Source organism: Bacillus sp. FSL K6-0972 (assembly GCF_037976035.1).
Classification (GTDB): Bacteria; Bacillota; Bacilli; order Bacillales; family Bacillaceae; genus Bacillus; species Bacillus haynesii.
Map to the genome: position 1 here is coordinate 706689 of NZ_CP150260.1, position 57671 is coordinate 764359.

Annotated in this window: 54 protein-coding genes, 3 pseudogenes and 2 riboswitches (2 of these 59 cut by a window edge); of the genes and pseudogenes, 47 read left to right on the forward strand and 10 right to left on the reverse strand. The window is 45.8% G+C overall.

What is annotated here, in order from left to right:
* Both MKX80_RS03570 and MKX80_RS03575 read left to right on the forward strand, forming a co-directional pair.
* A protein-coding gene (locus tag MKX80_RS03570) for an RlpA-like double-psi beta-barrel domain-containing protein (RefSeq protein WP_339227961.1) crosses the window boundary here: on the forward strand, positions 1-57 show its final stretch. It extends 324 nt beyond the left edge of the window; the window shows 57 of its 381 coding nt (coding positions 325-381); its start codon lies off the left edge, out of view; it ends in the stop codon at positions 55-57.
* A gap of 56 nt (positions 58-113) precedes the next feature.
* A complete protein-coding gene (locus MKX80_RS03575) occupies positions 114-1133 on the forward strand; it encodes a hypothetical protein (RefSeq protein ID WP_268311022.1) in 1020 nt (339 codons plus the stop codon).
* A gap of 48 nt (positions 1134-1181) precedes the next feature.
* Here the strand turns inward: MKX80_RS03575 and MKX80_RS03580 are convergent, their stop codons facing one another.
* From MKX80_RS03580 to MKX80_RS03590, 3 genes are all read right to left on the reverse strand, one after another.
* Positions 1182-2174 carry a DUF4003 domain-containing protein gene (locus MKX80_RS03580; RefSeq protein WP_182069138.1) on the reverse strand — a complete coding sequence of 331 codons (993 nt, stop codon included), beginning with the start codon at positions 2172-2174 and terminating at the stop codon, positions 1182-1184.
* Positions 2175-2255: 81 nt separating this feature from the next.
* On the reverse strand, positions 2256-2558 hold the full coding sequence (locus MKX80_RS03585; RefSeq protein ID WP_154999091.1) for a small nuclear ribonucleoprotein: 303 nt from the start codon (positions 2556-2558) through the stop codon (positions 2256-2258).
* A gap of 123 nt (positions 2559-2681) precedes the next feature.
* The gene (locus MKX80_RS03590) at positions 2682-2810 is read right to left on the reverse strand and encodes a hypothetical protein (RefSeq protein WP_268314161.1); all 129 of its coding nucleotides are present in this window, start codon (positions 2808-2810) and stop codon (positions 2682-2684) included.
* Positions 2811-3253: 443 nt separating this feature from the next.
* On the opposite strand from MKX80_RS03590, the gene lepB reads away from it, so the two are divergent.
* Both lepB and MKX80_RS03600 read left to right on the forward strand, forming a co-directional pair.
* Positions 3254-3802, forward strand: coding sequence for a signal peptidase I (gene lepB, locus MKX80_RS03595; RefSeq protein WP_043928125.1), 549 nt, complete (start codon positions 3254-3256; stop codon positions 3800-3802).
* A gap of 575 nt (positions 3803-4377) precedes the next feature.
* A complete protein-coding gene (locus MKX80_RS03600; RefSeq protein WP_154999089.1) occupies positions 4378-5022 on the forward strand; it encodes an SDR family oxidoreductase in 645 nt (214 codons plus the stop codon).
* A gap of 43 nt (positions 5023-5065) precedes the next feature.
* On the opposite strand, the gene MKX80_RS03605 is transcribed toward MKX80_RS03600, so the two are convergent.
* Positions 5066-5938 carry an AraC family transcriptional regulator gene (locus MKX80_RS03605; RefSeq protein ID WP_268342591.1) on the reverse strand — a complete coding sequence of 291 codons (873 nt, stop codon included), beginning with the start codon at positions 5936-5938 and terminating at the stop codon, positions 5066-5068.
* Between the two features lie 108 nt (positions 5939-6046).
* Entirely contained in the window at positions 6047-7588 is a 1542-nt protein-coding gene (locus MKX80_RS03610; protein WP_268342592.1) for a multicopper oxidase, read from the reverse strand.
* 274 nt (positions 7589-7862) lie between these two features.
* On the opposite strand from MKX80_RS03610, the gene MKX80_RS03615 reads away from it, so the two are divergent.
* Entirely contained in the window at positions 7863-8870 is a 1008-nt protein-coding gene (locus MKX80_RS03615) for an acyltransferase family protein (RefSeq protein WP_268342593.1), read from the forward strand.
* A 36-nt stretch (positions 8871-8906) separates the two neighbouring features.
* Here MKX80_RS03615 and MKX80_RS03620 read toward each other — a convergent pair whose 3' ends face one another.
* Both MKX80_RS03620 and MKX80_RS03625 read right to left on the reverse strand, forming a co-directional pair.
* Complete coding sequence (locus tag MKX80_RS03620) at positions 8907-9407, reverse strand: DUF4352 domain-containing protein (protein WP_025810309.1); 501 nt, start codon at positions 9405-9407, stop codon at positions 8907-8909.
* 75 nt (positions 9408-9482) lie between these two features.
* Positions 9483-9827: pseudogene (locus MKX80_RS03625) on the reverse strand (DUF4064 domain-containing protein); the annotation flags it as partial.
* Positions 9828-10275: 448 nt separating this feature from the next.
* On the opposite strand from MKX80_RS03625, the gene MKX80_RS03630 reads away from it, so the two are divergent.
* The 22 genes from MKX80_RS03630 to purD all read left to right on the forward strand — a co-directional run bounded on the left by MKX80_RS03630 (position 10276) and on the right by purD (position 34731).
* Entirely contained in the window at positions 10276-11145 is an 870-nt protein-coding gene (locus tag MKX80_RS03630; RefSeq protein ID WP_154999083.1) for a cation diffusion facilitator family transporter, read from the forward strand.
* A gap of 159 nt (positions 11146-11304) precedes the next feature.
* The gene (locus tag MKX80_RS03635) at positions 11305-12267 is read left to right on the forward strand and encodes a MoxR family ATPase (RefSeq protein ID WP_154999081.1); all 963 of its coding nucleotides are present in this window, start codon (positions 11305-11307) and stop codon (positions 12265-12267) included.
* The gene (locus MKX80_RS03640; RefSeq protein ID WP_154999080.1) at positions 12267-13478 is read left to right on the forward strand and encodes a DUF58 domain-containing protein; all 1212 of its coding nucleotides are present in this window, start codon (positions 12267-12269) and stop codon (positions 13476-13478) included. The genes MKX80_RS03635 and MKX80_RS03640 overlap by 1 nt, the downstream gene beginning before the upstream one ends.
* A 4-nt stretch (positions 13479-13482) precedes the next feature.
* On the forward strand, positions 13483-15708 hold the full coding sequence (locus MKX80_RS03645) for a transglutaminase domain-containing protein (RefSeq protein ID WP_268342594.1): 2226 nt from the start codon (positions 13483-13485) through the stop codon (positions 15706-15708).
* 188 nt (positions 15709-15896) lie between these two features.
* Complete coding sequence (gene guaA, locus MKX80_RS03650; protein ID WP_154999076.1) at positions 15897-17438, forward strand: glutamine-hydrolyzing GMP synthase; 1542 nt, start codon at positions 15897-15899, stop codon at positions 17436-17438.
* Positions 17439-17815: 377 nt separating this feature from the next.
* A riboswitch (purine riboswitch) is annotated at positions 17816-17917 on the forward strand.
* Between the two features lie 132 nt (positions 17918-18049).
* Complete coding sequence (locus tag MKX80_RS03655; RefSeq protein WP_076790251.1) at positions 18050-19372, forward strand: NCS2 family permease; 1323 nt, start codon at positions 18050-18052, stop codon at positions 19370-19372.
* 213 nt (positions 19373-19585) lie between these two features.
* Entirely contained in the window at positions 19586-20341 is a 756-nt protein-coding gene (locus tag MKX80_RS03660) for a hypothetical protein (protein WP_154999074.1), read from the forward strand.
* A gap of 120 nt (positions 20342-20461) precedes the next feature.
* A complete protein-coding gene (locus tag MKX80_RS03665; protein ID WP_182069129.1) occupies positions 20462-20650 on the forward strand; it encodes a hypothetical protein in 189 nt (62 codons plus the stop codon).
* 186 nt (positions 20651-20836) lie between these two features.
* Positions 20837-21391: a DUF5698 domain-containing protein gene (locus MKX80_RS03670; RefSeq protein WP_043928932.1), complete on the forward strand. Its 555-nt coding sequence runs from the start codon at positions 20837-20839 to the stop codon at positions 21389-21391.
* Positions 21391-21588: an NETI motif-containing protein gene (locus MKX80_RS03675; RefSeq protein ID WP_003179527.1), complete on the forward strand. Its 198-nt coding sequence runs from the start codon at positions 21391-21393 to the stop codon at positions 21586-21588. The genes MKX80_RS03670 and MKX80_RS03675 overlap by 1 nt, the downstream gene beginning before the upstream one ends.
* A gap of 78 nt (positions 21589-21666) precedes the next feature.
* Positions 21667-21769: riboswitch (purine riboswitch) on the forward strand.
* A 136-nt stretch (positions 21770-21905) separates the two neighbouring features.
* Positions 21906-22394 carry a 5-(carboxyamino)imidazole ribonucleotide mutase gene (gene purE, locus MKX80_RS03680; RefSeq protein ID WP_268311012.1) on the forward strand — a complete coding sequence of 163 codons (489 nt, stop codon included), beginning with the start codon at positions 21906-21908 and terminating at the stop codon, positions 22392-22394.
* Positions 22387-23529, forward strand: coding sequence for a 5-(carboxyamino)imidazole ribonucleotide synthase (gene purK, locus MKX80_RS03685; RefSeq protein ID WP_268311011.1), 1143 nt, complete (start codon positions 22387-22389; stop codon positions 23527-23529). Before purE ends, purK begins: the two co-directional genes overlap by 8 nt.
* The gene (purB, locus tag MKX80_RS03690; protein ID WP_020450435.1) at positions 23526-24821 is read left to right on the forward strand and encodes an adenylosuccinate lyase; all 1296 of its coding nucleotides are present in this window, start codon (positions 23526-23528) and stop codon (positions 24819-24821) included. Before purK ends, purB begins: the two co-directional genes overlap by 4 nt.
* A gap of 74 nt (positions 24822-24895) precedes the next feature.
* Positions 24896-25612, forward strand: coding sequence for a phosphoribosylaminoimidazolesuccinocarboxamide synthase (gene purC, locus MKX80_RS03695; RefSeq protein ID WP_003179531.1), 717 nt, complete (start codon positions 24896-24898; stop codon positions 25610-25612).
* Between the two features lies 1 nt (position 25613).
* Positions 25614-25868 carry a phosphoribosylformylglycinamidine synthase subunit PurS gene (gene purS, locus MKX80_RS03700; RefSeq protein ID WP_003179532.1) on the forward strand — a complete coding sequence of 85 codons (255 nt, stop codon included), beginning with the start codon at positions 25614-25616 and terminating at the stop codon, positions 25866-25868.
* Positions 25865-26548: a phosphoribosylformylglycinamidine synthase subunit PurQ gene (gene purQ, locus MKX80_RS03705; RefSeq protein WP_076790002.1), complete on the forward strand. Its 684-nt coding sequence runs from the start codon at positions 25865-25867 to the stop codon at positions 26546-26548. The genes purS and purQ overlap by 4 nt, the downstream gene beginning before the upstream one ends.
* Positions 26532-28760 carry a phosphoribosylformylglycinamidine synthase subunit PurL gene (purL, locus tag MKX80_RS03710; protein WP_216931072.1) on the forward strand — a complete coding sequence of 743 codons (2229 nt, stop codon included), beginning with the start codon at positions 26532-26534 and terminating at the stop codon, positions 28758-28760. Before purQ ends, purL begins: the two co-directional genes overlap by 17 nt.
* Complete coding sequence (gene purF / locus MKX80_RS03715) at positions 28736-30166, forward strand: amidophosphoribosyltransferase (RefSeq protein WP_268342596.1); 1431 nt, start codon at positions 28736-28738, stop codon at positions 30164-30166. Before purL ends, purF begins: the two co-directional genes overlap by 25 nt.
* Positions 30167-30289: 123 nt before the next feature.
* Positions 30290-31330, forward strand: a complete 1041-nt coding sequence (gene purM, locus MKX80_RS03720) for a phosphoribosylformylglycinamidine cyclo-ligase (protein WP_216931071.1) — start codon at positions 30290-30292, stop codon at positions 31328-31330.
* Positions 31327-31914: a phosphoribosylglycinamide formyltransferase gene (gene purN, locus MKX80_RS03725; protein ID WP_216931070.1), complete on the forward strand. Its 588-nt coding sequence runs from the start codon at positions 31327-31329 to the stop codon at positions 31912-31914. Before purM ends, purN begins: the two co-directional genes overlap by 4 nt.
* Positions 31911-33449: a bifunctional phosphoribosylaminoimidazolecarboxamide formyltransferase/IMP cyclohydrolase gene (purH, locus tag MKX80_RS03730; RefSeq protein ID WP_268342597.1), complete on the forward strand. Its 1539-nt coding sequence runs from the start codon at positions 31911-31913 to the stop codon at positions 33447-33449. Before purN ends, purH begins: the two co-directional genes overlap by 4 nt.
* A gap of 13 nt (positions 33450-33462) precedes the next feature.
* A complete protein-coding gene (purD, locus tag MKX80_RS03735; protein ID WP_154999059.1) occupies positions 33463-34731 on the forward strand; it encodes a phosphoribosylamine--glycine ligase in 1269 nt (422 codons plus the stop codon).
* Positions 34732-34780: 49 nt separating this feature from the next.
* Here the strand turns inward: purD and MKX80_RS03740 are convergent, their stop codons facing one another.
* Positions 34781-35359, reverse strand: coding sequence for a TetR/AcrR family transcriptional regulator (locus MKX80_RS03740; protein WP_268342598.1), 579 nt, complete (start codon positions 35357-35359; stop codon positions 34781-34783).
* Between the two features lie 139 nt (positions 35360-35498).
* Between MKX80_RS03740 and MKX80_RS03745 the strand changes: the two genes are divergently transcribed.
* The 4 genes and pseudogenes from MKX80_RS03745 to MKX80_RS03760 all read left to right on the forward strand — a co-directional run.
* Entirely contained in the window at positions 35499-36722 is a 1224-nt protein-coding gene (locus MKX80_RS03745; RefSeq protein WP_154999055.1) for a cytochrome P450, read from the forward strand.
* Positions 36723-37664: 942 nt separating this feature from the next.
* Entirely contained in the window at positions 37665-38111 is a 447-nt protein-coding gene (locus tag MKX80_RS03750; protein ID WP_268342599.1) for a DUF6376 family protein, read from the forward strand.
* Positions 38112-38214: 103 nt separating this feature from the next.
* Positions 38215-38464 (forward strand): annotated as a pseudogene (locus MKX80_RS03755) (transposase); the annotation flags it as partial.
* Positions 38444-38592, forward strand: a pseudogene (locus tag MKX80_RS03760) (transposase); the annotation flags it as partial. The pseudogenes MKX80_RS03755 and MKX80_RS03760, both read left to right, overlap by 21 nt.
* A gap of 118 nt (positions 38593-38710) precedes the next feature.
* Here MKX80_RS03760 and MKX80_RS03765 read toward each other — a convergent pair.
* Positions 38711-38941: a DUF2892 domain-containing protein gene (locus MKX80_RS03765; protein ID WP_003179554.1), complete on the reverse strand. Its 231-nt coding sequence runs from the start codon at positions 38939-38941 to the stop codon at positions 38711-38713.
* 125 nt (positions 38942-39066) lie between these two features.
* Between MKX80_RS03765 and MKX80_RS03770 the strand changes: the two genes are divergently transcribed.
* The 16 genes from MKX80_RS03770 (at position 39067) to nagB (ending at position 57193) form a co-directional block, all read left to right on the forward strand.
* The gene (locus MKX80_RS03770) at positions 39067-40806 is read left to right on the forward strand and encodes an adenine deaminase C-terminal domain-containing protein (RefSeq protein WP_268342600.1); all 1740 of its coding nucleotides are present in this window, start codon (positions 39067-39069) and stop codon (positions 40804-40806) included.
* A gap of 28 nt (positions 40807-40834) precedes the next feature.
* Positions 40835-41821, forward strand: a complete 987-nt coding sequence (locus tag MKX80_RS03775) for a DUF3048 domain-containing protein (protein WP_234113154.1) — start codon at positions 40835-40837, stop codon at positions 41819-41821.
* A gap of 3 nt (positions 41822-41824) precedes the next feature.
* Positions 41825-42136, forward strand: a complete 312-nt coding sequence (locus MKX80_RS03780) for a YerC/YecD family TrpR-related protein (RefSeq protein WP_043928948.1) — start codon at positions 41825-41827, stop codon at positions 42134-42136.
* Between the two features lie 150 nt (positions 42137-42286).
* Entirely contained in the window at positions 42287-42973 is a 687-nt protein-coding gene (locus MKX80_RS03785; RefSeq protein ID WP_154999048.1) for a heptaprenylglyceryl phosphate synthase, read from the forward strand.
* Between the two features lie 59 nt (positions 42974-43032).
* On the forward strand, positions 43033-45252 hold the full coding sequence (pcrA, locus tag MKX80_RS03790; RefSeq protein WP_154999045.1) for a DNA helicase PcrA: 2220 nt from the start codon (positions 43033-43035) through the stop codon (positions 45250-45252).
* Between the two features lie 33 nt (positions 45253-45285).
* A complete protein-coding gene (gene ligA, locus MKX80_RS03795; protein ID WP_268342601.1) occupies positions 45286-47289 on the forward strand; it encodes an NAD-dependent DNA ligase LigA in 2004 nt (667 codons plus the stop codon).
* A gap of 15 nt (positions 47290-47304) precedes the next feature.
* Complete coding sequence (locus tag MKX80_RS03800) at positions 47305-48495, forward strand: CamS family sex pheromone protein (RefSeq protein WP_154999041.1); 1191 nt, start codon at positions 47305-47307, stop codon at positions 48493-48495.
* Between the two features lie 190 nt (positions 48496-48685).
* Positions 48686-49612, forward strand: a complete 927-nt coding sequence (gene yhfZ / locus MKX80_RS03805) for a GntR family transcriptional regulator YhfZ (RefSeq protein ID WP_154999038.1) — start codon at positions 48686-48688, stop codon at positions 49610-49612.
* 99 nt (positions 49613-49711) lie between these two features.
* Positions 49712-50077, forward strand: coding sequence for a PRD domain-containing protein (locus MKX80_RS03810; RefSeq protein ID WP_154999036.1), 366 nt, complete (start codon positions 49712-49714; stop codon positions 50075-50077).
* A gap of 12 nt (positions 50078-50089) precedes the next feature.
* Positions 50090-50449, forward strand: a complete 360-nt coding sequence (locus tag MKX80_RS03815) for a DUF2620 domain-containing protein (RefSeq protein WP_154999034.1) — start codon at positions 50090-50092, stop codon at positions 50447-50449.
* Between the two features lie 115 nt (positions 50450-50564).
* Positions 50565-51896 (forward strand): YhfT family protein, encoded by a 1332-nt coding sequence (locus MKX80_RS03820; RefSeq protein ID WP_339227971.1) that lies wholly within the window; start codon positions 50565-50567, stop codon positions 51894-51896.
* 26 nt (positions 51897-51922) lie between these two features.
* Complete coding sequence (locus tag MKX80_RS03825) at positions 51923-52807, forward strand: TatD family hydrolase (RefSeq protein ID WP_268293206.1); 885 nt, start codon at positions 51923-51925, stop codon at positions 52805-52807.
* Positions 52804-53952: an aminotransferase class V-fold PLP-dependent enzyme gene (locus tag MKX80_RS03830; protein ID WP_154999031.1), complete on the forward strand. Its 1149-nt coding sequence runs from the start codon at positions 52804-52806 to the stop codon at positions 53950-53952. The genes MKX80_RS03825 and MKX80_RS03830 overlap by 4 nt, the downstream gene beginning before the upstream one ends.
* Positions 53945-55171 (forward strand): phosphopentomutase, encoded by a 1227-nt coding sequence (locus tag MKX80_RS03835; RefSeq protein ID WP_154999029.1) that lies wholly within the window; start codon positions 53945-53947, stop codon positions 55169-55171. Before MKX80_RS03830 ends, MKX80_RS03835 begins: the two co-directional genes overlap by 8 nt.
* Complete coding sequence (locus tag MKX80_RS03840; protein WP_268299707.1) at positions 55171-56322, forward strand: YhfX family PLP-dependent enzyme; 1152 nt, start codon at positions 55171-55173, stop codon at positions 56320-56322. Before MKX80_RS03835 ends, MKX80_RS03840 begins: the two co-directional genes overlap by 1 nt.
* 142 nt (positions 56323-56464) lie before the next feature.
* The gene (gene nagB / locus MKX80_RS03845; protein ID WP_154999098.1) at positions 56465-57193 is read left to right on the forward strand and encodes a glucosamine-6-phosphate deaminase; all 729 of its coding nucleotides are present in this window, start codon (positions 56465-56467) and stop codon (positions 57191-57193) included.
* Positions 57194-57506: 313 nt separating this feature from the next.
* Here nagB and MKX80_RS03850 read toward each other — a convergent pair whose 3' ends face one another.
* On the reverse strand, positions 57507-57671 hold the end of the coding sequence (locus MKX80_RS03850; RefSeq protein ID WP_085959527.1) for an MgtC/SapB family protein. It continues 534 nt past the right edge of the window; 165 of the gene's 699 nt are visible here — the last part of the coding sequence; its start codon lies beyond the right edge, outside the window; the stop codon is at positions 57507-57509.

Consider the following 57671-nt stretch of genomic DNA (forward strand, 5'->3'; position numbering starts at 1 on the left):
TTGGGATTTCCGACAAGCAAAGGAAAGGTCGCCGGACATTATACATATAAAAAATAGGAGAAATGAAGCAAGAAAAATCGTTTTCTTGCTTCTTTCAATTGGCGGGGTCGAATATGAAAAAAGTTTTGGTGTTTTTGTTGGCGGCAGTCGTTTTAGCCGCAGGCGCATTTGCGGCCGTCCGCTATTTCGTCCCGGAAAAAGCGGAGCCGGCAAAAAGCGGCGGTTCAGATCTGCTCGTATCGATAACCGATCAGAAGCTGATGACCGCTTACTACGAAAATCAAAATAAGCTGTATGAAGAAAAGATGACGGATTACCCGGCTATGGCATTAGACCGGAAAAAACGCATTCTTTATTATACGAACACCGATAATAGCAATGTGAAGCATTTGATCAGGCTGGATTTACAGTCGGGCAAAAAAACAACCCTATATTCAGGAGATGAATATGTCGACGGGCTCAGTCTATCGGCGGACGGTTCGAAGCTGTTCATGAGATATAACCTTGCGGAGGAGAGGAATTTTCACCTCGCTTCATTTGATTTAAAACAAAAGGCGTTTCACGTCATCTATCCATCGTTAAAGAACAAGGACGAAAGCGTCAGCTACTATCAGTACAACAAAGCTAACAATCGATTCGTTATACTGCATTATTCATTGAAAGAAGACTATCAAAAAACCGATGAGGCGAACAGCAAAGGAGTACCGCCCGAACCGACAAATATGAACATTTCCCTGGCGGATGTGAAAGGTCAGGAAAAGGTGAGAACGATCGCAAAATTTATCAATGACACGGCCATCTCGCCGGATGGAAAAACGATCGTCTTTACAGAATCGGCTGATGATCAGAAGGCGATTTATGCGATGGATGCCGAAACGAAGAAATATAAAGCGATCATTTCAGATCAGCGGGCATTTTCATTAGTCGACTCAGCACAGCCGCAATTCTCGAAAGACGGGAAAAAACTTTACTTTCTCGCTGAAGCAAAAGATGCGAAGCTGCTTGAAGATGAAACGGGGAGCGAAGCAAGGGTGAGAACGATTTATTCGTATGATATGGATACGAAAAAAGTGAGCAAAGCCTGGGAAAAAACAAACGGGATCATCAACACCTTTACCGTCATTGACGAATAAACGATCATCAGCCGGCACAAACAAACTGTGCCGGCTGATTTCTTTTTATCATGAGCCATTTGCCTGAGACGCTGCAGCCGAGCTCGTCATAATGGCGATTGCTGCCGTCTGCTGTGCTTGGATAACGGCTTCAAGCGTTTGATAAAGTCCTGTTTCCAGAAGCGCCGGATCTTCCGTTTTTTCGCTCATGTATAAGTTGACGGCCGTTTTCAGATTCATGTCTTTCTGCCACCTGAACAGTTTATCGCTGTTCAATGCGCCTGCCATGATTGTGATGGCATCTATGTCTTTTTCACTGTTCTCAAGCAACGCAAGCAGTCCGATTTCCGGGTAATGGACAGGCTTCGGTCTTTTATGCTTTTTTGTCAATTCATCGTATATCCGGAGGGAGCGGGCGACAAGCTGATCGGAATCCCGCTCCGGCATAAGCGAGAGGATGTGGCTGAGAAACTGCAAATCGTTCCCTTTGCGAAAACCCGCTTGGTTAAGCTTTTGGTAAAACGCTTCGATATAGTCAATCAGTTCACCTGTTTCCATGCTTGAACCAGCCAAGAGCACGGCGAGCGGGTAGTCGCCGGCAGATGTTAAAAAGCTGTGCTTGTCCTTCATTCCTTTGTAAATAGACAAAGCCCGATTGATTTTCCCTTCATGATCATGCTCATCAGGATATTTTGTCAAAAGGATAAGAGCGGACAAATAGGTGAAAATACTTTTTTTAAATCCGTTGCCGGTCATTTTTTCATAAAGGATGAAAAAAGGTCTGATATGCGTTTCAGGTTCTTCGAAGCGCACGTCAAACATAGCGGCGAATGTATAGCGATGGGACGACCTTAACGGCGAAAATGTACCGGCGGCCTGTTTGACAGCCTCACTCAGCGTTATAAACCGTTCTTTATCAAAAGGCCGCTTGTTGACGACATACATGGAAGCAATCATCATTAATGTCCGCTGATCTGTGACTTTCCATTTTAATTCGCTTTTTAACTCAGAGTAAATTGCTTTATATTGATCCAACCGCTGCTGCAGTTTAGCAGATGCCATTTATCTGTCTCCTTCCTCGGTTTGCGTCGTTTTTGTATATACGAAGCAAAGGGAAATAAGTTTCATGGTTTTGGCATCAACCTAATAATATGGAAAAGGATACAGCGCAGCAATAATAATAAACGGGAAGATCCTTCTCCTGAACCGCCGGAATCGTCGCCGCGGATATCCGTATCCACCGTAAAACTGCCTTTCATCTGTCACGTCTTCGGGAACGAGGACAGATGCTTCCTGACGGTTCATCCCTTCAAGGATGCCGTGAACGGAACGGCCGTCCTTCATTTTCAGCACGACGTGATAGTGCATGTATTTGCGGCATAAATCGTGCAAAGACCTTTGATGGTCATGGGGCATCGAGCAAACGGCATCTTTCGGAACATTCATATTCCTTTCCATCTCCTTTTAGATTCATGGTATTCACCCGATGGATGAATGTTCCAGTTTAGAGCGGTAAAGCCGTGATATATGTAAAAAAGCCGATTATCATATATGAATCGGCTTTAAAAATCAATGGTTAGCATTTTTTTCTGCGGCACTTGAAACGGTCGTCATCGTCATCAGAAAAACACTTTCTTTTTCTGCATTTGAACCGGTCATCGTCAGAGCTGCGGGTTTTGTCCGTTTTCTCAGTTTCATTCGTTTTCTCCGTTTTGTCTGTTTTCTCCGTTTTATTCGTTTTATCTGTTTTATTAGTATCCGCCGAACGCCGCGCTTTCCTTGACTGTCTTTCTTTTTCCCGCTCAGGGCTGTATGGATCGTAATTGTCATAGTACTCTTCGTAGCTGCTCATTTTGAGGCAATCACCGCCTTTGACTCATGATATGATAATGTATTATAAAGAGAGGCGATTTGCCTGGGCATTTATAATGGTTTGCTGTGCTGTACATCAAGCAGATCAACTGACAAAATTCAACATTGAATAAAGGATTTTTCGTTTCAACCGCTAATATTATATGTATCAAACCATTTTTTTACGGCTGCGCCTGCCGGTGCTTGCGGAAAGCATTCAGACGGACGGCCTGATATGATAGAAGGAGCGGAATGCCGATGAAACGATCCAGAAGTGAAGGAGAGTACTTATGAAAAATAGTAGAAAAAAAGAGATCTTATCGTGGGTGAAAACACTTGTCATAGCCGCAGCGCTTGTGATGATTTGCCGCTATTTTCTGTTTACGCCGTCAACCGTTTTGGGAGATTCAATGTATCCGACTTTAGAGGACGGCAACATGGTCATGGTTAGTAAAATCAGCGATATTCAGCGCTTTGATAAAATTATTTTTCACGCGCCTGATTCGGATGAAAACTATGTGAAAAGGGTGATCGGGCTCCCGGGAGATACGATCAAAATGAAGGATGATGTCCTTTATATAAACGGAAAAGCATACGATGAACCTTATTTAAAGAAAAACAAACAAAAGCTGACGCTTCATGAACATTTGACCGATAATTTCACACTGGAGAAATTAACCGGTGAACAAAAGGTGCCGGAAGATCACTTGTTCGTGATGGGGGATAACCGTCAAAACAGCAAAGACAGCCGTTTTTTCGGATTTATCACAATGGACTCTGTTGTCGGAAAAGTTGAATTTCGTTATTTTCCTTTCAATGAGATCGGCGGAATAGAATAGAAAACAAAAAGGCTTCCCATGATACGAATGGGAAGTCTTTTTGTTTGTCGGCAAAGTCACCAAGCGCCCACTATTATTGTCATATTAATCAACCCTCCTTTTTTCGAAAAAAAAAGGGGTGTTTCGTTTCATTGCCGGCCTTTATTTGCTTTTATTGGCACTGGCAACATACTTTTGGCTTCAACCATAAACAGTCCGGATATAAAAATCCGGACTGTCAGCTTGTTAGACAAAAACACAAAAAGTGGCTTCAGCGCGAGTTTTTTTCGAATAAGGGAGAGGTTGGTTATTTTCGGCCCGCGGAGAAAAGGCGAATTTACGTTTAACGTTTTTGCTGCCAAAATCTCAAAAATCCGGCGAACTTGACTTGAAAAGGTCCTCATCGCCAGAAAACAGAATGAATTGGATAAAAATGGGGCAGATTATAAAAGTCTGTCAACAATCTGAGAGGCTGCCTACAGTGAGAATGGGAAGCCTTTTTAGCATTCGCACATTTTGGTGAGCGGGCGGTTTGAACAATTGTCTGTACAGTGAAATAATGAAAAAAGAAACTGGACAACAAGGAGGATAAGCAGATGAAAGTGTTTGTAGTTGGGGCGAACGGACAAATCGGGCGCCGCTTGACGAAAAGCTTGAATGAGAGCGGCGAACATCAAGTCAGAGCAATGGTGAGAAACGAAGAGCAGGCGCAAGCTTTGAAACAATCGGGAACAGAAACCGCGCTCGCTAATTTAGAAGGCACCGTGGAAAGCATCGCAGAAGCGGCGAAGGGCTGCGACGCGATTGTCTTTACCGCCGGCTCAGGCGGCAAAACGGGGGCCGACAAAACGCTTTTGGTGGACTTGGATGGTGCGGTTAAAACGATCGAAGCCGCCGAAAAAGCGGGCATTCGCCGTTTTATTATGGTCAGCACATTGCAGGCACACCGCCGTGAAAATTGGAATGAAGCGTTAAAGCCGTATTATGTCGCCAAACATTATGCGGACCGGATGCTTGAAGGCAGCGAATTAAATTACACGATTATTCGTCCGGGAGGCCTGTTAAACGAACCGGGCACAGGCCGTGTGAAAGCCGCGGAAAATCTTGAGCGCGGAACGATTCCGCGTGAAGATGTGGCTGATACTATCTTGGCGGCGCTCACCGAGGAGCACACATTCCGGCGTTCGTTCGATTTGGTTTCGGGAGATCAAACGCCCGCCGAGGCGCTTAAATCGATATAAAAGTGATTTGGGGAACCTGTGGTCAGAAGGTTCCCCGGCGTTTTTACAGAAGCGGGATATAGATGGTCATCTTCATCCCGTTCGGCGGTACGGAACGGCACACATCAGTCACTTCAAAGTCCGGTCCTTCAGTTCTCTCGTAATTGGTATTCATCAGCCATGATCCATAGATGTATCTTCTTGTGTTCTGCACTGATTCGGTCGAGCCGTTCACATGAAATACGGCGTATTTGCCGCCGGGAATTTTCGTATACATAAGCGGCTCCGGTACTTCTCCGGCTGCGGTTTCGCGAACGGACTCCCCGATGATAAATGAGAAACCTCCGTCATCCCGGAAGCGGCATGACAGCCCGTAACACATACTCGGAGCCGTTTTTTGAGGAATTTGCATAAAGTATCCATTTCTGCCGAAATCGTTGTAGAATGCCGGGATATCTTCGAAATACTTTTCATCGTTTAAATTTGTCCGGTACTCATATCCGATCATATGTATGTCGTTTAAATGAGTGATGTGCGGCTTTGGGATGTTCAGATCTCCAGGCATCCTTTCTTTATATTCGAGGAAATTAATTTTGGATTGAAAATCAAGCTTGACCTTCGCTTTGCGGTACTTGGCCGGAGTGATGCCGAAGTACTGTGAGAAAGCCCTGCTGAAAGCTTCCTGTGAGCCATAGCCGAAATTGATTGCAATGTCGAGTATGGAGCGGTCTGTTTTCTCAAGCAGAAGCGCAGCTTCAGACAGACGCCGGTTGCGAATGTATTGATAAACGGAAAAACCGGAGATCGCCTGAAAAAGCCTTTGAAAATGAAACGGGGAGAAACACGACTTTGCCGCAATATCTGTTATGTTTAAATCGTTTTGAAGGTGTTCTTCGATAAAATGAACCGCGTTTTGAATTCTTTCGTAATCATTCATATTCATCCACAGCCTTTACGATTTGATGATCCTATTGTACAGGATCAAGCGATGGTTTTTTTGATGATTTGTGCTTTTTTAAAAGCCTCCAAATGCGGAGGCTTTTTCTTATTGATGACGAAAATCTGTCACTTCAAGAGGGCGCATCATATCGTAATCTTCGTGCTCAAGGATGTGGCAGTGCCAAACATATCTGCCGCTGTACGGCGCAAAGGTGGCGATAATGCGCGTCACAGAGCCCGGGGGTACTTTGACGGTGTCTTTCAGCCCTTTTTCATTCGGTGCCGGAGGAACTGCCGGACCCGTAAAGACAAGTTCTCCGTTTTCCTGATATCGCTCGATATCAAACGGCCGGTGGTCGAGAATCAAAAATTGAACAAGATGTAAATGAATCGGATGGATCGCCCTTCCGGCATTGATGATCGACCAAATCTCAGTGCTGCCGAGTGCGGGAGTTTCAGTTACCGGTTCATGCCACTTTGTGTTGTTTAAAAGCAGAACAGGTCTTCCATATTGGTCAACGGCCGCGCCCAATGACAGATTTCTAAGGGCATTGATCTTGTGTCTTCGGTAAAATGGGCGTTTTCTTAATATTCTCGGCAATGAACTTGTATCTTTTTGCTTCAATGGCTTTGAGATGCGGAATTGCATAATGTCGGCATCTGTATCGGGATCTGCGTCTTGTCCGCCGCAGCCGATCCGGTTTTTCAATGTTAAGGTTTTTCCTTCTGCTCGTGAAAAATCGACGATGATATCGCACCTTTCAGCCGGCGCGATCACCAGTTCATTGACTTTGACCGGATGCTGCAGAAGACCGCCGTCCGTGCCGATTTGATGACATGTGATGTCATGATTGAAATACAGTTCAAAGATTCTCGTATTGGAGGCGTTCAGTATCCGAAACCGGTATTTTCGGGGTTCCAGTTCAGCAAAAGGCCATACCTTGCCGTTGACTAAAATGGTATCACCGCAAAAAGCTGGAACAATCGACGGGTCCGGAAGATCCGGCGAAGGGTTGTCAGGCTGCCGCGGATAAAACAATGAACCATCTTCATGAAATGACTTATCCTGAATCAAGAGCGGGATTTCGTATTCTCCCTTCGGTAAGTTCAATGACCGCTCTTCCCTGTCGCGAATAAAATATAAACCGACAAGCCCCGCATATACATTCAGCCTTGTGATGGCCATTGCATGATCGTGATACCAGAGAGCTGTAGCATCCTGCTCATTCGGATATTCATACACCTCCCTTTCAAAAAAAGGGCCTTTGACTTGAAAATCTTTAGTGTACCAGGCTTCCGGGTAACCGTCGCTATCAGGCGGTGTCCGGCCTCCATGCAAATGAACGACCGTTTTGACTTCATGTTCATGATGGCCGTCGTCATGAATTGTATGGTCAACGGGGAGAAAATGATGATCCGGAAGCTTATTCAACCATTTGACCGCGACTTTTTCGTGTTTTTGCACTTCAAAGGTGGGGCCGGGATAGACCTCGTTATATCCAAACAGCCGGGTCGGCGGCAGATCGCGGTGGAGCTGCTGCTGAAATTCTTTCATGGTGACTTCATAATAGGTCATTTCCTTGCTTTTGCTGTGGGGTTTAAGCACTTTCGGAATGGGGAGTTTGTCAACGAATTTTTCAAGTTTCATGTTTCACCTGTCCTCTTTTGTTCTAATGAAAAGATCATTACATTATAAGACGGGTTGCATGGTCTGGTTCCTCATGATGAGAATAAGAAATGTGATTTGTGCTGAGAATGTTAAAAAAAAGAATCGATCATGACAAGAAGATGAACAGAATATTTCCTAACGATTAAAAATCGCCTTGAGGCGTGGTTCGCGGAGGAAGAAAGGCGGGGATGATGATACATTATGTGTAAACCCTTTCTTATGGGGCGAAGCGGTCTGAAAGGAGATACCCGTATTGCAGAAAAGAATAGAGTGGATTGATGTTTCGAAGGGCGTGGGAATTATACTGGTCGTGTTGGGCCATACACCGACGCCGGATTGGCTGAAAACGTTCATTTTCGCATTTCATATGCCGCTGTTTTTCTTTCTGTCCGGCCTCGTTTACCATGATTGGAAGATGACTTTTACATCATTTCTTTTTAAAAAAATAAAGACGCTTCTTTTGCCGTACTTCATTTTCTCCGTCCTTGCCTATTTATTCTGGGTTCTCGTCGAGAGGCATTTTACGTTTACGGGGAGTTCGGATGTTGATCCGGTTGTACCGTTTAAAGGCATTTTTTATTCGATGCCTGATGACTACATGCTGACACACAACCCTGCGCTCTGGTTTTTAACATGCTTATTCATCGTTGAAATGCTTTTTTTTATCGTGAAGAGATGGGGGAAAGGAAGGCTGTTTATCGTCATTGCCGTAATGGTGTCGGCCGCCTCGGGCTATTTGAATGATCAATTTGTGGGCATCAAGCTGCCGTGGAATATTGAAGTGGCCTTGACCGCCATCGTATTTTATTCGGCCGGTTTTCTGTCGAGAAATAGCCTGAGGGAGATGAGAGACGGAAGAACGCTGCTGCCAGCGTTTCTCTTATTCATCGCGGTCGGCTTTTTACAGACCCTGAACGTCAGAGTGGATATGAGGGCCAATGAGTACGGAAACATGGCGGTCTTTTATCTGACCTCATTTCTGGGAACGGCAGGCGTCATTTTCAGCAGTTTTAAACTCGAAAAAATGAAGCTACTCCAATTCCTCGGGAAAAACTCGCTGATCATTCTCGTACTGCACTACCCGGTCATCAGGATGCTGAAAGCCGTCGTCTACTACTTTACCCAGGTTTCCCTTGATGAGACATACGGTTCCCTGTTATGGAGCGCGCTTTACACCGGTATGACATTGCTTGTTATGGTGCCTTGCATCTTTTTATTGAACCGTTATCCGATCGTGCTTGGGCGGAAGAAATGCAATTAAAAAACTTGCAAAAGAGACTTTGCAAGTTTTTTTGAATTATTGAAGGTTAAAAGTGATTTTTTCATCATTCCAAAAATTAGAAGTGAAAATAACTTTATATGTTTTGCTCTTTTTTGTCTGAAAAGCGATAGTTCCAGAAACCTTACCGTCTTTTGTCAGATTTCCAGATGATAATTGGTTATCATCTGAAAGTGCATAAGTATTATGCGTAATTTGTCCATCTTCGTTTTGAATTTGAAAATCAAGCGGGTTGTAAGAAATATCTTTATCGCTTTTATTTTCTATGTTAACTGTTACAATCACATATTCATTACCTTTTTTTGGTTTGATAAATTTATTGCCCATCGATTTTTTAACGTTGGTCACTGTGATTTGGGTGCCATCCAGATCAGCTGTTTCATTTAAACCAAATTCAGTTTTTTCTTCTTTGGCATCGTCATTGCTTTTTTCTTCGCTAGTTTTTGCGGCTGTCGTCTTTGCACTGCTACCGGACGATTTGCTTTCTTGAGAAGAAGAGCCGCTTGAAGCGAATATCATGACGAATACGATGGATCCAATAATCGTGACATAGAACCACCATTTTTTAAAGACAAGGCCTTTATTCTCGCCGCTGAACAATGCTTTACATCCGCCGATTAAAAGCAGGATAAGCGGAACGATATATGCCAGGCTGACGCCGACAGTTCCTCCTATTGCAGCCGCGATATAAAAAGTACCCGCTAATTTAGTATGTTTTTTTACGATACATGCACCGACGATGGCCAGTGCAGACAGCAAAATAACCGCCCAGGATGATCCGATAACTTCTCCGGCGCCATCCGCTTCTAAAGCGGCGCCTAACCCTCCGAATAATAAACCTGAAAATCCTGCAAAAATCCCGAAAATACCGCCTAGTAATCCCAGTACAAATTCTGCTGTACGTTTGACTGGGGCTTGAAGATTTGTTTGTTCTGACATGTAATGTCCCCCTCATAATCTATGTAATAATGTCTAAAACATAATAATCCAAAAAAGGAAAAAAGTCCATATATTTTTGTGACTATTTTACTATTAAGTTATATCATAAGAGCTTAAAGGACTATTTTCGACTTTTTTAATATCGTTTAAATTTCAGGTTTGTTTAATGTTTTTTAGAAGAATAGTGCAGGAACTCTAAAGAAAAAATATTCAGAAAGAAGATACCGTCCTTTAATTCTATCCAGCGTGAATAAATTAAGGTTTTCGCAAAATCCTTATATAAAGCGGGTTTTACCGGTTTTGACCCAACTGAAATTTGTTTCCTTAAATAAAAAAAGTTCTACTCTGACTATATTTCTGCAAGAAGTGAATCATGTTTCTATAGACTCACTCAAGTTTTGCTTTGTATGATTAAAAGCGAAAACACGGATGGGAAAGGAAGCTTTTTATGGAACGGTATGATGAATTAAAAAAAGGTGAAACCGGGGCTTGGGTCAGCATCATCGCTTACCTTGTGCTGTCGGCCGTGAAATTGGCCGTCGGGCTTGCATTTCACTCCGAAGCCCTCAGAGCCGACGGACTGAACAATACAACCGATATTATCGCCTCATTAGCGGTGCTGATCGGCCTCAGGATTTCTCAGAAGCCGCCTGATGAAGACCATCCGTACGGACATTTCCGCGCTGAGACGATCGCCTCGATGATCGCTTCATTTATTATGATGGTGGTCGGGCTTGAAGTGCTGTACAGCTCAGGCGAAATGCTGTTTAATCCGAAAGAAACGACACCCGACATGATTGCGGGCTGGACGGCTGCAGGCAGTGCCATCGTGATGTTTATGGTTTTCCTCTACAATAAAAGGCTGGCAAAAAAGGTGAACAGCCATGCTCTCTATGCAGCAGCCGCCGATAATAAATCAGATGCCTATGTCAGCATCGGAACGTTCGCAGGCATCTTTGCTTCGCAATTTAACCTTGCTTGGGTCGATACGGCAGCCGCGTTTATCATCGGATTAATCATCTGCAAAACGGCTTGGGGGATTTTTAAAGAGGCAGCCCATTCTTTGACGGACGGATTCGATATTAAACATATTTCAACGTATAAAGAAACGATCCGGAAAGTTCCCGGCGTCGGCAAAATCAAAGATGTAAAAGCGCGTTATTTGGGCAGCGCCATCCACGTGGAAATCATCGTGGAAGTGAGGTCCGATCTCAACATTGCAGAAAGCCATGATATCGCCGATGAAATTGAGAGAAGAATGCAGGAGGAGCACTCTATCGTTCATTCCCATGTTCACATAGAGCCTTCTGAGGAATAATAAGAAGCGGTCACTGACCGCTTTTTTTGTTTTTTTACTCTGAAATTCGAAATAAAAAAAGACAAAACGCTATTTTCCGCCAGTCAGTTGTTTTCTGAGAGCACATCGTTTATGGTAAAGTTAAATAAATTCGATTCGTCAGCAATGAGGAGGAAGAGGATGGCATACGAAGAAACGCTGCATCCCGTTTTGGGAAAAGTAGCTGATAATATTGACAAAGTAATGGTAGGAAAGAAAGATATTGCCGTTTTAAGCCTGACTGCCATTCTTGCAAACGGACACGTCCTGCTGGAAGACGTTCCCGGCGTCGGAAAGACAATGATGGTTCGCACCCTAGCAAAGTCAACCGGCGCTGAATTTAAGAGAATCCAGTTTACGCCAGATTTACTGCCTTCAGATGTAACAGGCGTTTCCATATATAATCCGAAAACACTGGAATTTGAATACCGTTCAGGCCCGATTATGGGGGACATCATCCTCGCCGATGAAATCAACAGAACATCGCCGAAAACCCAGTCGGCGCTTCTGGAAGCGATGGAAGAAGGAAGTGTGACAGTAGACGGTGTGACAATGCCGCTTTCAAAACCTTTTTTTGTGATGGCAACGCAAAACCCTGTTGAGTATGAAGGGACATACCCGCTGCCGGAAGCTCAGCTTGACCGCTTTTTATTCAAGCTGAGAATGGGGTATCCGACAGTGCGCGAAGAGCTTCAAGTGCTCGATCTTCAGGAAAACCGCAGCCCGATTGAGGAAATTGAGCCTGTCATAGAGAAAGAAGAGCTTGCTGCATTTCAAAAAGAGGCTGAAAAGGTGTATGTAGACGCTGCGATTAAAGAATACATTGTTGAGATCACCCAAAAAACGAGGAGTCATTCCGCTGTTTATCTCGGCGTGAGTCCGCGCGGCTCAATCGCCTTGATGAAGGCTGCTCAGGCGTTTGCATTTTTATATAACCGCGATTATGTCATTCCTGATGATATTCAGTACTTGGCGCCTTTTACCCTTGCGCACAGAATGATCCTGCGGTCAGAGGCGAAATTTGAAGGAAAGCGGCCTGAAGCTGTCCTTCAGGACATTATGTCAAAAACGGAAGTTCCCGTCGGAAGGCCGATGAGCAACTGATGAGAGCGCGCATTGGTCTTGTGAAGTACGGATGGAAGCTGTTTATCCTGTTTCTTCTGTTTGCTTCAACGTTTTGCTATGCGATGTTCCAAGGGGGATTTGTCAGCTGGTTTCTGTTTTACTCATTTCTTCCCTTTGTGCTTTATGCTTTCCTGTTTGCCTTTTATCCGCTGAAGAACATGACAGCGGAGCGGAGGCTGAGCCGCGGACAGTATAAAGCCGGTGATCAATTGGAGGCTTTCGTCGTGCTAAAGAGAAAATGGCCCTTTCCGATCATGTTTATGATCGTGGAAGACTGCCTGCCTGATTCGTTGGGGAGAAACGGGGGTTCGGCAGAGGCTAAACAGTTTCTCTTTCCTTGGTTTAAAAAAGAAATTAAGATGGCGTACACGATCGATTCAGTTCCGAGAGGAGACCACCGATTAACCAACATCAGAGTCCGTACAGGTGATCCGCTCGGACTGCTGGAAAGAGAATGCGAGATTCAATTGGAAGATTCCTTTCTCGTTTTGCCTTCCTATCAGGAGATATCCTACCGCGCTGGCGGAGGCTCTTATGACGAACATGCAGGCCGCGTTTCAGAGCTTCGCCGGAAGGACAGCACACTGGCATCGGGCATCAGAGAATACCAGCCTGGCGACCGTTTTGCATGGATCGACTGGAAGACGTCAGCACGGCGCAGCCAGCTGATGACGAAGGAATTTGAGCAGACGAAAGGGAATGACATGCTCGTCTTTATGGATCAGTCCCCCTCTGATGTTTTTGAAGAGATCGTCGCGTTTACCGCTTCCATCATTCGTTCAGCAATGCGGAGCGGGACGAATGCCGGGCTTGTTTCCATTGGAAAGGCGCGGAATGTCTTCCCGGTTCGGCAAGGGGAAGAGCATCTGAGAAAGCTGTTTTACTACTTGGCGCTTGCCGACTGCAATGCAGTCCAGCCGTTTCACAGTCTGCTGGAGGGTGAATTCGGCCATCCCGATATGAGAAAAGCCGTCAAATATATTGTGACAAGCCGCATCACCATCGAACTGGTGCAGGTTTTGAAGAAACCGCTCTCCGGCGGACTGCCCGTTATTTGTTTGGTGAAGAAAAAAGGCGGAGCTCTCTCAAGTGAGGAAAGCGCTGCTGTCCAACATTTAAAAGCGCGGGGGATTGAAGTGAACGTCATTTACGGGGAACATTTTTCCCGGGGTTTTGCTGAAGCGAGGTGAGAAAATGTTGTCCGGGGGAAAAAGAAACAAGTTCGGTTTACTGCTTTTTTATGTGCTAACCTTTTTGCTGCTGTGGGAGTGGCTGCGTCCTTTGCAGTATTTTACCGATACGGGACACACCGTCTTTTTTATTTTGTTTATTGCCCTTGTATTTTTGCTTACATTTTTTAAGGTCCCTTGGTTTATCAGATTTCCGGTCAGCCTTGGCTTCGTTCTGTTTGCACTCCACACGATTTTTTACGAAGGATCGGTGTTTTCACCTTCATGGATTGCCCTGTTTTTTCAGGATTTAAATCAAAATTTCTCCTATATTTTCTCCGGCATGTGGCGGGATATGTCGCCGTTGTTTCGGACGCTGCTCTTTTACGTCCTTCTTTGGCTGCTTGTATACTTGCTGCATTACTGGGTGATCTATCAGCGCAGAATTTTATTCTTTTTTATTATGACCGTTGTTTATATCGCGGTGATCGATACATTTACGCCGTTTGACGCGTCGCATGCGATCGTCAGGATCGTGCTGATCGGATTTTTGCTTCTCGGCCTGCTGTATTTGGAACGGATCAGGGAATCAGAAGCGCTAAAATCCTCAAGATCGCGTTTTGCCAAATGGTTTGCACCGCTCTTATTGATGACTGCTGCAGCCGTGTGCATCGGCGCTGTCTCGCCAAAAGCCGATCCCGTCTGGCCTGATCCAGTGCCGTTTCTGCAGACGGCTGCGACCGGCGATTTTGCTTCCTCAGGCAAAAGCAAAGTCGGCTATGGAACGAATGATGAGGCATTGGGCGGTCCATTTTCAAAAGACGATACATGGGTATTTACATGGCAGGGAAATGAACGAAGCTATTTCAGGGTGGAAACGAAAAGCCGCTATACAGGTAAAGGCTGGATTGAAGACGAAAAAGCGGGCGCATCCACCCAGCTTGACGAGGATAAGCTGGATTACCAGTGGTACGACGAAAGCGTGAAGACAGAAACGCGCAAAGCGATCGTCGATATCGATCCGGCTTACCAGTACGATCATGTCCTATATCCGATCGGGACGACTGAAATCAAACTCAACAATTTCTTTGTGCCGCTCCGCATGAACTTAAACACGGAGAAAATAAAACCGGCCGGCAAGACAGGCGCGGACATTCGGAATCTGGAAAGCTATTCGGTCACCTATAAATCACCTGTCTTCGATGTCCATCAGCTGAGGAAGGTCAGCTTGGAGTCGGAGGGGAAATGGAGCAGGAGCCATGAGAAGTATCTGCAGCTTCCCACTTCCCTTCCAGACCGCGTGAAAACATTGGCGCACGATTTAACGAAAAACGAAAATAATATATATGACAAAGCGAAAGCGATTGAGAAGTATCTCGGTTCTTCCGAGTTTTCTTATGAGACGGAAGATGTGGCTCTTCCTAAAGGAGACCAGGATTACGTCGATCAGTTTTTATTTGAGACGAAAATCGGCTACTGCGACAATTTCTCCACAGCTATGATCGTGCTGCTGCGGTCGGCCGGAATACCGGCCCGCTGGGTGAAAGGCTATACATCCGGTGAATATGCAGGAACGACGGCAGACCGGAAACGCACGATTTACGAGGTGACAAACAACAATGCCCACTCCTGGGTTGAAGTGTACTTTGAAGGACAAGGCTGGGTTACGTTTGAACCGACGAAAGGCTTTTTAAATCCGGAGCAGCTCGTTGAAGAGTCCAGCGGTCAGCAAGCCGATGCGGCTTCTGATAAAAAAGAAGATGCTAAGAAAAACGATGAAGGCCGGCGTCCGCAGGATGTAAAAGAACAAGACAACAAAGAAAAGCCCGAGTCTCAGGCAAAGCATGATGCTAAAGCCGATTCAAATGCCGGCCGCGGGGTTACAGACCGCATCCTTTTGACTGGTGTGGCTGTACTCGGCCTGTTGCTGGCGTTTGCAGCAGTGCTTTACTATACAAGGGCAAAATGGATGCCGCACATGATCATCAACAGGCTGAAAAAACGGCGTGATGAAGCGGTTTTCTTCAAAGCTTACGATGAGCTGCTCCGCCAGCTGAAGCGCCAAGGCATACAAAAAGAAGAAGGCCAGACGCTGCGCGAGTTTGCGAAGACGGTTGATGAACGCTTTCAAAGCGGGGAAATGACGGCTTTGACCCGTCAATATGAACGGGCTCTGTATCGAAAAGAAGATGCCGCAAAGCTTTGGAATGATTCGGCGGAGTTATGGGAAAATTTAATTAAAAAGAGATAGTCTTGACCGCTTTCAGTCGTATTGTTAGAATAAGTGAATATTAAAAACCCTTATATATTCTTGCTGGCAGGCTCGGCGGCTTATCTATCGGACAAGCCGGGCCTTGTCCCGTGAATGGGGGCAGGACGGCCGTGTGTCTGCCGCCATTTTTTCTGTGCAAAAAGACAATTTGATAAAGAGGTGACACCATGACGAAGTTAGTAAATGAAATGATTCTTGTGTTGGATTTTGGAAGTCAGTACAACCAGCTGATTACCCGCCGCATTCGTGAGTTTGGTGTATATAGTGAATTGCATCCTCATACGTTGACGGCAGAGGAAATCAAAGAAATGAATCCGAAAGGAATTATTTTGTCCGGCGGTCCGAACAGCGTTTACGACGAAGGATCTTTCCGCTGCGACGAAAAGATTTTCGAATTGGACATCCCTGTTCTTGGAATTTGCTACGGCATGCAGCTGATGACGCATTACCTTGGCGGAAAAGTAGAAGCGGCGAGCCAGCGCGAATACGGAAAGGCAAACATTCATATCGAGGGTGAACCGGATCTGTTTAAAGATCTTCCAAACGAACAAGTCGTCTGGATGAGTCATGGTGATCTAGTTGTTGAAGTTCCAGAAGGCTTTACCGTTGATGCGACAAGCCATCATTGCCCGAATTCAGCAATGAGCAAGAAGGATAAGAAATGGTACGGCGTTCAATTCCATCCGGAAGTCCGCCACTCAGAATACGGAAACGACCTTTTGAAAAACTTCGTTTTCGGTGTTTGTGAATGCGCCGGCGAATGGTCAATGGAAAACTTTATTGAGATTGAAATGCAGAAAATCCGCGAAACAGTCGGCGACAAGCAAGTGCTGTGCGCCTTGAGCGGCGGGGTTGACTCCTCTGTCGTTGCGGTCTTGATCCATAAAGCGATCGGTGACCAGCTCACTTGTATTTTCGTAGACCACGGACTTCTTCGAAAAGGTGAAGCGGAAGGCGTGATGAAGACGTTCAGCGAAGGCTTCAACATGAACGTGATCAAAGTTGATGCGAAAGACCGCTTCCTGAACAAGCTTAAAGGCGTCTCAGACCCTGAGCAAAAACGCAAAATCATCGGTAATGAGTTTATCTACGTGTTTGACGATGAAGCGGAAAGACTGAAAGGAATTGACTTCCTTGCACAGGGAACGCTTTACACAGATATTATCGAGAGCGGAACAGCGACGGCTCAGACGATCAAATCGCATCACAATGTCGGCGGCCTTCCTGAAGACATGCAGTTTGAACTGATCGAACCGCTGAATACGCTTTTTAAAGACGAGGTGCGTGCGCTCGGAACCGAGCTAGGCATCCCTGACGAAATCGTTTGGCGCCAGCCGTTCCCGGGTCCGGGCCTTGGCATCCGCGTTCTCGGAGAAGTGACGGAGGAGAAGCTTGAAATCGTCCGCGAATCAGACGCAATCCTCCGCGAAGAAATCGCCAAAGCTGATCTTGAAAAAGATATTTGGCAATACTTCACCGTTCTTCCTGATATCCGCAGCGTCGGCGTCATGGGAGATGCAAGAACTTATGATTATACGATCGGCATTCGCGCCGTGACATCGATTGACGGCATGACATCCGACTGGGCGAGAATTCCTTGGGATGTCCTTGAGAAAATCTCGACACGGATCGTCAATGAAGTGAAGCACATTAACCGTGTGGTTTACGACATTACGAGCAAGCCGCCTGCAACAATCGAGTGGGAATAAGACAAATGCCTCAGCCGTATAAAGGCTGGGGCGTTTTTTATTGGTGGAGCAAAGCTGATACCGCTTATATTCACCGCTTTCATCGTCGCAACCGCTGTGCCATGTGGCGTGACAACCGAATAAGGCATCAAAAGCTACGATACATTTCAAACAGTGTTCTAAGCGCCGGTTTGTCGCAGGATAAGAAACGAGAATACAATATCACCATAAAAAAGAGCGTGCAGCCCGTGTTTGATTTGAATTGAAGAAAACAGGGGATTACCCCGCTTCAGACCACGATCAGAATTTGGAAAAAACAACGAACGAAACGAACATTAAAATCATGAATGTTCGTTTTTTTATATTGTGTTCAGCGTTAGATATTGCTACAATAGTATAGTAATTTAAAAAAGACTTGTCGTATAATCATGGGGATATGGCCCATAAGTTTCTACCAAGCTACCGTAAATAGCTTGACTACGCTTGTATACAATATTTTGTCCGTGAAAAAACATTTTTTCAGTATGAAATATGCCGTAGTCAAGCGTCCCGCCATTTGGGGCGTTTTTTGTTTAAAAGCAAAGGTTTATGAAACAATAAAAGCGACAGACAAACGAGAGGAGTATACCATTTTGAAGCGTTACTTTCAGTTTGAAGAATTGGGCACAAATTATCGGAGAGAAATGATCGGCGGACTCACCACATTTTTGTCCATGGCATACATTTTGATCGTCAACCCGCTTACCCTTTCTCTGGCGTCGGTGGAAAATTTCCCGGATGCATTGAGAATGGATCAAAGCGCGGTCTTTACGGCAACAGCAGTTTCAGCAGCTGTCGGTTGTTTTATCATGGGGCTGCTCGCGAAGTATCCGATCGCCCTTGCACCCGGAATGGGGCTTAACGCATTCTTTGCATTCTCCGTCATCCTGAACATGCAGATTCCATGGCAAACGGCTCTCTCCGGCGTTATGGTTTCCGGACTTATTTTTATTGTTCTTTCGCTATCCGGTTTAAGGGAAAAAATTATCAATTCGATTCCTTATGAGCTGAAAATGGCTGTCGGTGCGGGGATTGGCCTGTTTATCGCTTTCGTCGGTTTGCAGGGCTCCAAAATCGTCGTATCCAACCCTGATACCATTGTGTCGTTTGGGAATATACATTCAGGTCCCGTTCTTTTGACTGTTTTTGGACTGATCATCACTGTCATTTTAATGGTATTGCGTGTGAACGGCGGCATTTTCTTCGGCATGCTGATCACGGCGATTGTCGGCATGATCTTCGGACAGATTGACGTTCCTGACAAGATCGTCGGTGCCGTTCCTAGTCTTGCGCCAACATTTGGACAATCCTTTATCCACCTTCATGATATCTTTACGGTGCAGATGCTTGTCGTCATTTTAACGTTTTTATTCGTCGACTTTTTTGATACGGCCGGTACATTGGTGGGTGTTGCATCACAAGCCGGTTTAATGAAGGATAACAAACTGCCGCGCGCGGGAAGGGCTTTGCTTGCCGATTCTTCCGCAACTGTTGCCGGAGCGATCCTTGGTACATCGACAACGACGGCTTATGTTGAGTCAAGTGCCGGGGTAGCGGCCGGAGCGAGAAGCGGTTTTGCGGCAATCGTAACAGGCGTTTTGTTCTTGCTGTCGCTGTTCTTCTCGCCTGTTCTCAGCGTTATCACTTCGCAAGTGACGGCGCCTGCTTTAATCATCGTCGGCGTGCTGATGGTGGCGAATCTCAACAAAATCGACTGGACCAAGTTTGAGATTGCGGTGCCCGCATTCTTAACGATGATCGCGATGCCGCTGACATACAGCATCGCCACCGGAATCGCAATCGGATTTATTTTCTACCCGATCACGATGATCTTTAAAGGCAAAGCAAAAGAAATCCATCCGATTATGTACGGATTGGCTGTCGTATTTATTCTTTATTTCATTTTCTTGAAATAAGCTGTGCGAAAAAGCGCTTGTTCATTTGAACAAGCCTTTTTTATTTTCAAATCATTAAAAACGGAACCTTCCGCCTTCGTTTTTCGTCATATATAAGGGCTGCCGCATCTATGATAAAAAGAGGTTTGTCTTGACTGTTTCACACAGCTTATGTAATTTATAAAAGTGCTTTTCATTTATGTAAAGCTTTTGAATAGAATAGGAGTTGCTTATATGATTGAAGAACATCACAAACGAAATGAAGATGATATAGAAGAACCTGCTTCGAGGATGTCGAGGAATTCTCGGAAAAAAGCGAGGAAGAGCAAGGAGACGAATCCGTCTGCAGCGAAAGTCAAATCGGTGATGGAGAGCGTGATTGCCGCTTTGTTCCGCTATTTCAGCTTTGTGCTCGATATTTTAAAATCCCCGGTGCGCAGCGCACTTGATTATGACCGGTCTTATTTTAAGTATTCCGTTATTTCAATGACGCTTTTAGCCGTTTTCTTTTCGCTCGGCAACTTTTATCAGCTGCTTGCGGGACGGGGGAGAATTCTCGGGTTCGGCGTGTCAGTGCCGTTCATGGAAGTGTTTTTGATTGTATTTATCTACTGCATGGCTTTCATGTTTTGGATGGCGGCAGCGAGCTGGGTTGTATCGAATTTTATGCTCAGGTATAAAGCTTCATTTTTCGATATCACGGCAAAGTACGGCTCTCTATTGGTTCCGTTTATCGTCCCCGCCGCTTTGTGGATGATATTCGCGATTATCAACTTCACGGCCGCGACGGTGATTCTATCGATCGTCATCTTTATGGGATTGACATTCGGCACTTTTACGCTGATTCAATCGATTTATGAAAAAAGCGAAAAAGCGCGGTTTGACCTGATGTACTGCGTGTTTACCGTCTTTTTGCTTGAATTGGTATTCGTTGCGGCAACATGGAAGCTGGTAGGCGGATACTTGCTGTCGTCGCTTATCCCGGTTTAAGGAGATATTGCCGGTTCTTCTAGAAGAACCGGTTTTTTCCCCGAATTAATTCTGAGTTGACTCATAAGAATAATATGTATATATTGTAACCAATCATACGAACGGATGGGGGAGTGATCGATGGCTAACTTGCTTCGAAAAGCCGTAAAGCAAAAAAAGGAGTATTTAATCAGGCAGCTCGCAAAATCAGGGCGGCTGGACAATTTGAAAGACCTCTTGTCATACACGCTGAGCGATTTGGAAAAGGAACACCGGAAGCTGCACGAATCTGATGCAGATCGTCAGCGGGATCATAAACACCAGCTCTGAAAGACGTTCATTTGAACGTCTTTTTTAATGGAGTTTCAATGCTTTGAAACCGGCAGAAAAAGGGTAAACTGATGGGAGTGAGCAATGTCGAAAAATTTTTTGGTGAAGCAGGGCCATTACAGGATTGTGTATGGAGAATTTCTCTAGTAGAATATGATTGCTTTGCATCTAAAGGAGGGATTTCAATTGCTTCACTCAGCACTATTGAACAGTGTGATCATGGTTGGAATTATTCTGGTTATCAATATTATATATGTAACGTTTTTAACCCTTCGAATGATACTGACTCTTAAAGGCCAGCGGTATCTCGCCGCTTTTATCGGGACAATCGAAATGCTTGTTTACGTCATCGGGCTGGGGCTCGTTCTAGATAATTTAAATCAAATCCAAAACGTGATCGCTTATGCGGTTGGATTTGGAATCGGCATCATCGTCGGCACGAAAATTGAAGAAAAGCTCGCTTTGGGCTATATTACCGTTAACGCCATTACGAAAGAGCTCGATTTGGATCTGCCGAAACAGCTCAGGGAAAAAGGCTACGGGGTCACCCATTGGGTCGTCAGCGGACTTGAGGGAGACAGAACGGCGATGCAGGTTTTGACGCCGAGAAAATACGAACTGCAACTGTACGAAACGATTAAATCAATCGATTCAAAAGCATTTATCATTTCCTACGAACCGAAGACGATACACGGCGGATTCTGGGTTAAAGCCGTAAAGAAAAGGAGAATTAAAGAATAATGACAAAGCCGAAAAAAAAGCGCTTTGAAGTAACGGAAGGCGAAACGATCGAAACCGTGTTGACGAAGATGCAGGAAGAAGGCTATACACCGGTGCGCCGAATGGAGGAGCCGGTCTTCAAAGAAACAAAGGAAAATGGAACGATTCAGGTTGTTCCGTGCGGAAGAAAAATTATATTCGAAGGGAAATTGCTCTAAACCCGAACATTAGACCAACAAAATATACTATCGTTCGATAATGTCGTTGACATTATCACAGTCCGTTGTTAAGATAAACATGACATGAAAACACATCCTCATATAATCTTGGGAATATGGCCCATAAGTCTCTACCCGATGACCGTAAATCATCGGACTATGCAGGAAAGTGGACAATAAACTGACATGGAGATCGCGAGAAGCGGACTAACTGACGATACACGCGCCATGCCCGGTTTGTGTTGCTTCCTACAAATGCAATACATGCCGGGTTTTTTATTTGCGAAGAATAACAGCTAAAGGTGGGACAAAAAGATATGCAGCCTCTTCTTGGTGTTATCATGGGAAGCACATCTGACTGGGAAACGATGAAACATGCCTGCGGCATACTCGATGAACTGGGAATTCAGTTCGAAAAAAAGGTCGTTTCCGCACATCGGACGCCTGATTTAATGTTTGAATATGCCGAAACGGCGCGGGAAAGAGGCTTGAAAGTCATCATTGCCGGAGCGGGCGGAGCCGCCCACCTGCCGGGAATGGTCGCAGCCAAAACGACGCTGCCCGTCATCGGTGTGCCGGTTCAGTCAAAAGCGCTGAACGGCCTCGATTCGTTGCTTTCAATCGTTCAAATGCCGGGCGGTGTACCTGTTGCGACCGTTGCCATCGGCAAAGCGGGAGCGGTCAACGCCGGACTGCTTGCGGCGCAGATTTTGTCAGCTTTTGACGAAAAGCTTGCCGGAAGATTGGACGAACGAAGGGAAAGCATCAGACAAACCGTATTGGAAAGCAGTGATCAGCTTGTATAAACAAACGATTTTTCCGGGCGCGACAATCGGCATTATCGGAGGCGGACAGCTTGGCAAAATGATGGCGGTCGCGGCCAAACAAATGGGCTATAAAATCGCGGTGGTTGACCCTGTTCCTTCATCACCGTGCGGCCAGGTCGCCGACCTTGAGATCACGGCTGCCTATAATGACAGGGAAGCGATACGGAAGCTTGCCGAAGCGAGCGACGTGATCACTTACGAATTCGAGAACATCGATTATGATGCGCTGAACTGGCTGAAGAAGCACGCTTACCTTCCGCAGGGGAGCGAGCTGTTGCTCCTTACGCAAAACAGGGAGACCGAGAAAAAAGCGATTGAATCAGCGGGCTGCAAAGTCGCGCCGTACCGGATCATTCACGACCGGGCGGAACTGGAAGCGTCCGTAGCGGAGCTCGGTCTTCCGGCGGTGCTGAAAACTTGCCGCGGCGGGTATGACGGAAAAGGGCAGTACGTCCTGAAGGAACATGCACAAATCGGGGAAGCCGCAGCTCTTTTACAGCACGGCACATGTATTTTGGAAAGCTGGGTTCCTTTCAAAATGGAATTGTCCGTGATCGTGACAAGATCGGTTCACGGAGAGACAACCGTCTTTCCGGCGGCAGAAAACATTCATAAACAAAATATTTTATTCCAGAGCATCGTCCCGGCGCGAGCCGATGAGGCGATTCAGGAACAAGCGGCAGCACTTGCCCTCAGGCTTGCCGAAAAACTTCAGCTTGTCGGAACGCTGGCCGTTGAGCTTTTCCTGAAGGAAGACGGTGGGCTTCTCGTCAATGAGCTGGCGCCGCGGCCGCATAATTCCGGCCATTACACCCTTGATCTTTGCGAAACGAGCCAATTTGAACAGCATATCCGTGCTGTCTGCGGGCTACCGCTCGGCAAAGCCGACCTTCTGAAGGAAGGAATGATGGTGAACCTTCTCGGAGACGAAGTGTACATGGCTGAAGAAGACCCCGAACTTTTAAAAGAAGCGAAGCTTTATATATACGGAAAGCATGAAGTCAAACCCGGCCGCAAAATGGGGCACATCACATTTTTAAGAACACCCGACAATGAATGGATCGGGAAGATGACAGAAAAGTGGATTGAAAGAGATGGAGGACGAAAACAATGATCGAACGTTATTCAAGACCGGAAATGGCTGCGATTTGGACGGATGAAAACAGATTTCAAGCATGGCTTGAAGTTGAAATACTGGCTTGTGAAGCTTGGGCTGAGCTCGGCGTCATTCCGAAAGAAGATGTGAAGGTTTTGCGGGAAAAAGCGTCATTTGACATCAACCGCATTTTCGAAATCGAGCAGGACACGCGCCACGATGTCGTAGCATTTACCCGCGCCGTATCGGAAACGCTTGGCGAAGAGAAAAAATGGGTGCACTACGGGCTGACATCAACAGATGTGGTCGATACCGCTCTTTCCTATCTATTAAAACAGGCGAACGATATTTTGCTCAAGGACATTGAGAGATTTGTTGACATCTTGAAAGAAAAAGCGAAGGAACATAAATATACGGTGATGATGGGGCGCACACACGGCGTACATGCAGAACCGACGACATTCGGCTTGAAGCTCGCCCTTTGGTATGAAGAGATGAAGCGCAACCTGGAACGCTTCAAGCAAGCGAAAGAAGGCATCGAAGTCGGCAAAATCTCAGGCGCCGTCGGAACGTACGCGAACATCGATCCATTCGTCGAGCAGTACGTATGTGAGAAGCTCGGTTTAAAACCTGCGCCGATTTCAACGCAGACGCTGCAGCGCGACCGCCACGCCGATTACATGGCTGCGCTGGCGCTCGTTGCGACAAGCATCGAGAAATTCGCCGTTGAGATCCGCGGCCTTCAAAAAAGCGAAACCCGCGAGGTCGAAGAATTTTTCGCAAAAGGCCAAAAAGGTTCATCTGCCATGCCGCATAAACGCAACCCGATCGGTTCGGAAAACATGACGGGAATGGCGCGCGTCATCCGCGGCTACATGCTGACCGCTTATGAAAATGTACCGCTTTGGCATGAACGCGACATTTCGCATTCATCAGCAGAGCGCATCATTCTGCCTGATGCGACGATCGCGCTGAACTACATGCTGAACCGCTTCGGCAACATTGTGAAAAACTTGACCGTGTTCCCTGAAAATATGAAGCGCAACATGGACCGCACACTCGGATTGATCTACTCCCAGCGCGTCCTTCTCGCTCTCATTGATACCGGCATGGCGCGTGAAGAAGCGTATGACACCGTTCAGCCGAAAGCAATGGAAGCATGGGAGAAACAAGTGCCGTTCCGCCAGCTTGTCGAGGCTGAGGAAAAAATTACGTCCCGACTGTCTCCGGAACAAATTAACGACTGCTTTGATTACAATTACCACTTGAAAAATGTCGACTACATTTTTGAACGTTTAGGCTTGGCATAGAATAGACCGCCCGCTTTTACAGGCGGGGGTCTAACTGCTTAAATATTTCCAACATTCGGGTTAGGAGGCCTTCTGTGAATATTGTGAAAAATGAACTTTTATACGAAGGAAAAGCGAAAAAGATTTACCGGACGGATGATGACAACACTTTGTTTGTCGAATACAAAAACTCAGCGACGGCTTTTAACGGAGAAAAAAAAGCCGAGATTGACGGAAAAGGCCGTTTAAATAACGAAATTTCCAGCCTGATTTTCACAAGGCTTCACGAGAAGGGAATCAACAACCACTTTGTTGAACGAATTTCTGAAACGGAGCAGCTCATTAAAAAAGTGACGATCATCCCGCTTGAAGTCGTTGTCCGCAATGTCGTTGCCGGAAGCATGTCCAAAAGGCTCGGCATTCCGGAAGGCACGGAGCTGGGGCAGCCGATTATCGAGTTTTACTACAAGGATGACGCGCTCGGTGATCCGTTGATCACAGAAGACCATATCCGGATTTTAAAAGCAGCTGAGCCTGAACAGGTGGAGAAAATCAAATCGATTACGAGACAGGTAAACGAAGAGCTGCAGACGATTTTCGCTGCTTGCGATGTCAGATTGATAGATTTCAAGCTTGAGTTCGGACTCGATAAAGACGGCGAGGTCCTGCTGGCCGATGAGATTTCCCCGGATACGTGCCGGCTGTGGGATCAAGAAACGAATGAAAAGCTTGATAAAGATGTGTTCAGAAGAAATCTGGGCGGATTGACGGATGCATACGAAGAAATATTCAAAAGACTTGGAGGCATGTAATATGTACAAAGTGAAAGTGTATGTCAGCTTAAAAGAGAGTGTTTTAGATCCTCAGGGGAGCGCCGTTCAGCATGCTTTGCACAGCATGTCCTACAAAGAAGTTCAGGACGTCCGCATCGGCAAATACATGGAGCTCACAATCGAAAAATCGGACCGCGACCTTGACGTTCTCGTCAAAGAAATGTGCGAAAAACTTTTGGCCAACACGGTGATTGAAGATTACAGATACGAAGTCGAGGAGGTTGTCGCACAGTGAAATTTGCGGTGATTGTGCTGCCTGGCTCAAACTGCGATATCGATATGTTCCACGCGATTAAGGATGAGCTTGGCGAAGAAGCTGAATACGTCTGGCATACAGAAACAAGTCTTGATGAATATGACGGCGTCCTCATTCCGGGAGGATTCTCATACGGTGATTATTTAAGATGCGGCGCGATCGCCCGCTTCGCAAATATTATGCCGGCCGTCAAAAAAGCGGCTGAAGAAGGGAAGCCGGTGCTCGGCGTCTGCAACGGATTTCAAATTTTGCAGGAGCTCGGTCTTTTGCCGGGCGCAATGAGACGCAACAAAGATTTGAAATTTATCTGCCGTCCGGTTGAACTGATCGTCCAAAACAATGAAACGCTTTTTACATCTTCCTACGGCAAAGGCGAATCCATCACGATTCCGGTCGCTCACGGCGAAGGAAACTTCTACTGTGATGAAGAAACGCTTGCCGGATTAAAAGAAAACAATCAAATCGCTTTCACATATGGAACGGATATTAACGGAAGCGTCGCCGATATTGCAGGCGTCGTCAATGAAAAAGGCAATGTATTAGGCATGATGCCTCACCCTGAACGCGCAGTCGATTCTCTGCTCGGAAGCGCCGACGGTCTTAAACTGTTTCAATCTATCGTGAAAAATTGGAGGGAAACTCATGTCGCTACTGCTTGAACCAAGTCAAGAACAAATTAAGGAAGAGAAACTCTATCAGCAAATGGGTGTCAGCGATGACGAGTTTGCCATGATTGAATCGATTCTCGGAAGACTTCCAAACTATACGGAAATCGGGATTTTTTCGGTCATGTGGTCAGAGCACTGCAGCTACAAAAATTCCAAGCCGATCCTGAAAAAGTTCCCGACAAAAGGCGAACGCGTCCTGCAAGGACCAGGGGAAGGCGCAGGAATCGTCGATATCGGCGACAATCAGGCGGTTGTCTTCAAAATCGAATCGCATAACCATCCGTCAGCGATTGAGCCGTACCAGGGAGCTGCAACGGGTGTAGGCGGCATCATCCGCGACGTCTTTTCAATGGGCGCGCGTCCCATCGCTGTTTTGAACTCTCTCCGGTTTGGCGAACTCACTTCACCGCGTGTGAAGTACTTGTTTGAAGAAGTAGTCGCGGGCATTGCCGGATACGGCAACTGCATCGGCATTCCGACCGTTGGCGGGGAAGTTCAGTTTGACAGCTGCTATGAAGGCAATCCGCTTGTCAACGCGATGTGTGTCGGTTTGATCAACCATGAAGATATTAAAAAAGGGCAGGCGAAAGGCGTCGGCAATACCGTCATGTACGTCGGCGCGAAAACGGGGCGCGATGGTATCCACGGTGCAACCTTCGCCTCAGAAGAAATGTCTGACCAATCAGAAGAAAAGCGCTCGGCCGTGCAAGTCGGCGATCCGTTCATGGAGAAGCTGCTTCTTGAAGCGTGTCTGGAAGTCATTAAATCAGACGCCTTGGTCGGTATTCAGGACATGGGTGCGGCAGGACTGACAAGTTCCAGCGCGGAAATGGCATCCAAAGCCGGTTCGGGCATCGAGATGAACCTTGACTTGATTCCGCAGCGCGAAACAGGGATGACGCCGTACGAAATGATGCTTTCAGAATCCCAGGAGCGCATGCTTTTGGTCATCGAACGCGGCCGCGAACAGGAAATCATCGATATTTTTGACAAGTACGATCTTGAAGCTGTGGCTGTCGGTCATGTGACAGATGACAAGATGCTGCGCCTTTTCCACAACGGGGAAATGGTTGCCGAGCTTCCGGTCGATGCGCTCGCAGAGGAAGCGCCGGTTTACCATAAGCCGTCAAAAGTACCGGCTTATTACAAAGAGTTCCTTGAAACAGACGTCCCTGCACCAAAAGTCGAAGATGCGAAAGAAACGCTTCTTGAGCTGCTAAAGCAGCCGACCATTGCGAGCAAAGAATGGGTTTATGACCAATATGACTACATGGTCAGGACGAACACGGTTGTCGCACCGGGCTCTGATGCAGCCGTTCTCAGGATTCGCGGCACGAAAAAGGCGCTTGCCATGACAACGGACTGCAATGCCCGCTACTTGTACCTCGATCCGGAAAAGGGCGGGAAAATCGCTGTCGCAGAAGCGGCCCGCAATATCGTCTGCTCCGGAGCAGAACCGCTAGCCGTTACGGATAACCTCAACTTTGGAAATCCGGAAAAGCCGGAGATTTTCTGGCAGATTGAAAAAGCGGCAGACGGGATCAGCGAAGCGTGCAACGTGCTCAGCACACCGGTCATCGGCGGAAACGTCTCTCTTTACAACGAATCAAACGGAAGCGCGATCTACCCGACGCCTGTCATCGGAATGGTCGGACTGATCGAAGATACGGAACATATTACGACACAGCACTTTAAAGCAGCGGGCGATTTGATTTATGTCATCGGCGAAACATTCCCTGAGTTCGCCGGAAGCGAGCTGCAAAAATTGACCGAAGGAAAGATTTACGGCAAAGCGCCTGCCATTGACTTGGAAGTCGAACAATCGCGTCAAAAAGCGCTTCTGAAAGCGATCCGCACCGGTCTCGTTCAATCGGCGCATGACGTCTCAGAAGGCGGCATCGGCGTGGCGCTGGCGGAAAGCGTCATATCTTCTCAAGGGCTCGGCGCCAATGTGACGCTTGCAGGCGAACCTGCATTGTTATTCAGCGAAACACAATCACGGTTTATCGTCTCTGTGAAAAAAGAGCATCAAGAAGCGTTCGAAAAGCTTGTCAAAGACGCCGATCTCATCGGCGAGGTAACGTCAGACAGCGCGCTTGCTGTTCAAAGCCAGGAAGGACAACAATGGATTCATGCGCAGACAGAAGAGCTCGAAAGCGCATGGAAAGGAGCTATCCCATGCTTGCTGAAATCAAAGGCTTAAATGAAGAATGCGGCGTATTTGGGATTTGGGGGCATGAAGAAGCACCGCAAATTACGTACTACGGCCTTCACAGCCTTCAGCACAGAGGCCAGGAGGGCGCCGGCATCGTCGCGACAGACGGCGAAAAAATGTCCTCCCACAAAGGCCAGGGGCTGATTACCGAAGTTTTTCAAAACGGCGAGCTCAAAAAGGTGAAAGGAAAGGGAGCGATCGGCCATGTCCGCTATGCAACGGCGGGCGGCGGCGGCTTCGAAAACGTCCAGCCGTTCCTTTTCCATTCGCAAAACAACGGCAGCCTTGCGCTTGCGCACAATGGAAACTTAGTGAACGCCACTCAGCTGAAACAGCAGCTTGAAAACCAGGGCAGCATTTTTCAAACGTCTTCTGATACGGAAGTGCTCGCCCACTTAATTAAAAGAAGCGGCCACTTCGAGCTGAAAGATCAGATCAAAAACGCTCTTTCCATGCTGAAAGGCGCTTATGCTTTCCTGATCATGACGGAAAAGGAAATGATCGTGGCGCTTGACCCGAACGGACTCAGACCGCTATCCGTCGCAATGCTCGGCGACGCGTACGTTGTCGCTTCTGAAACGTGTGCGTTTGATGTGGTCGGCGCAACATATCTGCGCGATGTAGAACCGGGCGAGATGCTGATCATCAATGATGAAGGCATGAAGTCAGAGCGGTTCTCCATCAACATCAACCGCTCGATCTGCAGCATGGAGTACATTTATTTCTCAAGGCCTGACAGCAATATTAACGGCATTAACGTCCACAGCGCGAGAAAGAATCTCGGCAAAAAGCTCGCCGAAGAATCAGGCATTGAAGCAGATGTGGTGACAGGCGTTCCGGACTCAAGCATTTCAGCGGCCATCGGCTATGCCGAAGCGACGGGAATTCCTTACGAACTCGGATTGATCAAAAACCGTTATGTCGGCAGAACGTTCATTCAGCCGTCACAGTCGCTCAGGGAGCAGGGCGTGAGAATGAAGCTGTCAGCCGTCCGCGGGGTCGTTGAAGGCAAACGCGTCGTCATGGTGGACGATTCCATCGTGAGAGGCACGACGAGCCGCAGGATTGTGAGGATGCTGCGCGAAGCCGGAGCGACGGAAGTGCACGTCAGAATCAGTTCCCCGCCTATTGCCCATCCGTGCTTTTACGGAATTGACACATCGACGCACGAAGAACTGATCGCGTCCTCTCATTCAGTGGAAGAAATCCGTCAGGAAATCGGCGCCGATACATTGTCATTCTTGAGCATTGAAGGACTCCTTTCCGGGATCGGAAGACAGTATGAAGGCGAAAACTGCGGCCAGTGCATGGCCTGTTTTACAGGAAAATACCCGACCGAGATTTATCAGGATACTGTTCTTCCTCACGTGAAAGAAGCCGTTTTGACAAAATAAACCGGCCGGTGCGCTTGAAGCGCCTGGCCTGCTGAAATGAATAAAGGGCAGCAGAAGCAATGCGGCTGCTCTTTTGATTTTGAATATCACGAATGGACAAGCGCGGAATAAGGAGTGATTGTGTTGTCTGAAAGCTATAAAAACGCCGGGGTTGATATTGAAGCCGGATATGAAGCCGTAAAACGGATGAAAAAACATGTGGAAAGAACGAAGCGAATCGGCGCAATGGGCGGTCTTGGCGGGTTTGGCGGCATGTTTGACCTGTCAGAACTGCCGTACAAACAGCCGGTTCTGATTTCGGGAACGGACGGTGTCGGCACAAAGCTGAAGCTCGCTTTTGCGATGGACAAGCATGACACGATCGGCATCGATGCCGTCGCTATGTGTGTCAACGATGTGCTCGCTCAAGGAGCGGAGCCGTTGTTCTTCCTCGATTACCTTGCGGTTGGAAAAGCCGATCCCGTCAAAATTGAAGAGATTGTAAAAGGCGTTGCAGAAGGCTGTGTACAGTCTGGATCAGCGCTTGTCGGCGGAGAAACGGCGGAAATGCCGGGTCTTTATACAGAGGATGAATACGATATTGCCGGGTTCTCGGTCGGAGCCGCTGAAAAAGATGGCATCGTCACGGGCGAAAACATCAGTGAAGGACATCTTTTAATCGGACTTTCTTCAAGCGGACTTCACAGCAACGGCTTCTCTCTCGTTCGGAAAGTTCTTCTTGAAGATGCCGGTCTGAACCTTGATGAGACGTATACACCTTTTGAACGGCCTCTTGGGGAAGAGCTTTTAGAGCCGACGAAAATTTATGTCAAGCCTGTCCTTGAAGCGGTAAAATCAGGCAAAATCGCCGGTATGGCGCACGTGACCGGGGGCGGCTTTATCGAAAACCTGCCGCGTATGATGCCCGATGGCCTTGGTGTTGAAATCGACATCGGCTCCTGGCCCGTCCCTCCTATCTTTCCGTTCATTCAGGAGAAAGGCGGCCTGAAATCCGAGGAAATGTTCAATGTTTTCAATATGGGAATCGGCTTTGTCCTTGCGGTGAAAGAAGAGGATATGACAGATGTAATCCAAACGCTCGAAAATAACGGTGAAAAAGCCTATCTCATCGGCAGAGTAAAAGCCGGAAGCGGCGTTGTGTTTGGCGGTGCCGGTCTTTCATGAGAAAATTCGCGGTATTTGCATCAGGAAGCGGAACGAATTTTGAAGCGATCGAGAGAAGAATGAGAGAAGAGAACTGGGATGCCGAAATCGTCCTCGTCGTCTGTGACAAGCCCGATGCGAAAGTGCTTGAAAGGGCGGAAAAAGCCGGAATCCCGTCGTTCGCATTCCAGCCGAAATCATTCGAAAATAAAGCGGCTTTTGAACAGGTGATCGTTGAACAGCTCCGCCTCCACGGAGCGGAATGGATTGTCCTGGCGGGGTATATGAGGCTGATCGGCGATACGCTTCTTTCGGCTTACCGGAATAAAATCATCAACATCCATCCGTCGCTCCTGCCGGCGTTCCCCGGCATCGACGCGATCGGACAAGCGTACAGAGCAGGCGTGAAAGTGGCAGGCATCACGGTTCACTATGTTGACGAAGGCATGGACACCGGTCCGATTATCGCCCAGCGCGCCGTTGAGCTTGAAAAAAGCGAAACACTCGCGTCTCTTGAAAAAAAGATCCACAAATTGGAGCATGAGCTTTATCCCGAAGTAATCAAAGAGCTTCTTGAACTAAATGGCAGAGGTGAGAAAGAATGACGATCAAACGCGCATTAATCAGCGTATCTGATAAAACGAATATTGTCCCTTTTGTAAAAGAATTGACAGAGCTTGGCGTTGAAGTGATTTCAACAGGCGGCACAAGCAAACTTCTTCAGGAAAACGGCGTTGACGTCATCGGCATTTCTGAAGTGACGGGCTTTCCCGAAATCATGGACGGCCGTCTGAAAACCCTTCATCCGAATATTCACGGCGGGCTTCTTGCCGTACGCGGCAACGAAAAGCACATGGCGCAGCTGAATGAGCAGGGTATCCAGCCGATCGACCTTGTCGTTGTCAATTTATATCCGTTTAAAGAAACGGTTTCTAAAGAAGACGTTACATTCGAAGAAGCGATTGAGAATATCGACATCGGCGGTCCCGGCATGCTTCGCGCAGCAGCGAAAAACCACCAGGACGTGGCGGTCATCGTCGATCCCCGCGATTACAGCCCTGTGCTGAACGACTTGAAAGAAAACGGCAGCGTCTCTCTTGAGAAAAAGCGCGAGCTGGCAGCGAAGGTGTTCCGCCACACGGCAGCATATGACGCGTTGATTGCTGACTACTTAACAAACGTAACCGGTGAAAAAGAACCTGAGCAGTTCACCGTCACTTTTGAGAAAAAACAATCGCTCCGCTACGGCGAAAATCCGCATCAGGAAGCAGTCTTTTATCAAAGCGCGCTCCCTGTCAAAGGGTCAATCGCTTCAGCTGAACAGCTGCACGGAAAAGAGCTCTCCTACAACAACATCAAAGACGCGGATGCGGCACTTCAAATCGTCCGCGAGTTCACCGAGCCGGCTGCGGTTGCCGTCAAGCACATGAACCCTTGCGGCGTCGGGACGGGCAACACGATCGAAGAGGCGTTTAACAAAGCATACGCCGCTGACGAAACGTCGATTTTCGGCGGCATCATCGCACTGAACCGTGAAGTGGATAAAGCGACGGCTGAAACGCTTCACAAAATCTTTTTGGAAATCATTATCGCACCATCATTCAGCCAAGAAGCGCTTGATATTTTAACATCCAAGAAAAACCTTCGTCTTTTGACGCTTGATGTCAATCAGTCTGTGAAAAACGAAAAGCAGCTGACATCTGTTCACGGCGGGCTCTTGATTCAGGATCTGGATATGCACGGCTTTGACGACGCTGACATTACGATTCCGACGAAAAGGGAGCCGACCGAACAGGAATGGGCTGACCTTAAGCTCGCTTGGAAAGTCGTGAAGCATGTCAAATCGAATGCGATTGTCCTGGCAAAAGACGATATGACGATCGGCGTCGGCGCCGGGCAAATGAACCGCGTCGGCTCCGCGAAAATCGCAATTGAGCAAGCCGGCGAGAAAGCGAAAGGAAGCGCGCTCGGATCAGATGCCTTCTTCCCGATGCCTGATACGGTCGAAGAAGCGGCTAAAGCCGGTGTGACTGCGATCATTCAGCCGGGCGGCTCGGTTCGTGATGAAGATTCGATTAAAAAAGCGGATGAATACGGCATCACGATGGTGTTCACCGGAATCCGCCATTTCAAACATTAAGGGAGTGACCAGCGTGAACGTATTGATTATCGGCAGAGGCGGCAGGGAGCACACGCTCGCCTGGAAAGCGGCGCAAAGCCCTCTCGTCGGCACTGTATATGCGGCGCCCGGCAATGACGGAATGGCCGGGACCGCCGTACTCGTTGATCTTGACGAAGGCAATCAAGAAGGGCTTCTCGCTTTCGCAAAGGAAAACAATATCGGACTGACGATCGTCGGCCCTGAGGTCCCTTTAATCGAAGGGCTTGTTGATGCGTTTGAAGAAGCGGGCCTTCCGGTGTTCGGGCCGTCGAAAAAAGCAGCGGTGATTGAAGGAAGCAAGCAGTTTGCCAAAGATCTGATGAAAAAATATCAGATTCCAACGGCAGAATACGAAACGTTTACATCTTTTGCAAACGCAAAGGCGTATGTTGAGGAAAAAGGCGCTCCGATCGTTATCAAAGCCGATGGGCTTGCCGCCGGAAAAGGCGTCACAGTCGCGATGACAGAGGAAGATGCGGTTCAGTGTCTGCATGACTTTTTAGAAGATGAAAAGTTCGGCGAAGCAAGCGCATCTGTCGTCATTGAGGAATTTTTGAGCGGTGAAGAATTTTCGCTGATGGCTTTTGTCAAAGGGGAAAAAGTGTATCCGATGGTGATCGCACAGGATCACAAACGGGCATTTGACGGAGACAAGGGCCCGAATACAGGGGGAATGGGCGCATATTCTCCGGTGCCGCAGATTTCGGATGCGGTCGTCGAAGACGCCGTTAAAACGATTTTGGAGCCGGCGGCCGAAGCGATGGTTAAAGAAGGGCGTTCGTTTACGGGAGTCTTGTATGCCGGCTTAATGCTGACCGAAAAAGGAACAAAAGTGATCGAATTCAACGCGAGATTCGGAGATCCGGAAACCCAGGTCGTACTGCCGCGTCTTGAATCAGACCTTGTACAAGTCTTGCTTGACCTCCTCGCGGAGAAAGAAGTGGAGCTGAAGTGGAAGGATACGGCGGCAGTCACCGTTGTTCTTGCATCTGACGGCTATCCGGAAAGCTATGAAAAAGGCGCGCCGATCGGCACGCTTGAGCCTGACATGGAACAGACCGTCGTCTTTCACGCAGGCACGAAAAAAAGCGGCGATCAGTTTGTGACGAACGGCGGCCGCGTCGCCAATGTCACGGCGTTTGCCGAGACGTTTGAAGCGGCAAGGGAAGCAGCCTATCAAGCGGTGGCACGAGTAAGAAAACCGGGGCTGTTTTACCGGACAGATATCGGCGCGCGTGCACTCAAGGCAGCGCAGAAATAACCGATGAAGAGACAGAGCGGGAGCACCCGTTTTGTCTCTTTTTTTGCGGTCAATTTTTTTGGATCATCTTGATCAACGATTCGGCCATCAATTCGGGCGGATAAGGCATGCCGTTTTCAAGCCACCATGCGGCAGTGCCCGCAAAGGCGGAAATCACAAACCGCCGCTGGATGTCGAGAGGCACTGAACGGTCAGTATTAGCGGCTGCCGTTTTTTTGATTCCTGTCAAAAAGCTGTCATTCCAAAAATCATTGAGCAGCTCCTTAATGTTCAGCTCATATCTTCTGTTGATGATAATCTCAAAATCACCGCAGTTCTGTTGTAAATGCTGATAAAAGCGCAGCACATACCAGTACGCTTCAGGCTTTTCTCCGCTGCAATCTATATCAAGCGGCGAAAAAATCTCCTCTTTCATCGCTTCAAACATGTCTCTCATATTTTGATGAAGCAAATCGTCTTTATCTTGATAATGCTGATAAAATGTCGTTCGATTCAAGTTTGCCCGTTGCGTAATATCCTGTACAGAGATTTTTCCCCATTCTTTTTCAGCAAGCAGTTCAAACAAGGCTTTTTTTAAGTTTGTTTTCGATTTTGTGATCCGCTTGTCCCCGCGGTAGCTATCAGCCACTCCATCCGCCTCCTCAAAACACTTTTTCGACACTTCTTTGCCATTTGTTGGTTGAATGGTCAGGTGGAATCTTTTAATTTAAAACTAACATATTGAACTTCATGAATCAGCTGACAAGCAACCGAAGGAGTGAAAGCGAATGAGTCAAACAAAAGAGCAAAACCCTATTCAGAAAGCGCTGATTAACGGAAAGAACAGACAAGACCCGTATGATCCGTTTCCATGGTATGAAAAAATGCGCACCGAATCACCGATTCACTATGATGAAGACAGCAAAGTGTGGAGCGTGTTCCGTTATGACGATGTCAAAAGAGTGATCAGCGACAAAGACTTTTTTTCAAATCAATTCCCTCAGCTTGGAACTGGCAATACGTTTGCGAAAACGATGATCAGCATGGATCCGCCGAAACACACGAGAATCAGATCGATCGTCAACAAGGCTTTTACACCGCGCGTCATGAAAGAGTGGGAGCCGCGCATTCGCGAACTGACGAATGAACTGCTCGCTGACGTCCGCGGCAGGGAAGAGATCGACCTTGTACAGGATTTTTCATATCCGTTGCCCGTAATCGTCATTTCGGAATTGCTCGGCGTTCCTTCGGTGTATAAGCATCATTTCAAAGAATGGTCCGACCTGTTGGTCAGCCTGCCGAAGAGCGATCGGCCAGAAGATGTGAACGAGTGGAAAAACATCAGGGATCAAGGCGAAGAAGAGTTGACCGCATTTTTTGAAAAGATGATTGAAGAGAAAAGACAAAATCTCGGCAATGACCTGATTTCGCTTTTGATCAAAGCCGAACAAGAAGGGGACAAGCTTTCCCCTGATGAATTGGTTCCGTTTTGCAATCTGCTCTTGATGGCGGGGAATGAAACGACGACGAATTTGGTTTCAAATGCGGTCTACAGCATTCTCGAAACACCGGGTGTGTATGACGAGCTCGCCAGGCATCCTGAACTGATTCCGCAGGCCGTCGAGGAAGCCGTCCGTTTCCGGGCGCCAGCGCCGATGATCGTGCGCTTTGTTAAACAGGATACCGAGATCAGAGGAGTGAGCTTGAAAAAAGGAGAAGGTGTGATCGCTTTCCTTGCCTCTGCCAACCGTGATGAAACGAAATTTGAGAGGGCGCACGAATTTGATATTCACCGCCATCCGAACCCGCATATCGGATTTGGGCACGGCATCCACTTCTGTTTGGGCGCCCCGCTCGCGAGGCTGGAAGCGGCGATCGCCATTGAGGCGCTCTTAAAGCAGTATTCCTCGATGGAAAAGCTTGCGATCGTGCCGATGGCCGACAGCAGCATGTACGGCTTGAAACATTTCCGTCTGCGGGTGAAGACAGCAGGGGAAACGGCGCCTAACTAATTAAAAAAAGCACCCGAAAAGGTGCTTTCAGCGTGTCGAGAAACCCTCGCATTCGTTGTCAGGCCTGCGCGTCGGTGCTCACGAATTCCAACATTCGCTCCGCTCCAATGCTCGGCCTTCCTAGACTGCAAGGGTTTTCAATCACGCTGAAGGGATGACAAAAAAAGCACCCGAAAAGGTGCTTTTTTATTGTCGGTGGGAAAATCGCCCAACCTTTAGTAACATTTTATTAAGACAGTGATAGGAAAGGAGAAAGTATATGAGTCATGTAACCTGCAAAAGGGTAAAAAACAAATATCAAAAGACGAGACGTTTTATTACATAGACAAGCCTGTCGGACTATCAGGATTCGCCCATGTCAAAAGGTTTTTGGAGAGCAATGGCTTGATTTTATGTGAAGACTGTATAAGAGAGCATTTGCAAAAATGACATCATTCAACATAAAAAAAGCCCCTATAAAGGATGACGAAATCCTAAAACTTTTAAACCGTTTTAGGATTTCGTCAACAATCTGCCACCTTCTTTCCCAAGAAGGTGTTTTTTTACGGACAGGGCATTTCTTTCATAAGCCGGTCAGCAGGAATTTGACTGGATAAGCCTTGTGCTTTAAAATGAGAGTAATAAAAATGAATACTCCAAAGGGGAGTAGCTGTCACAGTAAAGTCGTCATTACGGGATGTCCTAGATCCTCGGCTTTGCTGGCAATCTAATTGTTAGCGAGACCTTTGCCAAATCTGATTTGGTGAAGGTCTTTTTGTTTATCCACTTCACCAAATCGGTGGAGTTTTTTCATTTTTATCAAAAGGGAAAGGAGACTGACGTGTCTAAGCTCGGGAAATGGCTGAAGCGTGAATTGGTGAAGAAAGGTCTGCCTTTGGTGAAAGAAAAATGAATTCCGATTTTGAAAGAAAAAATGAAAAAGAAACGATAAGGAGGCAAACAATGAAAAGAATTCTTATAGTTCTTGCCGGAATGGGCCTTTTAGGTGCAGGCGGATGCGGAATGCTTGATCAGGTGAATGACGGATTGAACTATACAAATGAAGCGGCCGGCTATATCCAAAAAGTGAAGACATTTGCGGAGGAGGCGCCTTCTTTGGCTGAACAGGCTGTAAACGACACGGGTGCAAAAGAAAAGCTGGAAACTCAGCTTGAGTCTATCCAGCAGGTTGCAGCCGATTTTAATGAATTAACCCCTCCCGATGCCGCAACCGAGATTCATAACACGATCGAGAAGCATAATGAAACACTGCAAAAAAGCGCTGAGGATGTGTTGAAAAGTGTTGAGGAGGGAAAATTAACAGTCGAGAAGCTGGAGCAGTCAGAATTGGTGCAAAGCGCTCAGCAGATCAGCGATGTGATGGGCCAGATTGAAAAATTGACCGAATAGAAAAAAGCATCCCGGTTTGGGATGTTTCAGCTTGTCGACAAAGTCATAAAAAGTGGCTTCATCGACAAGCTTTTTTTAAAAAAATGTGAGTGGAATCTAGATGATGTTGTCCAAGCACTCAACAGATCAACGTGAACAGCTTGAAGTCGTTGCCTTAAAGCGAACTTGTCTCTGAAGATCATCTGGTCAGGAAGATGAAGGAAGCCGTGGATTTTTCATTTATTTATGAAAAAGTTGCCCCTCTTTATTCTTCAAAAGGACGTCCAAGCATTAATCCCGCTGCATTGATCAAAATGGTTCTGATTCAATACGTGTTTGGGCATCGCTCCATGCGCGAAACCATCGAACGGGTTTTTGCGAAATTAAAACACAAGCATGGCCTGCGCTGGACAACCCTGCGGGGAAAGAAAAAATTGTCCATGCAGGCGATGCTTGTTTTCGCTGCCATGAATCTAAAAAAGCTTGCGAATGGACGTGGAAAGGCCCTAATCGCCGGCTTTTTCATCGAAAAAACAAAATAAACTGGACAAAAATAGGTAGGATCTTAGAAATCCGACCTATTTTGTCAACGGTCTGAAAGCACCTGTAAAAGGTGCTTTTTATGATTGTTCGCCAGTCTCTCCCTGCTGTTTCATATACGTTTGGCAAACATACGTCATGGGACAAAATCGTAAAATGCCGGAAGCGGCCTTCATCGCCCCCATAAACATGCAGAAAAGCGTCATTCTGCACCACGGTTTTCTCGTAAACTTTGCCGCTGCCGCCGACAGGATCGTCAGTCCGCAGGCAATGCGAAAAACGGCGTCAAACAGTCCGATGTTTTGCTTCATACTTCATTCCTCCTATTTAAATAATTAAATAAAGTGTTTTTTCAAAAAATTGTAACGGATTGGTAATGCGTGACGATAGTAAATGTGTTAACATAGGATCATTACATGTAAAGGAGAGTATGTGAATGTCCGAACGCACCTTAATTTGGAAAAACAAACACATCAGATCGCAAGTTGATGTTGTAAGTTCAAGGCTGCAGCCAACGCTCCTTTTACGAAATGCATCTGTACTGAACCCGTATGTAAAGCAATGGATTCAGGCAAACGTATGGATTCATCATGACAGAATCGTTTACGTCGGCCGTGACTTGCCGAAGACGGCTGTTAAAACTACAATAGATTGTGAAGGAAAATACATTGTACCCGGGTATATTGAGCCGCATGTACATCCTTTTCAAATTTATAATCCCCAAACTTTGGCTGAATATGTGTCACAGTTTGGAACGACGACATTCGTAAATGACAACTTGTTTCTGCTTTTACATTGCGGAAAAAAGAAAGCGTTTTCTATATTGGAAGAACTGAAAAAACAGCCTGTCCACTACTATTGGTGGTCAAGGTATGACTTGCAGACTGAAGTGTTGAATGAAGATCAAATCTTATCGATCGATTACCGAAAGCATTGGGGAGAACACCCGGATGTCATCCAGGGAGGAGAAATGACAGGCTGGCCGCGCCTTTTGGACGGCGATGATCTGCTCCTTCATTGCATGCAGTGCACGAAAAGAAGAAGAAAGCGGATCGAAGGCCATTTTCCGGGTGCATCGGAAAAAACGCTGACGAAGATGAAGCTTTTCGGCGCTGACGCCGATCATGAAGCCATGACTGGAAAAGAAGTGCTGAAGCGGCTTGAACTTGGATACCACGTCGGCTTGAGGCAGTCTTCCATCCGCCCTGATTTGCGAAAGATTTTGCGCGAGCTGCACGAAGAAGGCTTTCACCATTATGACCATATGTTTTATACAACGGATGGCGCAACGCCGAACTTTTACAAAGAAGGCATGACAAACAAGCTGATTGAAATTGCCATCGAAGAGGGCGTGCCGCTGATCGACGCCTATAATATGGCTTCGTTTAATATCGCTAAGTATTACCATATGGAAGACATTCTCGGTGTGATTGCACCGGGCAGATACGCGACGCTCAATATTTTGAAGAGCCCTGATGAGCCGAATCCAGAGACGGTTTTGGCAAAAGGGCGTCTGATCAAATCAGACGGCGCAAATATGAATGCGTTTTCTGTCCCGGACTGGCAAAAAGGGGGTCTTGTCCCTCTGAACCTTTCATATGATCTAACGATGGATGATTTGCAGTTTTCGATGCCGCTCGGCTTAAAAATGAGGAATTCCGTCATTATGGAGCCTTATACGATTGAAATTGACAACTCTGTGAACCAGCTTTCTTTTGACCATGATGAAAGCTATCTCTCGCTGTTCGACAAATACGGAAAGTGGCGTGTCAATACGATGCTGAAAGGCTTTGCAACCCGCGTCCAAGGGTTTGTCAGCTCCTATTCGACAACGGGAGATATTATCGTGATCGGCAAAAACAAGGAAGACATGCTTTTGGCCTTCAAACGGATGAAAGAAATCGGAGGAGGTATCGTATTAGCGGAAAACGGAAAAATTCTGCACGAAATTCCTCTTCATTTAAGCGGCGGCGCATCAAATGAGACGTATGAAAAGGTGCTTGAAAGGGAAAAAGCGTTAAAAGAGCTTCTGTTTGAAAGGGGCTATACGTTTGACGACCCGATCTACACCCTGCTCTTTTTGCAAAGCACTCATCTGCCTTATATCAGGGTGACGCCGAAAGGGATCTTTGATGTGATGAAAAAAACTGTACTCTTTCCATCGATAATGCGTTAAAATATAAAAGAGCGGGAGCTAATTTATGGTGAATCGATATGTAAGAGTACTGCTTTGTTTTGCTTCGCTTTTACTGCTTGCATCGTGCCAGTCGCAGGAACAGCAGGAAAAGGAAAAGAACATTCATCCGCTGACAGGATTGAAGGCGGACGGAGATATTCGGCAGCGGCCCATTGCCGTTGTAGTGAACAATCATTCAAAAGCAAGGCCGCAGTCGGGATTAAGCAAGGCTGACATTGTCATTGAAGCTCTCAGTGAAGGACCGATCACACGATTGTTGGCGATCTATCAAAGCGACATGCCTGAAGCGGTTGGCCCGGTCCGCAGCGCCCGGGAGTATTTCATTGATTTGGCTCTCGGTTTTGACAGTATTTTGGTGCATCACGGTTGGAGTCCGGGTGCAAAAAGCCGCCTGTTGAACGGCGATGCCGATCATATCAATGGAATGGATTACGACGGCAGCCTGTTTTGGAGGGCCGATTTTCGGGAAGCGCCGCATAATTCGTACACGTCAATTAAAAACATAAAGCAAGCAGCAGATGACAAAGGATATGCCATCGAAACCCGCACAGAACCGCTCACTTTTAAAGCAAGCCATGACAAACCTTCGGATGCGCTTTATTCTATACGGTTAGATTATGGAACAAAATCCGTTACAAACCGTGTCGAATATGGTTATGATAAAAAGGTTGAAGGCTATGTGAGAAAGTCAGACGGCGTTTTGACAACAGACCTTGAAACAGAAGAACCGGTTGTTCTTCAAAACATTCTAATAGCGGAAGCCGAACATCATATGAAAGATGCGTACGGGAGAAGGGATATTGACCTTCGTTCAGGCGGAAAAGGACTCCTTCTGCAAAACGGGGAAGTCCATCGGATCAGCTGGAAGAACGAAAACGGCCGGATCATACCGAAGACGGACGGCAAAACCGTTCCGTTCGTGCCGGGAAAAACGTGGATCAATATCGTTCCCGATCTCAGCAAGGTTTCTATTAGCAAAGGAGAAGGTGTGTAAAAGATGCAGATCGATAAATTGCGCGGGAGAGAGCTGGACCAGCTTTTTCAATCCATACTATCACTAAAAGATCTCGAAGAATGCTATCGTTTTTTCGATGATTTATGCACAATAAATGAAATTCAATCATTGGCTCAGCGGCTCGAAGTAGCCAGGATGCTGCGCGACGGCAACACGTATCACAAAATTGAGACGGAAACCGGAGCGAGCACCGCGACCATTTCCAGGGTGAAGCGCTGCCTGAACTACGGAAATGACGCTTATACCATGGCGCTGGACCGCGTCAAAGCAAATCAATCTGAAACATCATCATGATGTCATGAAACCGCCTGGCTCAGGGCACTGAGCACCGGCGGTTTTTTTATGCTTTCTGCCTGTTTATCGTTTATTCGTTATCCGTTTTTCGAAAGGGGCTGAATTTGTTATAATATTTAAATGGTAAGAACGAATGGAGGAGCTTTTTTCATGTACGATATTACCGAGTGGAAGCACGTCTTTAAACTCGATCCGAATAAAGATATTACGGATGATCAGCTTGAACAGCTGTGCGAATCCGGAACAGACGCGGTTTTGATTGGCGGAAGCGACCATGTCACAGAAGATGACGTCCTTCGGCTGATGTCGAAGGTGCGCCGCTTTTTAGTGCCGTGCGTCCTTGAAGTGTCGACGATTGACGCGATCGTCCCGGGGTTTGACCTGTATTTTATTCCGACTGTGCTCAACAGCAGGGATACAGACTGGATTACCGGCTTACATAAAAAGGCGATGAAAGAATACGGCGAGCTGATGTCGCCTGAAGAGATTGTTGTTGAAGGGTACTGTATTTTGAATCAGGACTGCAAGGCTGCCGCTTTGACGAACGCAGATACCAAGCTTGACATTGAGGATATTAAAGCATACGCCCGCGTGGCTGAACATCTTTTCCGCCTTCCGGTCTTTTATCTTGAATACAGCGGCATGCTGGGTGATTCAGAGACCGTTAAGGAGACAAAAGCCGTGCTTCAGGAAACGACGCTGTTTTACGGCGGCGGTATCAAAGATGCGGAGACGGCGGTTAAAATGGCTGAACACGCCGATGTGATCGTAGTCGGAAACGCGATTTATGAGAACTTCGAAGAAGCGCTGAAAACGGTACATGCCGTAAAAGGATGAGCACAACGAACCGGATTGGTTTATAATAGAACATATGTTTGAATAGGCGGTGAACGGAATTGAATTACATTAGCGACCAATTATTAAGCGGATTAAACAAGATGCAGCAGGAAGCGGTCAAAACGACGGACGGTCCGCTTTTGATTATGGCCGGAGCAGGAAGCGGAAAGACGCGGGTATTGACGCACCGCATTGCGTATTTAATGGCGGAGAAGCGCGTTGCCCCGTGGAACATTTTGGCGATTACGTTTACGAACAAAGCGGCCAGAGAAATGAAAGAGCGTGTGGAACGCATTCTCGGACCGGGAGCGGATGACATCTGGATTTCGACGTTCCACAGCATGTGTGTCAGAATTTTGCGGAGAGACATCGACAGAATCGGCATCAACCGGAACTTCTCGATTCTTGATACGTCTGATCAGCTTTCCGTCATTAAAGGAATCCTAAAAGAAAGAAATATCGATCCGAAAAAATTCGATCCTAGAAGCATACTCGGATCGATTAGCAGTGCGAAAAACGAATTGATCGACCCGGAAGAGTACGAGAAAACGGCCGGCGGTTTTTTTGAACAAGTCGTCAGCGATGTCTACAAAGATTATCAGAAGAAACTGCGGAAAAATCAGTCGCTTGATTTTGACGATTTGATCATGACGACGATTGTCCTGTTTGACCGTGTGCCGGAAGTGCTTGAATACTACCAGCGGAAATTCCAATACATTCATGTCGATGAGTATCAGGATACGAACAGGGCGCAGTATTTGCTCGTCAAAAAAATGGCGCAGCGCTTCCAAAACATCTGCGTCGTCGGGGACTCCGACCAGTCGATCTACAGATGGCGCGGAGCGGACATTGCCAACATTCTGTCGTTTGAAAAAGACTATCCGAATGCAAGCGTCATTTTGCTCGAACAAAACTACAGGTCGACAAAGCGGATATTGAACGCGGCCAATGAAGTCATTCAGAACAACTCAAACAGAAAGCCGAAAAACCTCTGGACCGAAAATGACGAAGGGGCGAAAATCTCCTACTTCAGAGGCGACAACGAATTTGGCGAAGGCCAATTTGTCGCGGGCAAAATCAGGGAGCTCGTCGGCTCTGGAAAACGATCCTTCTCAGATATCGCGATTTTGTACCGGACAAATGCCCAATCGCGGGTCATCGAGGAAACACTGATGAAAGCGAACATCAACTACAACATCGTCGGCGGCACGAAATTCTATGACAGAAAAGAGATCAAAGACATCCTTGCATATTTGCGCCTCGTCGCAAACCCTGACGACGATATCAGCTTTGCGCGGATCGTGAACGTGCCGAAGCGCGGCGTTGGAGCGACTTCAGTCGATAAAATCGCGGCTTATGCCGATATGAACGGAATGTCTTTATTTGAAGCGCTCGGCCAGGTTGACTTTATCGGCCTTAGTGCAAGAGCGGCCAACGCGCTTGATGAGTTCAGACAGACGATCGAAAACCTGACGAATATGCAGGAATACTTATCCGTCACAGAGCTTACGGAAGAAATCCTTGAAAAAACCGAATACCGCGAAATGCTGAAAGCGGAAAAATCCCTGGAGGCGCAGAGCCGCCTTGAGAATATCGACGAATTTCTCTCCGTAACGAAAAACTTTGAGCAGCAAAGCGAAGACAAATCTCTCGTCGCTTTTTTGACCGATTTGGCGCTCATCGCCGATATCGATCAGCTTGATCAAAAGGAAGAAGAGACCGGAAGTCAAGACGCGGTCATCTTAATGACGCTTCATGCCGCAAAAGGACTCGAATTCCCGGTTGTATTCCTAATGGGGCTTGAAGAAGGGGTATTCCCGCACAGCCGCTCTCTGATGGAGGAAGCGGAGATGGAAGAAGAGCGGAGGCTCGCATACGTCGGCATCACGAGGGCTGAGGAAGAACTTTATTTAACAAACGCCCGAATGCGGACATTGTTCGGGAGAACGAATATGAACCCTGAATCAAGGTTCATTGCGGAAATACCAGAGGAATTATTGGACAATCTAAACGAGAAGAAAAAAGATCTGAAAACGCCGTTTGGAAGAAAGCCTGAGCGGAGAGGCCCCGTTACCCGGCCGGCAGCATCGTACAGCAAAACCGGCGGCGACGGAGTCGCCTGGGCAGTTGGCGACAAAGCCTCCCATAAAAAATGGGGCGTCGGAACCGTTGTCAGCGTCAAAGGATCCGGCGAATCGACTGAGCTTGACATCGCCTTCCCGAGCCCGACTGGAGTGAAGCGTCTTCTCGCGGCCTTTGCGCCAATTGAAAAGCAATAATGGCAAAAGACCTGAAATGAAAGGACGAAACCAATGGAAAAAGAAGCAGCTAAACGCCGTGTGGAACAACTGCATGCATTGATTAACAAATACAACTACGAATATCACACCCTTGATGATCCAAGCGTGCCTGATTCCGAATATGACAAGCTGATGAAGGAATTGATTGCTCTTGAAGAAGAGCATCCCGACCTGAAAACGCCCGACTCTCCTTCTCAGCGCGTCGGCGGAGCCGTTTTGGACGCCTTTCAAAAAGTGCAGCATAAAACGCCGATGCTGAGTCTTGGCAACGCGTTTAATGAAGAAGATCTGCGCGACTTTGACCGCCGCGTCCGCCAGGCGGTCGGAGATGTTGAGTACAACGTCGAGTTTAAAATAGACGGTCTTGCTGTTTCACTGCGCTATGAAAACGGCGTATTTGTCAGAGGTGCGACGAGAGGCGACGGAACGACGGGTGAGGATATTACGGAAAATTTGAAGACCATCAGAAACATTCCCCTCAGAATGAAGCGCGACCTTTCAATTGAAGTGCGCGGCGAGGCTTTTATGCCGAAGCGCTCCTTTGAACTGCTGAACAAAGCGCGGCTCGAACGGGATGAAGAGCCGTTTGCCAACCCGCGGAACGCCGCTGCCGGCTCATTAAGGCAGCTCGATCCGAAAATTGCCGCGAAACGAAATCTCGATATCTTCGTCTACAGTATAGCGGAGCTTGATGAGATGGGCGTTGAAACGCAAAGCCAGGGACTCGATTTCCTCGACGAACTCGGCTTTAAAACCAATCATGAAAGAAAAAAATGCAGCACGATCGAAGAAGTCATTGAGATTGTCGAAGAGCTCAAGACAAAACGCGCCGACCTCCCGTATGAAATTGACGGGATCGTCATTAAAGTCAACTCCCTTGACCAGCAGGAAGAGCTCGGCTTTACGGCGAAAAGCCCGCGCTGGGCGATCGCCTACAAGTTTCCTGCCGAAGAGGTTGTCACGACGCTTTTGGACATTGAATTAAGCGTCGGCCGGACGGGCGCAGTGACCCCGACTGCGATTCTCGAACCTGTAAAAGTGGCGGGAACGACCGTCCAAAGAGCTTCTCTCCACAACGAAGATTTAATTAAAGAAAAGGATATCAGACTGCTGGATAAAGTCGTCGTCAAAAAAGCGGGAGACATCATTCCGGAGGTCGTCAACGTCCTCGTCGAACAGCGGACGGGCGAAGAAAAAGAATTCAACATGCCGAAGGAATGCCCGGAATGCGTAAGCGAGCTTGTCAGAATCGAAGGAGAAGTCGCGCTTCGCTGCATCAATCCGGAATGCCCGGCTCAGATCAGGGAAGGCCTGATCCATTTCGTTTCCCGGAACGCGATGAATATAGACGGTCTTGGCGAGCGCGTCATCACCCAGCTGTTCCGCGAAGACCTCGTCCACAATGTCGCGGATCTGTATAAGCTGACGCGCGAGCAGCTGATCAATCTCGAGCGGATGGGGGAAAAATCGACCGACAACTTATTGAAGTCGATTGAAAAATCGAAGGAGAACTCATTGGAACGGCTTCTCTTCGGACTCGGCATCCGCTTCATCGGCGCCAAAGCGGCCAAGACACTGGCGATGCATTTTGAAACGCTCGACAAGCTCAAAAAAGCGACAAAAGAAGAATTGATCGAAGTCGATGAAATCGGCGACAAGATGGCGGACGCCCTCGTCACCTATTTTGAAAAAGAAGAGATTCTGAAGCTGTTGGGCGAGCTCGAAGACCTAGGGGTCAACACCGTGTATAAAGGCCCGAAAAAAGCGGCCGCTGAAGCGAGCGATTCGTATTTTGCGGGGAAAACGATCGTCTTGACCGGGAAGCTAAACGAATTGTCGCGTAACGACGCGAAAGCGGAAATTGAAGCGCTCGGCGGAAAAATCACAGGCAGTGTAAGCAAAAAAACCGATCTCGTCATTGCCGGCGAAGCGGCAGGCAGCAAACTGGCGAAAGCTGAAGAGCTGAACATCGAAGTATGGGATGAGGCAAGACTGATCAGTGAGCTAAAGAAATAAGAGGAGTGTTTTCTATTGAAAAAGATATTATGTTTGGCGGCTGCTGCGGGTATGCTCATGCTCTCAGCTTGTGCGCCGAATTTTGGGGGAGAAGAAGAGCAGGAGATGGTGCAGAAAACGGATAAGTCGAAAGAAAAAGCCATCATTCCGAAATACAACATCTCCGATTCTTATTATAAAATGGTTCTTCCTTTCAAGGCGGGGAAAGCCCGCGGCTTGACGACCGAACGCCTGAATACGCGGCTGGATATCGATGAATTTGAGACAGGCATGATGCGCCTTGCGCAAGATTCATTTTCTACTGACGATTACCTTTTTCAAGAAGGACAATACCTGGATGAAGATACAGTCACGAGCTGGCTCGCCCGCAAAAAAACGGGGGACGACCTGAAAAAAGCGGAGAAAGACGATAAAAACTTCAAAAACCTCGGGCTGAACCCGGCCCTTTCCGGAAGCGGATCAACAGAGAAGCAAAACGAGGAAAGCCCGGTATACCTCGCCCATATGCTTGAGCACGATTACCTCGTCCGCAAAGACAAGGATACGATTGAGCTCGGCGGCGTCGTGATCGGCCTTGCGCTGAACTCTGTCTACTACTACCGCGAAAATGTCGGCGACCCGCAAAAAGAAGTGACCATCAGCGACAAAAAGCTGAGGCAGGAAGGCGAAAAAATCGCCGAGGAAGTGGCGAAACGGATCAGAAACATGGATGATTTGAAAAATATTCCGCTGACGATCATGCTGTACAAGCAGGCGCCTAAGTCATCGATTGTACCTGGAAACTTTATCGCCAAAACCGATGTGAAAGCAGGGACAAGCGAGCTCGGCGGTTGGGATAAAATCAATGAAGAGTACACGTTCTTCCCTTCAACAGAAGGTTCGGAGAAACATCCGGATGACGCGGAGCTCTTCAAACGCTTTAAAAACAAAGTCGATACGTATTTTCCAAACTACACAGGGGTTGTCGGCACGGCTCTCTATAAAGACGGCCAAATGCAGGACATGAAAATTAATATACCGATGCAGTTTTACGGCAAAAGCGAAGTCATCGCCTTTACCCAATTCTTGACCGGTGAAGTGATGGATTACTACGGCAAAAGTGGACTGAACGTTGAGATCAACATTAATTCGTCAGCCGGACAGGAAGCCGTCATTCTGAAAAAGCCGGGAGACAAGGAACCGACCGTCCATATTTATGATTCATAAAAAAGAAGCAGCCAAAGGGCTGCTTTTTTTATCACGCAGAAAAAGGGACAAGGAGGACTTATCATTCATTTATGATGAGGCAACAAATTTTTGTTTTAGTATTCTGAATAAAATACTATTGCAAATTTAGGATGCAACTCTTATAATTGACTATACAGAATATAGTATATTGTTTTGAGGAAGATGAATTATGTGGGAAAAATTTTACTCTAAAAATGGTTTGGCAGCTAAAAATATTGCTAAAGAATTGTTGAATATCAAAGCAGGAGAAAAAATTCCCCGCATTTCAGACTACTGTCATAAGTTATCCATCGGCAGAGGGACTGTGCAAAGTGCACTGAATTTATTGGTTGATATGAAAGCGATTCATTTGGAGGCTAGAGGCCATTTAGGAACGTTTTTGGTAAGTAAGGATAACAATTTACTACTTGAGATTGCAGGTATTGCACCATTAATCGGCTCAATGCCACTTCCGTATTCCAGGAAATATGAGGGTCTGGCAACAGGGATAGTGGAAGGGTTTGAATCAGCAGGAAAAACAGTTAACTTGATCTACATGCGTGGCGGAGTGAATCGAATCGAAGCAGTCCGAACAAAAAGAAGTGATTTTGCAATTGTTTCTAAGATGACGGCAGATCATATAATAGCAGAATATCCAAATTTGAAAATTTTCAAGAAATTCGGGGAAAGTAGTTATGTATCTTCCCATAAAATCTTCTTAGCTCATCCAGATGAGGAAATAGGTAAGGATGCCGTAAGAGTAGGTGTTGATTTGGAATCTCTAGATCAGAAACAATTAACATTATCTGAATTTGGAAATGAAAATACTGAATTTGTTAATGTGAATTATATGCAGCTTTTTGATATGCTTCTTTCAAAACAAATTGATGCAGCAGTTTGGAATGCTGATGACAAAAGAATGATTCAAACGTTTAAAGCAATCGATTTTTTTTCACCGAAAGCAAAGAAAATTTCCAAGGATACAACAGAAGCCGTTATTGTTATTGAAGGAGACAGAGAAAAAGAAATAGCAGAAAAATGGAATTTGGTTAATGAGAAACAAATATTAGATACCCAAAAAAGTGTAGAAAAGGGAGAGAAAATACCTCGCTATTAAAATGCCGGCCCATCCGACTTATCATTCAATAAATAAGCGATGGGTTAGCATTTAAAATTTAATTTAAAATACTAAATACAGTATATTGGAGGAACTGGCGTGAATCAAATACAGCTAGAAGAAAAGTTGTCTATTTTACTAACGAGTCGAGTGATGACAAAAAATGCTTTCAATACAACTTTGAACACATTTGTTTTCTTATCAAAAAAGCTGAAAAAGGAGGTGATCGAAGACTCTGAAATGTTTTGGACGCACATGGCGATGGCTTTAACTAGAATTGAAAGGGGAGAAAGCGAAGAAGGGCCTGCAAATGCCATCATCAATGAAGTGTATGAAACGCCATATAAAAATGCTATAGAAGAAGTGATAGACTTTATACATTCACTGGCAAGTCTAGAACTTCCAGAAGGTGAGCGCGTTTATTTTTATCTTCATCTTCATAAAGTCATAGAATCTAATAAATAGGAGGGTTTTATTATGGTGAGAATTGTAATAGGCGGACAGTTGAAAAAACAAGCGATTGAAAAACTTGTTAAAAAAATTGGGGGAAGCAATGTAGAAGTTTTGGTCAAAGGTGATTTGGACGCCGTTATGGCTGTGAAAAACAATAAGGCAGATTATTATATTGGCGCTTGTGAAACCGGATCTGGAGGTGCGCTTGCAATGGCAATTGCATTATTAGGTAAAGATAAATGCGTCACCTTGGCTTCTCCCAGTACCATAAAAAACAAGGAAGAGATCGAGAAGGAAGTAGAAAGCGGCAAAATCGCTTTCGGTTTCACAGCTTCATCTTCACAAAATATATTAAACATTTTAATTCCTTATTTATTAAAATAAATGAACTTTATCTTTATATTTTGTTATGCCGGCTTCAGTTGTATAAATTTTTTCTAGTTAGAGAAAGCGCTTTCTAAGATGATTGAAGAAGCATGGATGACATGATGTAAAGAAGATGAGAAAAATCATAGAGGTGAATAATGTAATGGACCTTTCTTTAATTCAATGTCTTGTCATAGCGGCTGTTGGTGCATTAGGTTCCATACTAGTTAATCGCGGGGTAGCTGTGTTTAATGATGGTTTGCGTCCGATTATGCCCGAATACCTTGAGGGGAGAATGACAAGAGGGCAGCTTGCTGCAACAAGCTTTGCATTAAGTTTTGGCTTAATCATAGGGTTTGGTATTCCGCTGTCCATAGGAGCAACAATCATTATTGGGCACAGTATTTTATTGGCGTGTGACATTATCGGCATTTGGACTCCGGAAAACAAAATAGGCATGATAACTGCAGGAGTTATTGGTGCCGTTTATAGTATTGGAATCGTTTTAGGACTGCAATTTGTAGTAGATTTATTTGGCATGTTTCCCGTGAATTTTATAGATTCTTTAAGTCTTATTGGTCAGCCTATTATTATTGCATTTACAGTATTTCCAGCTGTAGCGGTTGGATATCAGCACGGTTTAAAAAAAGCCGCCGTCACCGCAATCGTAACTTTGGCTTCTCTTCTCTTATTCGAGAAGTTTGGAACATTTCAAGCTGCAGGATATAAAATTTCGCTCAGTCCTGAAGGAATGGCATTATTAGCAGGAATGTTAATGATGATTTATTATGCAGCGAGAATTAGAGGCGGAGATGAATCTACTAATGCAAATTTAGTGAATATATTTAATGAGCGTGTAAATCGAATTAAGAAAAACCGCTGGTTATTAGCCCTTATGGGAGGACTTGTTTCTTTAACATCATCCATGCTGATTTTAGCAGTGGATGCAATGCCTCAAGCATTGATTAATAAAGAGCTTTACACAGAGGCGGCAATCGCTACATTTGCACGCGGAATTGGCTTCATCCCTTTAGTTTTTTCAACTGCAATCGTAACGGGGGTTTATGGTTTAGCTGGTACCACACTGGTATTTGCAATCGGTCTTATTTTCAGGGATATACCGATTTTAGCATTTCTGTTGGGCTTTTTAGTCATGTATGTAGAGGTCATATCATTATCCGCAGTATCAAAAAGCATGGACAAACTGCCTGGTGTAAGGGAGATGGGGGAGCATATCCGCACTTCACTGTCAGATGTTCTAGGAATGGCTATATTAATTGGCAGTGCGATGGCAGGGGAAAAAATTGCTCCCGGTATTGGTTTCTTTTGGGTGATTGGATTTTATTTAATAAACCGAATAGCATCAAAACCACTTGTTGAATTGGCTGTTGGCCCTATTGCAGTTATATTATTGGGGATTGTTGCTAATCTTCTCTATGCAGTCGGTTTATGGCAGGTTGGCTAAATCATCGAAAGAGGGGAAGTTTCCGAATGTTGAAAGACGGAATGACCTATATGCATGAACATATAACGATAGACCTTTCCGAAGTAAAAAACAATGAAGATTGTAAGTTGGATGTATTTCCTGAAACCGTTAGAGAATTTAAAAGTTTATACGAAAAGGGCGTACGCAATATTGTTGATGTCACGAATATTGGAATGGGGAGAAATATTACATACGTCCAAAAAGTTGCAGAAGAAACAGGCATTAATATTGTCTTTTCAACTGGTTTCTACCAAGATTCTTTTTACCCGATCCATGTATTTCGTGAATCGAAAGAAAAGTTGGCAGAAAGAATGATACTGGAGATTGTTGAAGGAATTAGAGGAACAGATGCCAAGGCCGAGGTCATCGGTGAGATTGGAACGAGTTACAATAAATGGACGGAAACCGAACAAAAAGTATTTGAAGCGGTTGTTATGGCACATAAGCAAACCAAAAAACCAATATCAACCCATACTTCCATAGGAACATTAGGACATGAACAAGTAGAATTTTTTAAAAAACATGAAGTTGATTTAAACCGAGTGGTGATAGGGCATGTTGATTTATCAGGAGATGCCGATTATATATTGAAAATGCTGAGAGAAGGTGTGTATGTAGAATTCGATACAGTAGGTAAAGAAAATTATATGCCTGATCGTGTTCGAGCAGAAATATTGAAAAAAATACAGGCTAAAGGGTATATAGACAAGGTTCTGCTGTCTATGGACATCACCAGAAAATCACATTTGGCATATAAAGGCGGGGTGGGCTATTCATATTTGATAGACACGTTTATCCCTCTCTTGCAAACCTATGGAATAACTGGTGAATCAATTGATAAGATGTTGATTAAAAATCCTCGCGCTTTTATGAAAGGGGAGAGTGAATGAGTATGGAAACTTATCCTCTAGATAGCCTATCTATTGAAGAAGCCATGCATAGACAATTTAGGTTGGTTGATGTCATGACAAGACATTTTCGAGGAGAAGAATTGCTTTCACTTGGCGATTTAGGCGTTGTAAAAGGAATCAATAAACCGCGGTTCACAAAAAAAATAGAAGAGACACTAGCTGATTTCTTTGGCACAGAGAAAGCAATGTTAGTTCGTGGTGCAGGAACAGGGGCATTGAGGTTTGGTTTTATGAGCTTTTTAAAGCCAGGTGACGAGATCCTTGTCCATGATGCACCGATATATCCAACAAGTAAAACAACGTTAGAGTCGATGGGGATCTTGCCAATATCCGCGGATTTTCATGATTCTGAACAAATAAAAGACGCCATTCTCAAACACCCGAAATTAAAAGGTGTATTGATTCAGCATACGAGGCAAAAAATAGAGGACCATTATGATTTGGCTGAAACGATAAAAAAAATACGTTCCATTCATTCTGATCTAGTCATTATTACGGATGACAACTATGCTGCGATGAAAGCGGAAAAGATTGGAGTACAAGTCAAAGCCGATTTGTCCACCTTTTCATTGTTCAAGCTATTAGGTCCGGAAGGTATTGGAGTCATTTTAGGCAGAAGTGATTTAATAGAAAAAATAGAAAAATTAAACTATTCAGGTGGAAGCCAGGTTCAAGGTTATGAAGCTTTAGAAGCTTTAAGGGGTCTGATATATGCTCCGGTTATGCTGGCAATACAAGCAAGTGTCAATGATCAGTTGGTTCACTCGCTTAATAATGGAGCCATTAAGGGTGTTAAAAAGGCTTATTTGGCAAATGCACAATCAAAAGTCTTACTTGTAGAGTTTGTTAAACCAATTGCAAAAAAAGTGCTTCATCATGCTAATGAATTGGGAGCAGCACCCCATCCGATAGGTGCTGAATCAAAATACGAGTTTGCACCAATGTTTTACAGAGTGTCTGGCACTTTTTTATCTGAAGATCCATCACTGGCCAAAAAAATGATCCGCATTAATCCATTAAGAAGCGGTCCTGAGACCATTTTAAGAATTCTAAACATATCCGTTCATCGAGCAACAGAAGAGCTTAGCGTAAATTCTTCAAAAGGCGATGATATAAATGAATAAAAGAGTCATTATCATAATATTAGACAGCTTAGGTGTCGGTTATATGGAAGATGCAAGCGATTATCATCCTTTAGATGTGGGCGCCAATACTTTCTATCACATACTTGATACGGTGCCTTCTTTAAACATTCCGAATCTCGAAAAATTGGGTATTAATAAAATTTTGCACCATCCTAAATTGAAAAATATAGATCATATTGCCAGCCATGGTGTTTTAAACCTGATGCATCAAGGAGCGGACAGTTTTGAAGGTCATAATGAAATCATGGGAACAAAGCCTAAAAAGACATATTTAGCTCCTTTTGTGGAACATCTCAATCATGTTAAACTCGCTTTGGAAGATCAGGGTTATAAAGTTAACATACCGAACTCAGAATTGCCGTATTTATTAGTAAACGATTTAGTAGTCGTAGCCGATAATATCGAAACAGATTACGGGCAAATTTATAATGTAAGCGCTCCGCTGGATTATATTTCGTTTGATGAAGTGTTGAAAATAGGAAGATGCGTCCGTCATCATGTTAAAGTAAATCGTGTGATTGTTCTTGGAGGAGAAAATGTAACACCTGAACACTTGCAGAGGTCAGTTGAAAGAAGAGAAGACGGATTAGTAGGGGTGAATTCGCCTAAATCTAATGTATACAAGCAAGGATATCAAGTTCGTCACTTAGGTTTTGGTATCTCTCCTGAAAATCAGTTGCCGACATTGGCGAAAAATAGGGGAATGGAAGTTTCTCTTATCGGAAAAATGCAGGACATCATTTATTGTGAAGGTGCAAAAAGATTTCCGGGTGTAGATACAGAACAAGTCATGAAGGATATTATACAGGAGATGGACCGTGTCAAAAAAGGCGTGATTGCTGCCACAGTACAAGAAACCGATTTAGCCGGACATGCACAGAATCCCGTGCGTTATGCAAATCGGATTGAAATGGTAGATCAATATTTGCCGGAAATTCTCCGGAAAATGACAGATCAGGATCTGCTGATGATTAGTGCAGATCACGGGAATGATCCTACGATCGGCCATAACCAACACACACGGGAAAAAACGTATTTGCTGGCTTATCACAAAAAACTATCGCCCGTTAACATAGGGGAAAGAAAAACGCTAGCCGACATTGCTGCAACTTCTGCTGATTATCTAGGGCTTCGCAATACTGAAAACGGCAGTTCATTCCTTCATTTAATGCAAAAAGGAAAAGAGGAGACAGACTGATGTTTTTGGAATCTACATTAAAATATAACAAAAAATTAATAGAAGCTGCATTGGAACTTCATCAGCAGGGAATCATTTCACCTAACACTTATGTATTAGACTTGGACACCGTCAAGAAAAATGCAAAAGTATTAAGTGAAAAAGCCAGAAAACAGGATATTGAACTGTTTTTTATGACGAAGCAATTTGGCCGTAATCCGTTGGTGGCACAAGCTATAGCCGAAAGCGGAATCGGCAAAGCCGTTGCTGTAGACCCGTGGGAGGCAATCACACTCAGTCAAAATGGAATTAAGATTGGGCATGTCGGACACCTTGTTCAAATACCTATTCACATGATACCGGCTATATTGGATCTAAATCCTGATTATGTTACGGTTTTCAGCCTTGAAAATGCTCGAAACATCAGTAGAGTAGCTATGGAAATGAGAAGAAAACAAAAAGTGCTTTTACGTATCGCAAACAAAGAGGATTATATATACAAAGGTCAAGAGGGGGGGTTCACTTTTGAACAAATCGTTAAGGATATCGAATCGATTGAACAATTAGATGGACTTGAAATTGCAGGTTTAACAAGCTTTCCTTGCATATTGATCCAAGACGGCCTTCCGGCAGTTACTCCGAATGTAACATCCATGCAAACCGTAAAATCGTTTTTAATGGAGAGAGGGTATAGAAGGCTTGAGATGAATATGCCAAGTGCAACTTCTTGTGCAACAATGAAACTATTGAAGGAAAATGGTGCAACTCAAGGCGAACCCGGCCATGCTTTAATTGGAACGACACCCATTCATGCAACGAAAAAACTTGCAGAAAGACCTGCGATGGTATACGTAACTGAAGTATCCCATATATCTAATCATCATGCTTATGTTTTCGGCGGCGGTTTCTATCCACGTTCGCATATGAAAGCGGCGCTCGTTGGAACAAACAAAGATCATCTTAAAAAGGTTCAAGCTATTGAAATGACACCTGATCATATTGATTATTATGGTTCATTAAATACAGTTGAAGCAAAAGTCGGCGATACGGCAATATTTGCTTTTCGTACACAAGTCTTTGTAACGAATGCACATATAGCCATCTTAAAAAACGTTGCTGAAGATCCTGAACTGATCGGTGTATATGATTCTAAAGGAAATGTAATCGAGTGAATGATCGTTATCGGCGGAATATCAGAGTGCCTGAATAATGGATTGTTTTACTGAGGTGTGGCGAAGATGCTTGGTCTTTTTGCAGTGCAGTTTAATACAGGAGTCAGTCTTGGACATTTTATTTTGTGGGAAGGAGAAAGACGTGAAAATTATTCATGTATCAGGTTATGAAGAAATGAGTGAAAAATCGGCTGATCTAATGGCTGAGCTCATTAACAATTCAAAAAATCCTGTTATTGGTTTTGCAACAGGTTCGACACCGCTTGGTTTATATAAATGCTTGATAAAAAAGTATCGGCAAAAGGAAATTTCATTTAAGAATGTTACTGCTTTTAATTTAGACGAGTACGTTGGACTGCCTAAAGAAAATAAAAACAGCTACCATTATTATATGAATGAAAAATTATTCAAACATCTGGATATTAGTCAAAGGAATATCAATATTCCCAATGGGATGGCAAAAGATTTGGAACAAGAATGCATCAGCTACGACAGACTTGTTTCTGAAAAAGCAATTGACATACAAATATTAGGCATGGGATTGAATGGTCATATCGGTTTTAATGAGCCGGGGACAAGCTTTAAAAGCAGAACCCATATCGTTGAGTTGGATCAATCAACCCGGCAGGCAAATTCCAGGTTCTTTCGTTCCTTGGACGAAGTACCGACAAAGGCATTGACCATGGGAATTGAAACAATAATGGAAAGTAAGCGGATCCTTCTGCTCGTGTCTGGAAATGAAAAATCTGAAGCCTTGGCACGGCTGCTGAACAGCACCCGTGTCTCCCAAGAGTTCCCTGCTTCAATTTTAAGGGAACATAAAGATGTGATGGTGATGGCAGATCACGCAGCCTTAAATAAAATTCAATAAATTGAATGCTCGGTTGATTACATTTAAAAATTTACACAAGGCAATTGCTTCAAGATATCTTCTAGCGATCAATCAGGAGAAAACGACTGAATATTGCAAATTCCCACCCTGTTGATAAGGATTTACATATACAGGTTTTGATTATCCTCGTATTGTTTACTAGAACAGTTGAAAAGGAGAGTATGGAGGATAATGAATTAATCCTCTAGGCGAGAGGAAGCCATCATACTAAAGAACCGACCGTTCATATTGATGATTCATAAAAGAAAAAGCAGCCTTTTTTTCGGCTGCTTCTTTTGAATCAGGCTTGCGTTTACAGCGTATCACATTTAACGCCGACGACGCCGTCGATCGCTTTGATATCGTAATAGACATCGGTGACATACCGTTTCTTATGAACCATGATTTTCGTTTCCATGATCGGAAATTCATTATCGCGCATATCATCGATCCGGACGGAATGAATCCGGATTTTTTT

Bases quoted from the DNA above. Each gene is read 5' to 3' on its own strand.
- MKX80_RS03575 (WP_268311022.1), top strand. From the start codon at position 114: ATGAAAAAAGTTTTGGTGTTTTTGTTGGCGGCAGTCGTTTTAGCCGCA.
- MKX80_RS03580 (WP_182069138.1), bottom strand. From the start codon at position 2,174: ATGGCATCTGCTAAACTGCAGCAGCGGTTGGATCAATATAAAGCAATT.
- MKX80_RS03585 (WP_154999091.1), bottom strand. From the start codon at position 2,558: ATGAATGTTCCGAAAGATGCCGTTTGCTCGATGCCCCATGACCATCAA.
- MKX80_RS03590 (WP_268314161.1), bottom strand. From the start codon at position 2,810: ATGAAACTGAGAAAACGGACAAAACCCGCAGCTCTGACGATGACCGGT.
- lepB (WP_043928125.1), top strand. From the start codon at position 3,254: ATGAAAAATAGTAGAAAAAAAGAGATCTTATCGTGGGTGAAAACACTT.
- MKX80_RS03600 (WP_154999089.1), top strand. From the start codon at position 4,378: ATGAAAGTGTTTGTAGTTGGGGCGAACGGACAAATCGGGCGCCGCTTG.
- MKX80_RS03605 (WP_268342591.1), bottom strand. From the start codon at position 5,938: ATGAATGATTACGAAAGAATTCAAAACGCGGTTCATTTTATCGAAGAA.
- MKX80_RS03610 (WP_268342592.1), bottom strand. From the start codon at position 7,588: ATGAAACTTGAAAAATTCGTTGACAAACTCCCCATTCCGAAAGTGCTT.
- MKX80_RS03620 (WP_025810309.1), bottom strand. From the start codon at position 9,407: ATGATATTCGCTTCAAGCGGCTCTTCTTCTCAAGAAAGCAAATCGTCC.
- MKX80_RS03630 (WP_154999083.1), top strand. From the start codon at position 10,276: ATGGAACGGTATGATGAATTAAAAAAAGGTGAAACCGGGGCTTGGGTC.
- MKX80_RS03635 (WP_154999081.1), top strand. From the start codon at position 11,305: ATGGCATACGAAGAAACGCTGCATCCCGTTTTGGGAAAAGTAGCTGAT.
- MKX80_RS03640 (WP_154999080.1), top strand. From the start codon at position 12,267: ATGAGAGCGCGCATTGGTCTTGTGAAGTACGGATGGAAGCTGTTTATC.
- MKX80_RS03645 (WP_268342594.1), top strand. From the start codon at position 13,483: ATGTTGTCCGGGGGAAAAAGAAACAAGTTCGGTTTACTGCTTTTTTAT.
- guaA (WP_154999076.1), top strand. From the start codon at position 15,897: ATGACGAAGTTAGTAAATGAAATGATTCTTGTGTTGGATTTTGGAAGT.
- MKX80_RS03660 (WP_154999074.1), top strand. From the start codon at position 19,586: ATGATTGAAGAACATCACAAACGAAATGAAGATGATATAGAAGAACCT.
- MKX80_RS03665 (WP_182069129.1), top strand. From the start codon at position 20,462: ATGGCTAACTTGCTTCGAAAAGCCGTAAAGCAAAAAAAGGAGTATTTA.
- MKX80_RS03675 (WP_003179527.1), top strand. From the start codon at position 21,391: ATGACAAAGCCGAAAAAAAAGCGCTTTGAAGTAACGGAAGGCGAAACG.
- purE (WP_268311012.1), top strand. From the start codon at position 21,906: ATGCAGCCTCTTCTTGGTGTTATCATGGGAAGCACATCTGACTGGGAA.
- purB (WP_020450435.1), top strand. From the start codon at position 23,526: ATGATCGAACGTTATTCAAGACCGGAAATGGCTGCGATTTGGACGGAT.
- purS (WP_003179532.1), top strand. From the start codon at position 25,614: ATGTACAAAGTGAAAGTGTATGTCAGCTTAAAAGAGAGTGTTTTAGAT.
- purL (WP_216931072.1), top strand. From the start codon at position 26,532: ATGTCGCTACTGCTTGAACCAAGTCAAGAACAAATTAAGGAAGAGAAA.
- purF (WP_268342596.1), top strand. From the start codon at position 28,736: ATGCTTGCTGAAATCAAAGGCTTAAATGAAGAATGCGGCGTATTTGGG.
- purN (WP_216931070.1), top strand. From the start codon at position 31,327: ATGAGAAAATTCGCGGTATTTGCATCAGGAAGCGGAACGAATTTTGAA.
- purH (WP_268342597.1), top strand. From the start codon at position 31,911: ATGACGATCAAACGCGCATTAATCAGCGTATCTGATAAAACGAATATT.
- MKX80_RS03745 (WP_154999055.1), top strand. From the start codon at position 35,499: ATGAGTCAAACAAAAGAGCAAAACCCTATTCAGAAAGCGCTGATTAAC.
- MKX80_RS03750 (WP_268342599.1), top strand. From the start codon at position 37,665: ATGAAAAGAATTCTTATAGTTCTTGCCGGAATGGGCCTTTTAGGTGCA.
- MKX80_RS03765 (WP_003179554.1), bottom strand. From the start codon at position 38,941: ATGAAGCAAAACATCGGACTGTTTGACGCCGTTTTTCGCATTGCCTGC.
- MKX80_RS03770 (WP_268342600.1), top strand. From the start codon at position 39,067: ATGTCCGAACGCACCTTAATTTGGAAAAACAAACACATCAGATCGCAA.
- MKX80_RS03780 (WP_043928948.1), top strand. From the start codon at position 41,825: ATGCAGATCGATAAATTGCGCGGGAGAGAGCTGGACCAGCTTTTTCAA.
- MKX80_RS03785 (WP_154999048.1), top strand. From the start codon at position 42,287: ATGTACGATATTACCGAGTGGAAGCACGTCTTTAAACTCGATCCGAAT.
- ligA (WP_268342601.1), top strand. From the start codon at position 45,286: ATGGAAAAAGAAGCAGCTAAACGCCGTGTGGAACAACTGCATGCATTG.
- yhfZ (WP_154999038.1), top strand. From the start codon at position 48,686: ATGTGGGAAAAATTTTACTCTAAAAATGGTTTGGCAGCTAAAAATATT.
- MKX80_RS03815 (WP_154999034.1), top strand. From the start codon at position 50,090: ATGGTGAGAATTGTAATAGGCGGACAGTTGAAAAAACAAGCGATTGAA.
- MKX80_RS03820 (WP_339227971.1), top strand. From the start codon at position 50,565: ATGAGAAAAATCATAGAGGTGAATAATGTAATGGACCTTTCTTTAATT.
- MKX80_RS03825 (WP_268293206.1), top strand. From the start codon at position 51,923: ATGTTGAAAGACGGAATGACCTATATGCATGAACATATAACGATAGAC.
- MKX80_RS03830 (WP_154999031.1), top strand. From the start codon at position 52,804: ATGAGTATGGAAACTTATCCTCTAGATAGCCTATCTATTGAAGAAGCC.
- MKX80_RS03835 (WP_154999029.1), top strand. From the start codon at position 53,945: ATGAATAAAAGAGTCATTATCATAATATTAGACAGCTTAGGTGTCGGT.
- MKX80_RS03840 (WP_268299707.1), top strand. From the start codon at position 55,171: ATGTTTTTGGAATCTACATTAAAATATAACAAAAAATTAATAGAAGCT.